Source organism: Streptomyces sp. WM6372 (assembly GCF_001279655.1).
Classification (GTDB): domain Bacteria; phylum Actinomycetota; class Actinomycetes; order Streptomycetales; family Streptomycetaceae; genus Streptomyces.
The window spans coordinates 1-54,372 of the sequence record NZ_LGDB01000201.1 but is presented as its reverse complement, the minus strand read 5'-3'; the positions used below and the strand labels follow the sequence as shown (position 1 = coordinate 54,372).

Below are 54,372 nucleotides of genomic sequence, written 5' to 3'. Positions count from 1 at the left end.
GAGCTGGTCGCGGGTGAGCGGAACGACCGGCAGGTAGCCGGAGGCTCGCCAGGCCTGCAGCTGGGCGTTGACGGCCTCGTAGCGGATCTCGGACCCGGTGAGGGTCTGGCGGATCTCGTCGACGGCGTGCCAGGTCCAGCGGAGGCGGTCGTCGGTGATGTCGGCGGGGTCGAAGTCGGCGGCGAGATCGTCGATGAGGGAGGGCTGCTGCATGACGTTGGCGACGACGATGTGCTCGGCGTCCAGGTCCCGGGGGCGGGCAGGTCCCTCGGCGCCCGTCTCCTCGGTGGGGGCGTCCCACAGGTCGGCACTCACGAGGTGCCCCCCATGCGGCGGTCGTCGCCCTCGAGGAGCAGTACCCCGCCGCGGAACATCTCGCGGAGTCGGGACTGGACGCGCTCGCCGACAAGGTGCTCGGTCTGGCTGGGCAGTACGTCGCATGTGATCAGGACCGGCCGGCGGTTGATGTACCGCTCGTCGAAGATTTCGTACAGGCGTTCCTGGGTCCAGCCGACGGGCGAGACGCGGGCGGCGGCCAGGTCGTCGATGTAGAGGAGGTCGGCGCGCTGGAGCTGGGCGGTGAGGACGCGGCCGTCGTAGTCGCGGCTGTCGGGGCGCAGGGCGTCAAAGAGTGCGGTGGAGCGCCACGTCTCAACGGACGGCTGGCGGCCGGTGCGGGCGATGTACCGGTCGATCCAGCGACGGGTGGCCTGCCAGGCGGTGTGGGTCTTACCGACTCCGATGGCGCCCGTAAGGAACAGGTTCCGCGGGGTGTCCGGCAGCTGATCGGCCCAGGCGGCTGCCATGGGGTCGATATCGATGTCGTGCTGGTAGATCACCGGCGTCTGGGCCAGGAAGCCAGCGACAGCGTCCTCGCGGCGTTCGCGGCGGACAGAGTCCCGCGGGTCCGGCAGCTGGTCGTCGTGGTCAGAACTGGAGTGCACGGCGCTTCTCCTCATCAGTCATGTCTCGGGGTGCGGTCTGGGCGGCGCCAGCGACAGTGCGCGGCAGCGGAGGCGGCTCGTCCTCGTAGCGGGCCTGGTTCAGCCAGGTCGAGGCGTGCGGGATGAACTGCTGCTCGGTCTGCGCCGCCCGGTAGTAGTCGGCGTGGGCCTTGATGGCGGCGAGGATCCGGTCGGGATCGGCTCCGGCCTTCATGGATTTGGTCCAGGCCTTGGCGGCTTCGCTCTTACCGGCCTTGCGGGGGTAGGCCGACCAGAAGGCGTCGAAAGCGGGGCCGGGATCGGATGCGCTCGCCGCCGGAGGTGGTGAGGGAGTCTTTTTCCCTGCTCCCTGCTCCCTGATCCCTGCTCCCTGCTCAGGGCGGAGGGCCTCCGGAGGACTCTGGTAATCCTCCGGAGGACTCTGGAGGTCTTCCGGAGCCGGGTATTTGGCCAGCTCAGCGGCCTCTTCGGGTCGCATGAAGCGGTTTTTCCGGGGGTGGCTGACCTTCTGGTGCTCGGACCAGCTGTTGACCGCGACGAGAGGCCGTCCGGAGACCTCATACAGGGCGATGAGACGGGCCGCGTGAAGCCTCTGGAGATCCTCGCGAGTCCTCTGGAGGATGTCCGGAGCCTCTTCGAGGGGCCAGATCGCGGCCCGGATGAGACGGGCATCCGCCGGCCCGACGCCGTTGTCATCGACGTAGGTCCACAAGCCGATGAACGTGAGGCGCGCGGACAGCGGCAGCTCTGCGATCGTCAGGGAGGTGAAGAACTCCGGCTTGATCGAACGGATACGGGCCATTGGGAGGGACTTCTCTCTGGCTGGTGCGGGTGGGGAAGCGGCTAGGCCGCGGTGGCCGGCTGGTCGTGCTCGAAGGCCAGGTGCTGATCGGCCGGGTCGAGGGTTCGGTAGCAGGCCCGGCAAAGCTGGGCGTCGTGGAAGCTGCCGATGAACTGGTGCCGGTCCGCGGTGCTGGATCCGGGAGAGGCGAACCGGCCGCATCGGGTCAGGTATGGCTCGAAGGAAGCGGCGACTCGGGCCTGTGGGTGCCAGTTGGGGAACCGGACGTACAGGTGGACTGAGCCGGTGTACGTCGTGAGGATGAAACCGAGCTCGGCCAGCTCCGGCAGGCGGCCCATCAGGCGGCCTTTCGCATGTCGCTCTGGAGCGTGGTGGTCCGCTCCCGGTATGCCTTGCGGGCGGCCTGGTTGCAGGGCCGGCAGTAGGGCTTGCCGTTGGGCCGGTAGCCGAGGCAGTCGGGGTAGGCGTGGCCGCCGCGGCTGCAGGTTGTCTTCGTCGGCTTTGGCGTGTGCGGGTTCCGGCTGAGGCGTTCCTGCCGGTAGTGGCGGTGACACAGGCCGAGCGCCTTGATCGGGCTGTCGCAGTCGGCGACCGTGCAGGGGTTGTTGGGCTTCATGCCGGCCTGCATTTTCCAGCGGGATACCTGGGTGCCGTGCGTGCCGACGAGCCGGGCGGTGTCTGTTTCGCTGTGGCCGGCGGTGACGAGGAGGAGTGCGGCGACGCGCTTTTCGTCCCGGGTCAGTGCGGGTCGGGGGTGGCCGTCTTCGATGGCGCGCTGGACGGCAATCCAGTCGATGTTGTCGCTGTAGGTCTCGACGGGTAGGGAGATGCGGTTGGGTTCGCTGATGGCGCGGCGGGCCTTGATCGTGGTCACTGGTTGTCCTCCGTCCGGCGGGTCTGGTGGGGGATGTCCGCCGGGAATTCGGCGGCGATGATGCGGGCGAATTCCCGGCGCGTTTTGGTGAGGCGGGCTACCTCGAGGTCGCGGGCCACGCGGAGTTCGCGCTGGCGGAGGCGTCGCAGCTTGCGGTCGAGGAGCCAGCAGAGGAATCGGTAGGCGGCCCAGACGGCGGCGCAGGTGACGACGACGGTGGCCCAGGCGGCCTCGGCGGGGCTCATGCCGCCTGCTCCCGTCGTGCGGTCCGCCCCTGCCGCCGCTGGGCGCGTTCGGTACGGCGCAGGTGCAGGAACTCCGCGGGCTGCATGGTTAGCCGGTAGAGGTTGACGGGCTTGCCGTGCGCCTTCGGGTTGATCGACTTTACGTACCCGACGTGGACCAGCGGCGAGTTCTTCCGGGTCGACAGGCTGTGGAAGTACAGGCCGGCCTGGTGGTGCTGGCCGTCGGGGAGGACGGCACGGACGTCGTTCATGGAGAACGGCAGTCCGTCGGCGGCTATCGCAGCGACTGCCTGGTCGTAGGTGGCTTCGGTCCAGTCGGAGACGCCGGCGTAGTGGGAGGCGAGGATGGCGTTGGCCTGCTCGCGGGCCTGGGCGGGAGTGAGAGTCATGGCGTGGTCCTCTCGTCTGCTGTACTGGAGGGGTGGGCCGGCCCGATTGCCGCGGGCCGGCCCGATTGCTACTGCTGCGCGGCGGCCTTGAGGGCGGTGCCGCGGGCCCGGATGTAGTCGCCGAGGTTCGTCGGCTGGCCGGTCTCCGGGTGCATGAACGGGGTGGCGAGCGCGCTGGCCGCTTCGACCTCGCGGTACAGGGCGAGCAGGCCGGCGGGGGTCGCATCCTTCGAGCTGGCTGCATCGATCCAGATGCTGGGGTCGAGCTCCTTGGCTCCGGCGCGCAACCAGTCGAGGTAGGGCTTGGCGATGTCGCGGCCGCCGTGGGGGCGCTTCATGCGGGCGCCCTGGAACGCGGGGCAGCGGGACTTGATGAACCAGAGGTTGTTGTCCCGGTCCATCTCTGCGGCGACGCCGAACTCGTACTCGATGCCCTTGCGCTGCTCGGCGCGGATGCCCATGTAGGTGGGCTTGCCCTTCTCAAGCACCCAGTGCTCGTAAGACCGCATCGTCGCCACGACGTGACCGGAGTACGCCATCAGCGCTTCGATCATGTCGTTCTGGATCTGGGTGCCGTCCTTCCAGCCAGCGAACTTGTTGCCTCCGTACTTCGCGTCGGCTGCCTGGGCGACCTGGTCGAGGGTGCCGTCAGTGCCCTTCCAGTAGTGACTGAGCGAGTCGACCATCACGACCGGGTAGCCGCGCTGGGTGGCTGCGGCGAGAGCCTTGATGAGGATGCGCGGGTCGTACCGCCGCATGGGCAGGGTGTCGAACTGGATGCCGAGGTCGCCGAGGTAGAGGGAGGCTGCGCCGCGCTCGGTGTCGATCACGCCGAACCTCTGCCCTTCGGCGAGGCCGGCCGCGACCTGCAGTCCGGTCCAGGTCTTGCCGGCTCCGGACGGCCCCTGGATGGACAGCCGGGCCATGCTGCCGTCCTTGGTGGCGGGCTGGAACTCGAACGGTGCGTCGTCATACTCGTCGGCCTGGGTCTGCTGGGGGCGGGCGGTGCGGACGGGCGGGGGAAGCTGGGACACGATGACTCCTAGGCGTACTGACGCTCGATGTACGGCGGCAGCGAGATGACGGTGGAGGTCTCGGAGTAGCCGGGCCAGTGGCCGGTCTCGCGGCCGTACAGGTAGCGGCCGGCAGCGAGGTGGGTGTCGCGCTGGCCGGCGTACCGGGCGACCGGGTCGAGTTCGGCGACCTGAACCAGGTAGGGCGGCTGCTTCTCCTGGAAGATGAACTTGAAGGCCGCGCCTTCGGGGAGCAGTCCGAGCTCGTAGGCTCCGCGCCGGTAGATGTGCTCCTGGATGTGGTAGCGGAGCTCGTAGACGGTCTTGCTGAGCTTTTCCGGGTGGACGGATGTCGTCGTCTTGTAGTCGGCGATCAGGTCGGAGCGGAGCCAGTCGAAGCGGCTGCGCCACCAGATCTGCCCGTCGGTCCAGAAGATCGACTGCTCGGCGGCCCCAGAGTCCGGCGTGAGGATCTCGGACGCTTCAGGATCCGCAGCGAGCGCTTCGGCCATGTCGCAGATCTGCTGGTAGGCGGCCTGCTTCAGCGGGATCCCGCCCTTGCTTCGTATCGCGGCAACCTTGGCCTTGACCTCCTTCGTGTTCCAGAGGTCGGCGTCCACGACGACCAGCTCCGGCCCGTCACCGAGGACCACGGTGTGGGCCGCGGTCCCGAACTCGAACGCCGGCTTGAACGGCTGCGGGTGGTCGAGCAGGTAGCCGTAGCGGGCCGGGCAGTCGGCGAGGATCTTGGCACCGGAGGCCGAGAGGCTGCCGCCGGGGACCGGGTCGGAGTGGTAGAGCTCGGCCGGGATGTCGTACAGGCCGGGCTCAATCTCGGCCGTGGCGGTCACTGTTCGCCTTCCTGGGCTTCCCAGCAGTCCTCGCAGAGCGGTCCGTCGGGGGTGCGGATGAAGGGTCCGCCCTCGTCTCGGCAGCTGTCGTTGATGCACTGGATGCGTGCCATATCGGTCCTTGAGGGTGTGCTCGGCCGCGGGCGGGCGGTGTGCCCGTCCGGGGCGGTGGTTGGTGTCCCGGGGCCGCGATCCGTTGGATGCGTGGCCCCGGGCGGTTCAGAGGAGGCCGGCTTCGGCTGCGGCGGACAGTCGCATCGGCGCGTACTCGGCCGGGTTGGTGCTGGCCGGCTGGGAGAGGATCGGGATGGGCTGTGTCTCCGTGACTGCCGGGTGCGTGGCCAGGTCTCCGACCTTGGTGGCGTTGGCCTTGAACGCCCGCAGCTCGCGGAGTTCGGCGGTCTGGGCTTGCAGCCTGCGCGTGGCCTCGGCTGCTCGGAGCTCTGCGTCTCCGAGCTGGCTGGCCTTCGCGTTCGCGGCGTCCCGGGCGGCGGTGGCCTCGACCAGCCGCCGCATCAGGTGACAGACGAGGACCAGCAGCGGGTACATCTGCTGCCGCAGCCGGGCCACCTCGTCGACCGCGCGGTGGCGGCCCGTGGGGTGGGCTATCGCGGCTATCGCAGTTGCGACGCTCATACCGTGACTCCCGGCTGGTCGTCGTCGAGGGTGGGCTCGGCGGCCCGCAGCTCGGCGATCTCCCCGTCCCGATCGGCGAGGAGGCGCCCGAGCTGCTCTACTGCCAGCTCGGCTCGTGCGGTGAGACCGGCCATGTACTCGCGCTGCCACGTCTTGTAGCTGTCGCAGGCGAAGGCGCCGTCGCACTCGTCGTTGGCCTTCTCGCAGGGGGCGCATTCGCTCCACCCGCCGAACACCTGGTGCATGTGGCCGCTCATCTCGTGCGCGGCGTTCAGGCCGGTCCGCAGTAGCTTGATCTGGGCCTGCGCTTCGGCGAGGCGGGTGTCAGCGTCCATCGGAGGCCACCGCCTTCGCCGCATCCTGGCGGGCGAACTCGCGGTTGATCCAGGCCTGCGGGTCGAAGCCGAGCGCCTCAGCGGCACCGAACGGGTCGGTGATCTCGGGCATCTCGCCCTCGTCGTCCAGCTCCTTGACGAAGGCCAGCACGCCGTCCGGGTCGACCTCGGCCAGGCGGGCCAGGAGCCGGTGCACGCACCAAGCGGCAGCGGTACCAGAGGCCCGCTCCCACATCATCGACGGCGTGACGTCCTTCGCGACGCGCATGCCGATCACGATGTTGGCTTCGAGGGCGAACCCATGCAGGTCGCGGATCGGGTCGGTGGTCGGGTTCTCAGCCACGGGTTCCTCCGGTCTGGATGTGGCGCCCGAGGGCGAGGAGCAGGAGCGAGGCGAGGCCCGCGAGGGCGTCCAGGGCGGCGATACGGCGGAGAGTCAACGCGACCTCCGGAGGCTCGCGAACCAGACGTCAGGGTTCGGCTCGATGAACCGGTCGCGAAGAGTGTCGGCGAAGTCCGGGTCAACGACGCGGGCCGGCTTCTCGACCTCGGCGGGCGGCTCGTTCAGCAGGGGCGACGTCACCGTCTCAGTGCGGGTCATCGCGACCCCCACGCCGTCAGCGCGTTCGTGTCAGCCCGCCACGTCTGCGGCACCGACCAGTCCGCCGTGAACGCCGCCCGCAGCCGCTCCGCCAGGTGACGAGACGTCCCGCGCGGCAAATCGATCCGATTGCCGGCCGCATCCCGCACCAGAGCCTGCGGCGTGCCATCCGGCTGGTGAGCCAGCAGGATCGACACCGCGCCCGGGGCGATCTGGTCGATACGGAACGGCAGCCGAGCCAGGTGGTGGCGGCGGGTGTGAGCCGACGAGCGCCGGCTGTACAAGGGGAGGTTCGGCTGGCAGGCGTCTCGGCGCGCGGCCCGCAGGAGATACCAGACCTCAGCAGGCCATGCACCCATGTCAGCGCCGTAGTGCCGGAGGTAGTCGGTCTCGAGGGCGATCAGCTCGTCCTCAAGCTGGTCCAGCAGACGCGGTTCCAGGACGGTCGTCATGCGGCACGCTCCAGGTCTGCGCTTTCCTGCCGGGCGGCCTCTTCGATCAGCGCGGCTGCCATGGCCCGCAGGGCTTCCGGTGACGAGCTGTCGGTGTGAAGGGTGACCGGGCCGAGCCGCAGCCAGGAGTGGATCCCGAACTGCTCGGCCTTGATCTCGTCGGGATTGGCGGTGAGGTGCACGCTCAGCGTGCCGACCGTCGTGCTCACGACTGGCCTCCGAGGCTCAGGTACGGGCTGTACGGGACCGCCGGGTCGTCGAGCTGGTGGTGCCACTCGATGTCGATGCCGTGCTGCTCGTAGGCGGCAGGGGATTCGTGGAGCCGGGCGGCGACCTGGGCCAGGTGCTCGGCCGCAGCGGCCTGACGGGCCAGCTCTTCCGGCGACGGCGTGTAGCGGGGGCGCGGCTGGGATGCGCGGATCGCGGCCAAGAGCTCCGGCAGCGGACGATCCAAGTCGGCGATCGTATGAGGCGTCGGAGTGGTCATCGGACGACCTCCGTGGCCTGCGGGTACGTCGCCAGCACCTTCGCCGCGGCGTGCATCGTCGAGATCGACCGCTCGCGGGCCTCGGCCGTGAACTCTGTCCGGCAGAGAAGGAACGCGGTGTGACCCTGCCGCATCTTGCGTGCGGCGGTCTGGATGTAGTGGGGGTAGCGGGACTCGATCAGGTCCACGACCGGATCGGGCATGATGGGGTTCACGGGTCCTCTTCTCCTTGCATGTAGGCGTGCAGGTGAGGGGTGGATCGGGAGTCGGCCTCGACTGCTGGTGGCGACCGGCGGTCGGGGCCGCATAGCCGCAGCTAGGCGGCAGAGGCGACCGACTTACGAGTCGTGCGGCGCGGACGTCGGTACGTGCCGGGGACTCGGCAGAAGTCCTCAAGAATGGTGACCAGGTCCGCCTCGGTGAACATCAGGCGCCGGCCCACGCGGTAGTGAGGGAAGCCCTTGTGGTTCACGCCGTCTCGAAGCCAGCGCTGTCCGGCTTCGCTCTGCTCCCTGTGCTCCTCACCCTTCAGGTGCAGCAGCAGCTTGGCGGCCTCTTCGACGTTGTAGAGCTGCTGGAACTTCTGCGTGTCGATCTTGCGGGTAGACATGTCACCTTCTCTCTTCGGGCGCCTCGTCCAGGAGGCTTTTGTCTTCCGGCCCAAGGCCGAGTGCTGTGCGGAGCCGGGCGTATGGCTCGGGTCGCATGTGGGCGCGGTATCCGTTTTCGAGGTGGTTCAGGTAGCGGCGGCTTATGCCGGCTTCCTGTGCCGCTCTCTCGGTGCTGAGCCCTGCTTCCATGCGGACCGTGCGGATTGCCGCCCCGTTCACCTGGTAGGTGGGTGGGGGTCTTTCCATGCCTCAAAGCTAGCGGGAGCTAGCGGCTATGTCTAGCGGTTGCTCGCGGAAGCTAGCGGAAACTTGTACCGGTGAGTAGCTGGTCAGACGCTGCTTGTGCCCGGAGTGCTTCCGCGATCCGGCGCGAACGAGGGGCGCGTTCTAGCCGCTTTGCCACCTAGTCCTGGCCGGTCCTAGCTGGTCCTGCCAAGATGGCCCTATGGACCGCGACCTTGACCGCCTTGCGACAGCCGTCCGCACCAGGCGCACAGAGCTCCGGCTGGGCGTCGAACCCGCCGCCAAGCTCGCAGGCATCAGCAAAGACACGTGGAAGCGGGTCGAGGCAGGCCTGAAGGTCCGCGACACGACCTACGCAGCCATTGACCGTGCTCTGCAGTGGGCCCCCGGCGGCTGTGTCGCCATCCTTGAGGGCGATGAGGCCGTGCCCACCGAAGAGGCTGCCGGCGACGACACCGTGAGGCTCTCGAAGATCCCCAAGCGAGAGCTCGAACGGATCATGGGTGACGCCGTACAGAGCGCCGCCCTCGCCACCAAGGGCGACCTCACGGGGACCCAGATCCTCGAGCTCAACCAGCGGGTGATGGAGCAGCTGCGCGAGCGCGGGATCCTCTGAAACTCATCCCATCGTCGTACAACCTTTTGGGCCGTTGAAGATGTGACAGTCAATCTGGTCCTCAGAGGTTCCAACCCGTCCCAGACGTGGGAGAGTCGAAGCATCACCTTGGGGGATTCCCAGTCCCGGAAGGGGGGGAGTCGGTGTGCGCAGTCACCTGCTACTCATTGACAACGGTCCGGAGTTCGCCGGATGGTCTGGATCAAGTAATGGGAGAATGGTCTGCGTGGCGCCTCCCGAGATCACCAAGGACGCCGCGGCGCGGCAGTCCATGCGTGAGATCGTGAAGCGCAGCGGAGGAGACTGTGAAGGATGCCGCGGTTGCCCGGTGGGGTGCAGCGGCGCCTGACCAGTCAGGTGCGGAACCCGGTGGTAGGGGTACCAGCCGGGGACCCGCAACACCACTCCGAAGGATCCTCATGCCGTGGACCGAGTGGCGGGGCAACAGCCTCCGCGTGAAGTGGGACACCGGCCGGGTCAACCCGGACACCGGCAAGAAGATGTACGGCTACAAGTCGGGCATGCCGAGCGATACGTGGGACGAGGAGAAGGCCCTCAACTACGGTCTGGACCGCGAATCGGACGCCCGCAATGGGCGCCTCGTTGTGAAGGCCGACGGATCCATCCTCTTCAAGCACTGGGCCGACCTCTGGCTGCAGTCGCGCGATCTCGACCCGACTTCCGTCTATCTCTACAAGAAGCGTCTGCGCGCGCAGATCCTGCCCAAGTGGGGCGAGGAGCCTGTCAACGCGATCACGACGCTCGGCTACCAGATCTGGATGAACGGCCTGAAGGCGAGTAAGTCGGCCAACTATGCGCGGGACCTGAAAGTCCTGTTCTGCATGATCATGGATGATGCGGCCTCTCATAAACCGCCGCTGATCCCCGAGTCGCCTGTCCCGAAGGAGAACAAGCGGCGAGGCCGATACGTCCGGCCGGTACGGGAGGAAAAGGAACACGTCCCCACCGAGGAACTCCACCAGCTTGCGGAGAACGCCAAACACGTCTGGGGCCTGGCCGGCTACACGTTCATGATGACGAAGGCCTACACAGGCATGCGACTGGGGGAGATGTTCGGTCTCCGCCGGGAATACGTAGGGCCGAACTGGCCCGAATCCGAGGAAGATCGCAGCCGCAGGGAGAAGGCGCTCCGCCGGTACTGCGGGGACAAGCCGATGCCGGTCATGCGGGTGCAGTGGCAGCACAAGTACCACAAGGATCCGGCGCGTCTGGAGGACAAGGGTGTCCCCGTCCTCGCTCTGCCCAAGTACGGCAGCGAGAGGACTTTGGTAATCCCACCCTTTCTCGCAGCACTGCATCAGGAGCTGCTCGACTCGCACGACTCCGAGTGGCTGTTCCCCTCGATGACGGGCGGCCCGCTGCTGACCACGGACTTTCACAAGTACTACTGGAAGCCAGTGCGGGACGGCGCGGACGCCAGGGAGGGCCGCTACGCCCGGCCCGAGCTGCCGGCCGTGGAGACGTTCAAGAAGCGCCGCATCCACCTGATCCGCCATGCCCACTCACCTATGCTCGAGGAGGACGGCGTCGCAGCCGTCGCGATCGAGGAGCGGCTGGGCCACATCCTGCAGGGTGTGCGGGGGACGTACTCGGATGTCAGTCCGGAGATGGAGCGGCACGTGGTGCGTGTCCTTCAGGCGCGATGGGAGAAGACCGAGGAGCGCCGGGCGAAGCTGGGTATCGGCTAACTCCCATCGCTCTCCCATCTGCGGCAGAATGACCAAGGTCCCGGCTGGCCAAGGCGTCAAGGATGGGTGCTCCCGCGGTATCCACTGCATCACCCAGCAGCAGCCGAAGGTCTGACCTGCGGCAGATCGACGAAGGAGTGGCCCATGGCGGCGGGTGGAGTGCGTGCGGTACGGAAGAACGCGCCGCCGCGCGAGGACGTACTCGTCGCCGCCATGGCCACGATCGCCGAGCGCGGCCTGGAGGGCCTGACCATGGCCGGGCTGGGCCGCCAGGTCGGCATGAGCAGCGGCCACCTCCTCTACTACTTCGGCAGCAAGGACGAGCTCCTGCTCCAGACGCTGGAGTGGAGCGAGGCGGCCCTGGGCACCAAGCGCCGGGCCCTGCTGGCCCGCCGCGGCTCGGCGCGCGAACGGCTCCAGGCGTACGTGGACCTGTACGTGCCCGAGGAGGCCCGGGATCCGCACTGGACGCTGTGGCTTGAGGTCTGGAACCGCTCGCAGAACGCCGGCCCGCAGGAACGCGAGCGCCAGGCCGCCATCGAGGGCGCCTGGCACCGCGACCTGGTGGCCCTGCTCGCCGAGGGCATCTCGCGCGGGGAGTTCCGGCCCGTGGACCCGGACCGCTTCGGCGCCCGGCTGCGGGCCCTGCTCGACGGGTTCAGCATCCAGGTCGCCGTCGGCCTGCCCGGAATAGGGCGGGCGGACATCCTGGCCCACGTCTCGGAATTCCTTGACGAGGCTCTCGTATCGTGAGACGCGCCGCTCTTGCGGTGAGACGGTGTGACACACTGCGGACGTGCCTGCTCAGCTCATGATTATGGACAGCAGCGCGCCGGTCCGCAGTGGCCGCTGAACCGTGGAAGAACTCCGCGGAAGCGGCCACAGTGCCCCAGACCCGCGCGCAGACCTCTCGCACCCGCGAGGGGTCTTTTCGTTTCCCGGCTCCATTCCTGCCGGGAGCGGGCCGCGCGCGATGATGGGGGCAGTGGAGGCGGCCTGCCCCGGGGCGGGCGTCCGGAACCACTCATCCGACAGGAGTCAGATCAGCATGACGACGACAGAGGCGACAGGGCCGGCGGCGCACGACACCGCCGACGACACGGACAGCTTCCACGTCTTCGACACCACCCTGCGCGACGGCGCCCAGCGTGAGGGCATCAACCTCACCGTCGCCGACAAGCTGGCGATCGCCCGGCACCTGGACGACTTCGGAGTGGGCTTCATCGAGGGCGGCTGGCCGGGCGCCAACCCCCGCGACACCGAGTTCTTCGCCCGCGCCCGTGCCGAGATCGACTTCAAGCACGCGAAGCTGGTCGCCTTCGGCGCGACCCGGCGGGCGGGCGGTTCGGCCGCCGAGGACCCGCAGGTCCGGGCCCTGCTGGAGTCGGGCGCCCCGGTGATCACCCTGGTCGCCAAGTCCCACGACCGGCACGTCGAGCTCGCCCTGCGCACCACGCTCGAGGAGAACCTGGAGATGGTCCGCGACACCGTCTCCCACCTGGTCGCCCAGGGCCGCCGCGTCTTCGTCGACTGCGAGCACTTCTTCGACGGCTACCGGGCCAACGCCGAGTACGCGAAGTCGGTCGTACGCGCCGCCCACGAGGCCGGCGCCGACGTGGTCATCCTCTGCGACACCAACGGCGGCATGCTGCCCGCCCAGGTGACCGCGGTCGTCGCGACCGTCCTCGCCGACACCGGCGCCCGCCTGGGCATCCACGCCCAGGACGACACCGGCTGCGCCGTCGCCAACACCCTGGCCGCCGTCGACGCGGGCGCCACGCACGTCCAGTGCACCGCGAACGGCTACGGCGAGCGCGTCGGCAACGCCAACCTCTTCCCCGTCGTCGCCGCGCTGGAGATCAAGTACGGGCGGCGCGTCCTCCCGGAGGGCGCGCTCGCCGAGATGACCCGCATCTCGCACGCCATCGCCGAGGTCGTCAACCTGACGCCCTCCACCCACCAGCCGTACGTCGGCGTCTCGGCCTTCGCGCACAAGGCGGGCCTGCACGCCTCGGCCATCAAGGTCGACCCGGACCTCTACCAGCACATCGACCCCGAGCGGGTCGGCAACACCATGCGCATGCTGGTCTCCGACATGGCCGGCCGCGCCTCCATCGAGCTCAAGGGCAAGGAGCTCGGGGTCGACCTCGGCGGGGACCGCGCCCTGGTCTCCCGGGTCGTCGAGCGGGTCAAGGAGCGGGAGCTCTCGGGCTACACGTACGAGGCCGCCGACGCCTCCTTCGAGCTGCTGCTGCGCGCCGAGGTCGAGGGCCGCGCCCGCAAGTACTTCCGTACGGAGTCCTGGCGGGCCATCGTCGAGGACCGCCCGGACGGCACCCACGCCAACGAGGCCACGGTCAAGCTGTGGGCCAAGGGCGAGCGGATCGTCGCCACGGCGGAGGGCAACGGCCCGGTCAACGCCCTGGACCGGGCGCTGCGGGTGGCCCTAGAGCGCTTCTACCCCCAGCTGGCCAAGTTCGAGCTGGTGGACTACAAGGTCCGCATCCTGGAGGGCAAGCACGGCACGGAGTCCACGACCCGCGTCCTGATCGCCACGACGGACGGCAGCCGCGAGTGGTCCACGGTGGGCGTCGCCCAGAACGTGATCGCCGCGTCCTGGCAGGCCCTGGAGGACGCCTTCACGTACGGGCTCCTGCACGCGGGCGTCGAACCCGCCGAATAGCACGCGGAACCCCGCCGCCCCGGCCGTCGAGGCCGGGGCGGCGGGGCTTATGTCCAGCTCACACAGGAAAGTGACGGTTCCGGTAGCGTCTGGGGTATGAGGACCAGGCTGATATCCGTGTATCCCGGTCGGCTGCTGGCCGCTCTGCTGCTGGCCCTGTCCGCGACCGCCCTCGTGGCCGCCCCGCAGGCGGCGGCGGCCACCGGACCCGCTGCCGTGGCGGAGGCCCTCAAGCAGGGCCCGGTCTACGTGGACCCGCGCGCCGAGGCGCAGCTGCCGAAGGCCCAGGCGGACGCGCTCGCGAAGAAGATCAAGGACGCGGGGAAGCCGGTGTTCGTCGCCGTACTGCCGGCCGGCTCCGAGTTCCCCGCCGACAGCGTGCTGCGTACGGTCCGGGCCGAAACCGGCATCACGGGGCTCTACGCGATCCGGCTCGGCGACGGCTTCAACGCGGGCGCCGACCGGGCGGTCATGCCTCCGGGCGCCGTCCGCAACCTCACGGATGCCGTGAAGGCCGGCGGGCCCGTGGACGCGGGCACCGAACTCAACAACTTCGTCGACCAGGCGCTGGCGCAGGCCAAGGGCAGGGCCCCGGCCTCCTGGGGCGACACCGGAGCCGACGGCGGGACTCCGGTCAGCGGCCTGGTCGCGCTCGGCGCGGTGGCCGTGATCGGCGGCGGCGGTGCGTACGCGCTGGTGCGCCGCAACCGCAAGAGGAAGGAAGAGGCCCAGCGCGAGGCCATCGAGAAGCTGCGCGTGGTCGTGGACGAGGACATCACGGCCTTCGGCGAGGAGCTCGACCGGCTGGACTTCCACCCCGGTGAGCCCGGCGCGGACGACGCCATGCGCGGGGACTACGAAAAGGGCCTCGACTCGTACGAGAAGGCCAAGGACATCATGGCCTCGGTCCAGCGCCCCGAAGAGGTCAAGGGGGTCACCCAGGCCCTGGAGGACGGCCGGTTCGCGCTGGCCAGCCTCGATGCCCGCCGTCAGGGGCGGCCGCTGCCCGAGCGCCGTTCGCCCTGCTTCTTCGACCCGCGGCACGGGCCGAGCACGCAGGACGCCCAGTGGTCGCCGGCCGGCGGGGCGGCGCGTACCGTCCCGGTGTGCGCGGCGGACGCCGTCCGGCTGGGCGAGGGCAAGGACCCGATGGTCCGTACGGTCGACACCGAGTACGGGCCGCGCCCGTACTACGACGCGGGCCCGGCGTACGGGCCCTGGGCGGGCGGATACTTCGGCGGCGGCATCCTGCCCGGTCTGCTCGTGGGCACCGTGCTCGGTTCGATGATGTCGAGCCCCGCCTACGCCTCCGACATGGGCGGCTACGACGGCGGGGACTTCTCCGGCGCCGACTTCAACTCCTCCGACTTCGGGGGAGGGGACTTCGGCGGCGGCGGTGGATTCGACGGCGGCGGCGGGTTCGACGGTGGGGGCGGCTTCTAGGGGGTGCGTCCCCCCGGTACCGCCCCCGGGACCCGGCGGCGTCAGGCGGTTCAGGCCTGCTTGATGGCCGAGATGTCGAAGGTCAGCTTCACCTTGTCGCTGACCATGACGCCGCCGGCCTCCAGCGCGGCGTTCCAGGTCAGGCCCCAGTCGGAGCGCAGGATCTCGGCGGAGCCCTCGAAGCCGACGCGCTCGTTGCCGTAGACGTCGGTGGCCGAGCCGTTGAACTCCAGGTCGATGGAGAGCGGGCGGGTGACGTCCTTGATCGTCAGCTCGCCGGTGATGCGGTACGCGTCGCCGCCGAGCTGGGCCGCCTCGGTGGAGCGGAAGGTCATCAGCGGGAAGGCCTCGGCGTCGAAGAAGTCACCGCTGCGCAGGTGGCCGTCGCGGTCGGCGATGCCGGTGTCCACGGAGGCGATCTTCACCTCGATGGAGGCGGCGGAGCGGGCCGGGTCGCTGCCGTCGAGGTGCAGGGTCCCGGAGTAGTCGCCGAAGCTGCCGCGGACGTTGGTCACCATCGCGTGGCGGACCGTGAAGCCGATGCTGCTGTGCGCGGCGTCGATGACGTAGTCACCGCTCAGGGCCGCGAGGGCCGGGTCCACGTCGAGCGTGGCGACGGCGGCGGTGCCCTCCTGGACGTTCGCGGTCTGGCTGCGGCGGTTGAAGAGACCCATGATGTGCTCCCTGGTGCTGTCGTGTCCGGTGTTGGTTGAACTTTCAACGAGAACGACGCTAGACCTATTCCGTTCAAATTTCAACATCTAGGTGCGGCGTGTCGCCGTTTTGTCGAACCTCCACAAAGGAGAGGGGTCCCGCCTGGTGGTGTCCGCGCATCATGTGGCGGTTCTGTCCGGGCCGGACAGCGGAACACTTCCGAGACTGTGTGGAATCAACGGAGGTTTTTCTTCGACCGCTTCGTAAGGTCGATACATGACCGTTGTGGACCAGACTCCGAGCGAGCCGACGGACGCCCGCGGGCGCGTGGCCGAGCTGCACTCCCTGCGCGAGCAGGCGCGGCGTGGACCCAGTGACCGGGCGACCGAGGCGCAGCACGCCAAGGGCAAGCTGACCGCGCGCGAGCGCATCGCGCTGCTGCTCGACGAGGGGTCCTTCAAGGAGGTCGAACAGCTGCGCCGCCACCGCGCGAGCGGCTTCGGCCTCGAAAGCAAGAAGCCGTACACCGACGGTGTCATCACCGGCTGGGGCACGGTCGAGGGCCGCACGGTCTTCGTCTACGCGCACGACTTCCGCATCTTCGGCGGCGCCCTGGGCGAGGCCCACGCCACGAAGATCCACAAGATCATGGACATGGCCATCGCCGCCGGTGCCCCGCTGGTCTCCCTGAACGACGGCGCCGGCGCCCGTATCCAGGAGGGCGTCTCCGCGCTCGCCGGCTACGGCGGCATCTTCCAGCGCAACACCAGGGCCTCGGGCGTCATCCCGCAGATCTCGGTCATGCTGGGCCCGTGCGCCGGCGGCGCCGCGTACTCCCCGGCCCTGACGGACTTCGTCTTCATGGTCCGCGAGACCTCGCAGATGTTCATCACCGGCCCCGACGTCGTGCGCGCCGTCACCGGCGAGGAGATCTCCCAGAACGGCCTCGGTGGCGCGGACGTGCACGCCGAGACCTCCGGCGTCGCGCACTTCGCGTACGACGACGAGGAGACCTGCATCTCCGAGGTGCGCTACCTCATCTCGATGCTGCCCTCCAACAACCGGGAGAACCCGCCGGTCCACGAGACCTCCGACCCCGCCGACCGGCGCTCGGACGTCCTGCTGGACCTGGTCCCCGCGGACGGCAACCGCCCGTACGACATGCACAAGGTGATCGAGGAGCTCGTCGACGAAGGCGACTTCCTGGAGATCCACGAGCGCTGGGCCCGCAACATCATCTGCGCCCTGGCCCGGCTCGACGGCCAAGTCGTCGGCATCGTCGCCAACCAGCCCGCCCACCTCGCCGGCGTCCTCGACATCGAGGCCTCCGAGAAGGCCGCGCGCTTCGTCCAGATGTGCGACGCCTTCAACATCCCGATCATCACCCTGCTGGACGTCCCCGGCTTCCTGCCGGGCGTCGACCAGGAGCACGGCGGCATCATCCGCCACGGCGCCAAGCTGCTGTACGCGTACTGCAACGCCACCGTCCCGCGGATCTCGCTGATCCTGCGCAAGGCCTACGGCGGCGCGTACATCGTCATGGACTCGCAGTCCATCGGCGCGGACATCACGTACGCCTGGCCGACGAACGAGATCGCGGTCATGGGCGCCGAGGGCGCCGCCAACGTCATCTTCCGCAAGCAGATCGCGGAGGCCGAGGACCCCGAGGCGATGCGCGCGCGCATGGTCAAGGAGTACAAGGCCGAGCTGATGCACCCGTACTACGCGGCCGAGCGCGGTCTCGTCGACGACGTCATCGACCCGGCGGAAACCCGCGAAACGCTGATCAGCGCCCTGGCGATGCTCCGCAGCAAGCACGCCGACCTGCCGTCCCGCAAGCACGGCAACCCGCCGCAGTAAAGCGAAGGAGACCTGCCACCCATGACCACCAAGTCCGCCGACACCCTGCTGCGCGTCGAAAAGGGCAACGCCGCCCCCGAGGAGCTGGCCGCGATCACCGCGATCCTGCTGGCCCGCGCCGCGTCCGCCCCCGAGGGCCCTACGGTGCACCGCATCGGCTCCCAGGCCCGCTGGCGCCGCCTGGAGCGCACCCCCGGCTTCCGCGCCCCGCACAGCTGGCAGGGCTGAACCCTTCCGGGTCACCTTCCGGGACAGACCGAAAAGGCCCCCCGCACTCCTCGGAGTGCGGGGGGCCTTTCGCGTGGGCCGTGGTGCCTACCGCAGGCGGGCCATGAGGGCGTGCTCGACCAGGGTGATGAGCGCGCTCTTGGCGTCCGCGCGGTGGCGGGCGTCGGTGGTGATGATCGGGGCGTCCGGGCCGATCTGCAGGGCCTCGCGGACTTCCTCCGGCGTGTACGGCTGGTGGCCGTCGAAGCCGTTGAGGGCGATCACGAACGGCAGGCCGCTGTTCTCGCTGGTCCAGGGTGATGCGGCCGAAGTCCATGGCGACCGTGGTGGTCGTCTTGTCCCCGGTGTGGGTCAGATCGTCGATGCCGGCGGACGCGGACGTCATCACGGCTTCGGTGCGCAGCGGATTGATCTCGGAGACCGCGCCGACGAACGTGGTCTTGCCCACGCCGAAGCCGCCCGCCACCACGATCTTCGCGGAGGTGGTGGAGCGAGCCGCTCCGCCGTTAGAGCTTGCGAAGTCCACTGAGCACCCTTTCGAGCAGTGTCACATCTGGCTGGCCGCCGGCAGACTCGTCGCCGCCGGGCTGGTGAATGGCGACAAGGCCCGCCTCCGCCAGGTCGGCGACGAGGATGCGGGCGACACCAAGAGGAATGGAGAGAAGTGCCGAGATCTCCGCGACGGATTTGATCTCCTGGCACAGGCGGCAGATGCGCTGGTGCTCGGGCAACTGCCCTTGCAGCCGCGCGGGGTCCGCCGTGGTACTGACCAGCGCCTCGATGGCGAGCTGGTAGCGCGGCCGGGTACGGCCGCCGGTCATCGCGTACGGGCGTACCAGCGGGTTGTGCGCCTTGGGGGCCTGCTGCTGCGAACCCCGGAGGGGCTGCTGCGAGGGCCGGTGGGGCGGCGGGACCTGCTGGGGCTGGCCGTACGACTGCTGCTGGTAGGGATTGTGCTCCGGAACCGGCCGGCTGGGAGCGGAGGGGAAGTTGAAGCGGTTCTGGTCGTGCTGCCCACCCTGCGGCTGCTGCGCGCCGCCATAAGGATGTCCTCCGGGTGTTGTCACGTCTCCTCCTCCGACTCCAAGAACGCAGTACTCCCTGTGGAACCGCGCCACCGCACCCTATGGTGCGATGACGCGAAACGCACTGCCTGTTTGCTAGTTGAGAAGACTTCCCTGCAGCTCCGAGCGCAGTTCCGGCGTGAGGACACTGCCTGCTCGGTCCACGAGGAGGGCCATCTCGTAGCCCACGAGGCCGATGTCGCACTCGGGGTGCGCGAGCACCGCGAGGGACGATCCATCGGACACGGACATGAGGAAAAGGAACCCGCGGTCCATCTCCACAACGGTCTGGTTGACGGCGCCACCCTCGAAGATGCGGGAGGCTCCTGCGGTCAGCGACGTCAGACCGGAGGCCACGGCCGCCAGCTGATCGGCGCGGTCGCGCGGGAAACCGTCGGACATCGCCAGAAGAAGGCCGGGCCGTCGGCGGAGACCACCACCGTGTGGGACACCCCGGGGGTGTTGTCCACGAAGTTGGTGATCAACCAGTTCAGGTTCTGTGCCGCCTGGCTCATCGGGCTCACACTAACGCTCCTGGTCATAGCTGTTACTTGACTGCTCAGAACCCGCGCTGCGTCCCTGCTGGACACCGCGCCGCAGGTTGCTCAACCTGCCGCGGACGTCCTCCGGTGCGCGGGAGACCTGGGGGCCGCCCTGCGGGGTCGTCTCCGCCGCGCCCTCGACCAGGTTGGCCTTGGGCACGCGCCGAGGGAGACCGGACGGGGTGATCCCGCCCGCCTTCGGCTCACGGAGTTTGGCGGCCTGCTGCCAGCGCTCGTCGTTGTTCGAGCGCCATGCCTCGCTGCCTTCCTCGTCCCGCTCCGGGGCGGCGGGCTGCTGCTGTCGCTGCGGCCGCTGCTCGAAGAGGGATCCGGTGGACTCCGCTTCCTTCTGTGCCGGCTGCCACTGCTGCTGGCTGCCGCGGCGCGGCAGGCCCGCTCCGGTCACTGCGTGGCCGGTGTCGGCAGCGGCGCCCGGACGGTCGAAGCCTACGCGTTCCGGGGCGGGTTCGGGAGCGGACGGGGGTTCCGATTCGGTCCCGTAGCCCTGCTGGTAGCCGCCTGAGTAGGTGTTCTGCTCGGGCCACTCTGCCTGCGGGGACGGGGATGCGTAGCCGCCGTCGTACGCCGGGGCGTCCTGCCGGGAATCCTGGTATCCGGCTTCCGGATAGCCGTAGTCCTGCTGCGGGTACGCCTCGTAGCCCTGCTGGGCCGCGTGGGCCTGCCGGGAGTCGTACGAGGTGTCGTAGCCCTGCTCGGGCTGCTGCTCGTACTCCTGATACGGCTGGTACCCGTGCTCCGGCTGGGGTTCCGCATACTCCTGCTCGGCGAACTCGCCCTGCTGCTCCTGCCCGTAGCCCACCTGGGCTTCGAGCGCGGCCCGGCGTTCCTGCTGGGCCAGGGAGCGGCCGACCGGGTCCAGCCCGGTGCCGTCGCCCTGCTCGTCGGCGCCCCTGCCGTCGTAGCGGGAGTCGTCGAAGCCCAGCTCGGCGGCCGTACGCATCGGGACGGCCTGCTGAGCCTGCTGCTGCGGGATCATCGAGGACACGGTGAAGTCGTCGTCCGGGATCCCCTCGCCACCACCACCATGGGTGATCGCGTCGGGGAGCATGACCAGCGACGTGGTGCCGGCGGCCTCGCCCGAGGGGCGCAGCTGGACCCGGATGCTGTGGCGGTCCGCCAGCCGGCCGACCACGAACAGACCCATGCGCTGGGAGATCGCGGCGTCGACGGTCGGCGGGTTGGCCAGCTTGTGGTTGATGTCCGCGAAGTCCTGGGCGGTGAGGCCGATGCCCTTGTCGTGGATCTCGACCATCACGCGGCCGTCGGGCAGGCGCGTGGCGTTGACGCGGACCTTGGTCTGCGGGGAGGAGAACGTGGTGGCGTTCTCCAGGAGCTCGGCGAGCAGGTGCACGAGGTCGGTCACGGCCTGGCCGTGGATCTCGGCCTCGGAGACGCCCGAGAGCTCGATGCGCTCGTACTGCTCCACCTCGGAGGAGGCGGCGCGCAGGACGTCGACGAGGGGGACCGGCTGGTCCCAGCGGCGGCCCGGTTCCTCACCCGCGAGGATGAGGAGGTTCTCGCCGTTGCGGCGCATGCGGGTGGCCAGGTGGTCCAGGCGGAAGAGGTTCTCCAGCTGGTCCGGGTCGGCCTCGTTGTTCTCCAGGTCGGTGATGAGGGTCAGCTGGCCCTCGATCAGCGACTGGTTGCGTATGGAGAGGTTCGTGAAGATCGCGTTGACGTTCCCTCGCAGGAGCGCCTGCTCGGCGGCGAGCCGGACCGCTTCCCGGTGGACCTGGTCGAAGGCGCGGGCGACCTCGCCGATCTCGTCCTGGGAGTTGATCGGGATCGGCGCGACACGGGTGTCGACCTTGCCCGGGTCGGTGCGCGAGAGCTGGTCGACGAGCATCGGCAGGCGCTGCTCGGCGACGTCGAAGGCGGCGGAGCGCAGCCGGCGCATCGCGTTGCTCATCTGGCGGGCCATCATGGCGGCCAGGATGAACGCGGCGAGCAGGGCCACGACCACGATGGCGCCGGTCCAGATGGCGTCGTTGCGGGCCGAGTCGGAGACGGCGACGGAGTCCGTCACGGCCTTGTCGAGCAGGTTCTTCTCGACCTCGGCGTAGCCCTCGAACTTGGCGGTGGACGCCGCCTGCCAGGCCTGGGGGGTGGTGCCACCCGCGATGATCTTGGTCTTGCTCTCGCCGCCGGCGATCGCCTCGGTCATGCCGGTGAGCGCGGAGTTGTTCACGATCGGCGGCGCCTTGAAGGGGGTGCCGGCCTGCTCGGCCGCCCGCTTGGCGGCCGCGAGCTTCTCGGCGCCCTCCTGGGAGCGCCTGCCCATGACCTCCTTGAGGTGGTCCACGTCCGCCTCGGTACCGGCCGCGACGTACTCGCCGATCGCGATGTCCTCGAGGTAGGCGTACGAGGAGAAGGCGACGAGCTGGGCCTTGCGGATGTCCTCGTTCTCGTTCGGGCGCACCAGGAGGTGGGTGCCGACCGCGCGCTGGAGCGAGTTGGCCGCCTTGGCGAGTTCGATCGCGTAGACCATGCGGCCGTAGCTGGTGACGTTGCCGGTGCCCAGGCCGAGTTCGTTGGAGAACGTCATGAGGTAGTGCTGGACCAGCACGTACCCCTCTTCGGTCGGGATCGGGCCGTTCGCGCTCGGCGGGTTCTTCTTCGCCGTCTCCTGCGAGGCGTACGCCGTCTGCCGGACCGCCGCGAGCTTGGGCTCCTCCTGGTGGAAGAGCTCCAGGCGGCGCTCCAGCCCGTGGTTCGAGGGGAGGTCCTTCGAGGCGCGGGCGAACTTCTCCTTCGCCGCGTCGGTGGCCGCGTAGGCCTTCGCGACGGACTCGCTGTTCCGGTCGCCCTTGAGGAGCGGCTCGGCCGTGAGGTCGCGCTCGTTCAGCAGGGCCTGGCCGTATTCGGCCGCCGCCTGGACGATGCGGGCCGTCTTCTCGGCGTCCTTGGCCTCGTTCCAGGTGTCGACGGAGCCCTTCACCTGGAACCCGCCCATCACCAGTCCGACGAGGACGGGGACGAGCAGGATCGCGTTCAGACGGGTGGGCACACGCCAGTTGCGGGGGGAGAACCTGCTGGTGCTGCCGCTCTTCACCGGTGGGTCGACGGGTACGTCGACGGGCGACGCGGCCGCGCGCTGCGGCGGGGTGAAGTTGCCGCGCGCGGGTTCATCCGCGGGGCTCGAGTTGCTTCGCCTCACTCGACCAACAACCTCTCGGCGGTGCTACCAGCTAGTTAGTTGAATTCCAGCACGGTAAACGGTCCTGTTCCAAACACTTGAAATCAGCCATTCACAGAGCCTTATGTCCCGCATAAATCGGACATAAAGAGCGAGCTGCGGCAAATAAGGTGCCGGTTGTGAGCGCAGCGGCACCAGACGACCGCACCCTGTGTCCGGTTGGCTGCAATTCTCTGTCGAAACGTTATGAACCAAGAGGGCGGGCCGTGTCCTATGACACAGCCCGCCCTCTCACGTTGTGAAGAACCCGTGGTACTTGAGTGGTGCCCCTTGAGCGCCGTCGCCCGCGTCGTGTTACTTGAGTCGGGCCATGAGGGCGTGCTCGACGAGCGTGATGAGCGCGCTCTTCGCGTCCGCCCGGTGGCGGGCGTCGGTGGTGATGATCGGGGCGTCCGGACCGATCTGCAGGGCCTCGCGGACTTCCTCGGGGGTATAGGGCTGGTGTCCCTCGAAGCCGTTGAGGGCCACGACGAACGGCAGCCCGCTGTTCTCGAAGTAGTCGACCGCGGGGAAGCAGTCGGCGAGCCGGCGGGTGTCGACGAGCACGATGGCACCGATGGCGCCGCGGACGAGGTCGTCCCACATGAACCAGAAGCGGTCTGGTCCAGGGTGATGCGGCCGAAGTCCATGGCGACCGTGGTGGTCGTCTTGTCCCCGGTGTGGGTCAGATCGTCGATGCCGGCGGACGCGGACGTCATGACGGCTTCGGTGCGCAGCGGATTGATCTCCGAGACGGCCCCGACGAACGTGGTCTTGCCCACGCCGAACCCGCCCGCCACCACGATCTTCGCGGAGGTGGTGGAGCGGGCAGTTCCGCCATTAGAGCTTGCGAAGTCCACTGAGCACCCTTTCGAGCAGCGTTACATCCGGCGTGCCGCCGGCCTCTCCATTGCCCGGCTGGTGGATGGCCACCATTCCGGCCTCGGCCAGGTCGGCGACGAGGATCCGGGCGACACCGAGCGGCATCGACAGCAGTGCGGAGACCTCCGCGACCGACTTGACCTCGCGGCACAGCGTGCAGATGCGCTGGTGCTCGGGAAGCAGGCCGGACAGGTGCATCGGATCGGCCGTGGTGCTGACCAGCGCCTCTATGGCGAGCTGGTAGCGGGGCCGGGTCCGGCCGCCGGTCATCGCGTACGGGCGAACGAGCGGCTGATCGCCTTCCGAGTACGACGAATCGCCGTACGAGTCGGAGTAGGCGGGGGGCGGGGTCATTGATCCTCCGGGCTGGACAGCAGTGGTCAGCGTGCCGTCTGACGGGGCGGCCGGTGGGGGGACGGTATGACGGCCTGGCGGTGGTACTGGGTTCCGGGGCGGGCCCCCGGTCCCCCGGCCGGAAGTACCGTCCGGCCGGGAGATGTGGCGTCAGATGAGCAGGCTTCCCTGCAGCTCCGCGCGCAGGTCCGGGGTGAGGACGCTGCCGGCGCGGTCCACGAGGAGGGCCATCTCGTAGCCGACGAGGCCGATGTCGCACTCGGGGTGCGCCAGTACGGCCAGGGAGGAACCGTCCGAGACGGACATGAGGAAGAGGAATCCCCGGTCCATCTCGACCACGGTCTGGTTGACGGCGCCGCCCTCGAAGATGCGGGAGGCTCCTGCGGTCAGCGACGTCAGACCGGAGGCCACGGCCGCCAGCTGATCGGCGCGGTCGCGGGGAAAGCCTTCGGACATCGCCAGAAGGAGGCCGTCGGCGGAGACCACCACCGGCCGTCGGCGGAGACCACCACCGTGTGGGACACCCCGGGGGTGTTGTCCACGAAGTTGGTGATCAACCAGTTCAGGTTCTGTGCCGCCTGGCTCATCGAACTCAACTAACGCTCCTGCTGGTAAGTGGGGTCGATGTGGTAACTGCCGGTCGCCGGGCCGTTGTTGCCGGCCTGACGGCCCTGCTGGATACCCCGTCGGAGGTTGGTCAGACGGCCGCGGACGTCGTCCGGCGCTCGGGAGACCTGGGGGCCCGCCTGTGCGTCGGACTGCTGCTGCGCGGTGCCGGCCACGAGGTTCGCCCGCGGTACTCGGCGGGGCAGCCCCGAGGTGGTGATGCCGCCGGCGGCGGGCTGGCGCACGCGCTCGGCCTGCCGCATCAGCTCGTCGTTCGGCGAGGACCGCCAGCTGACGGTCGGCGAGCTGCCGGTCGTCGCCTGGGCGGACTCGGCCGCGGGCTCCTGGCCGCGCTGCGGCAGCGGCTGCTGCAGGCGCTGCTGGGGAGCCGGAGCCGGGGCGGACTGCTGCGGCTGCTGGGGAACCGGTCCCTGACCGGAGGACTGCTGGTCCTCCTGGTGGAACCAGTTCGACTCCAGCGTGTCGAAGATCGGGCTGCGCTCGTTGCCGGTGCTCGGGGCCGGCGGCAGCGCCTCCGGCTGGTGGGCCTGCGGCAGCTGCGGAGCCTGCGGCTGCTGAGCGGCGAAGCCGCCGACACCCGGACCGCCGGGCCGCGGGGCCTGGAAGTCCGGACGGGCGAACTGGCCCGTGGTGGACGGGTCCGCCGCACCGCGCGGCTGCGGGCGCTCGAACTGACCGGTGGTGCTGTTGCCGGCCGGCGGGCGCGGGGCGTTGAAGTCCGGACGGGGGAACTCGGCCGTCGAACCGGGGCCCGAGAGCTCGTCGTGGCCGCGCGGGACCTCGTGACCGCCGTGGCGCGCCTGGTCGGCGCCCCAGCTGGTGGTCTGCGGGATCCCGGCGGGGCCGCCGCCCGCGCCCGGAAGCTCCGGACGCGCCGCGCCACCGCGCGGCGGCAGCTGCGGCCGGGAGCCGCGCGGAGCCGGGGCGGCGGGCGCCTGGGCCGAGGGGACCGGGCCCGTCGGGGCGGGCTGCTGCTGCGGGGGCTGCGGACGCTCGAAGCCGTTGCCCTGCGGGAAGCCGCCCTGGCCGGAGGCCGTGGGCGCGGGCATCGGACGGGAGCCGGGACCGCCGGCCGGACCGCGGCCCGGCAGCGGGGAACCGCCGCCGAAGGCGCCGTCGCCGAAGGCACCCTGGCCCTGGGAGGTCGGGGCACCCGGCCGGCCGGTCATGCCCGGGCCGCCCTGCGGACGCGCGTTCGGGCCGCCCTGCTGCGGACGCGCACCGGGACCGCCCTGCGGACCCTGCTGACCGGGGGCGCCGTCGCGTCCCGGCAGCGCGGCACGCTGGCCGCCGCCGGAGACCTGGCCGCGCTGCTGGCCGGCGCCGACGGGCTGGCGTGCGCCGCCGCCCGGGACCGCACCCTGCGCGGAAGCGCCCGGCATGCCCTGCGGAGCACCGGAGCCCGGACCGCCGGGGCCACCCGGACCGCCTTGGCCCGGCATCGGACCCGGCTTCTTGCCGCCCTGGGCGACGTCCACCGGCAGCATGACGAGGGCCGTCGTACCGCCCGAGTCGGACGGGCGCAGCTGGATGCGGATGCCGTGTCGCAGGGACAGGCGGCCGACCACGAACAGGCCCATGCGGCGGGAGACGGAGACGTCCACGGTCGGCGGCGACGCGAGCCGCTCGTTGATCGCGGCGAGGTCCTCGGGGGAGAGGCCGATGCCGGTGTCGTGGATCTCGACGAGCACGCGCCCGTCGGGCAGCGCGTGACCGGTGACCTTGACCTTGGTCTGCGGGGAGGAGAACGAGGTGGCGTTCTCCAGCAGCTCGGCGAGGAGGTGCACGAGGTCGTTGACGACGCGGCCGGCGACGTCGGTGCCGGGCACCGACGCGAGTTCGATGCGCTCGTACTGCTCCACCTCGGACGCGGCGGCACGGAGCACGTCGACGAGCGGGACGGGGCGGGTCCACCGGCGGCCCGGCTCCTCGCCCGCGAGGACGAGGAGGTTTTCGCCGTTACGGCGCATGCGGGTCGCGAGGTGGTCGAGCTTGAAGAGCGAGGACAGCTGGTCCGGGTCGGCCTCGCGCGACTCCAGCTCGGAGATGAGCGAGAGCTGGCGCTGGATGAGGCCCTGCGAACGGCGCGAGAGGTTGGTGAACATCGCGTTGACGTTGCCCCGGAGGAGGGCCTGCTCGGCGGCGAGGCGGACGGCCTCGCGGTGCACGTCGTCGAAGGCCGCGGCCACCTGGCCGATCTCGTCGCGGGTGTGCAGGCCGACCGACTCCACGGACGTGTCCACGTCCTGCGGGTCGGACTCGGACAGCTGCTTGACGAGCTCGGGCAGTCGGTCCTGGGCGACCCGGGTCGCGGTGTCCTGGAGGCGGCGCAGCGAGCGGATCATCGACCGCGCCATGACGAAGGCACCGACGAGGGAGACGCCGAGGACGAGCAGGATCAGGGCACCGTTGATGATGGCGTCCTGCTGCGAGGAGTTCTTGAGCTCGCGGGCCTTCTGCTCCATGTCCTCGAGCAGGGTCAGCTCGATGACCTTCATGGCCTGGAGCTTGGTGTCGTCCGCGTCGTACCAGTCCATCCAGGACCGGTTCTTCTCCTTGCCGAACTGCCCCTGGGTGCTCAGGACGCGGCGCGCGTAGTGGTCGGCGGTGCCGATCTCCGTGTTGCCGTCGCCGAGCGCCGCGAGGAGTTCCTCGGGCTTGCCCTGGTAGACGAGTTCGAAGGTCTTCTTCGCCTGGCTCTCGCCGCGGAGCGCGGAGAGGGCGTACAGGCGGTCGTTCTCGGTGAGCGTGCCCGCGCGCTCGCTGCTCTCGGGGAGCGAGGCGGCGATGACGGCGCGCTGGATCGAGGCGTACTCCTTGGCGGAGGAGAAGGCCGCCAGGGCACGCGTACGCTTGATCATCTCCGGGCTGGAGGTGGCCTGCGCCATGTCCTGGGAGAGCGAGAGCAGCGAGACGATCAGCGCGTTGTACTCGGTGACGGTCTGCTGGGCGCCGTTCTGGTACGCCTTCTTGCGGATTTCCTCGATGCCGGTGAGCTGGCGGCCGATCTGCAGGATGTTGTTGCGGATCGACTTGAGGGTCTCGTCCTTGTCCTGCGCGCTGTCGACCTTGTCGGTCGCGGCCTGGAAGGCCTTCGCGGCGGCGTCGGTCTGGTCGCGTACGCCCGTGACGAGGCTGTTGGGCTTGCCCGACCTGTCGACCGACAGCGGACCCGCCGACTTGTCCCGCTCCTCCTGGAGCATGGCGGCCAGGTTGGTGGCCTGCCGGGTCATCGTCGTCAGCAGCTGCATGTGCTCCAGCTGGCTGATGTCGTTGAGCGAGTCGTTGATGCGGAAACCACCGAGCGTGGTGGCGGCGACGACCGGCAGGGTCAGCAGCGACACGAGTCGCGTGCTGATGCGCCAGTTCTGCATGGCGAATCGCGAACCGGGCCCGCTCGGGGCCTTCGGTATCGCCACGTCCTTGTCGGCCGGCTCTTCGCTCTTCGTCTTGCCCCGGGGCTTGAGGCGCGCCTTCGCCTTCACCGCGTTCACCGTGGTGGAGGAGTCGGGGCCTGTGCCGTCGGCAGCCGGCCCGCGGTTCTGGGCGTGCTGGGGCGAGGAGCCACGGTCGGTCCCGCCGCGCGGCTCCTGCTCCGCCGCAGCGCTGCCATCCCTCTTGAATCGTCCCTGCACTAGCGTCGCAACCTCTGGACCAGGCGTCCCGCCGGGCGACCGGTGGGACGGTGTCGAGTCGTGGGGCATTTCGGCCCCATGGTGGTCGTCGGTGACCGGCGCGTCTCCCTCTCCTTGCCGCCGCGCGCGGCGCTGTCTCGCGCCACCTGCGCGCCGGCTGTTCCCGCGGCGGTCCCGCGAATTCCAGCACAGTGGCGGATCTCCAACAAGGTGCGCGTGTCGGCCCGGAGCGTCGATCACGGAACGCGATGGACGGATTACGCGATGTGGTCCGCCTTTCGGGACGAACCGGACTTACGTCGACCAAACGCGGTGGCTGGCAAGGTGTCCCAGTCGAGATGATCAGGAGCGGAATGGCTGATTCAGTGGCGTAATGTCCGTTTCGGCACCCAAAATTGACTGCCGGTTATGCCCGTATTGCCGGGTCGCGGGTGAGCAAACTCACATAGCCGTGGCCATTACTTCCCGGTTGGGCCGGGGAATCGGATGTTTAGCCTTGCCCTTTACAGGGTCGAAGGATCCGACAACCCCCACCCACAACCGAGCCGAGGGCCCGAAACACCGTGAAGACGACGATGATGTTCCGCAACGTAGCCAACCCCCGCCGCACCACCCTCGCGCACCTCAAGGACGCCGAAGAGCTGCAGGCGGTCGAGGCTCCGGAGCACGCCGTCGAGCTGCCCGCCCAGACCGCGAACCCGCGCCGCACGATCCTGATGGACGCGCCGGTCGCCGCCGCGCAGTAAGCCACTCGGGAAAAGGAGCGCGAAGCGCCGCTGCCCGCCGCGTTAGCCTGGACACGCAGACTCCAGCCAGCGGAAATACAGAGGGGCAGACGCAACACGTGCGCATCGCCAGGTTCTCCATCGACGGCAATGTCGCGTTCGGCGCGGTCGAGGGCAGCACTGCCCCCGGCGCCGAGGGTGAGCTCGTCCTCGACATCATCAAGGGCATCCCGTTCGCGGACTTCGAGCTCTCGGGCACGAAGGTCCCGCTGAACAAGGTCCGGCTGCTGCCGCCCGTGCTCCCGAACAAGGTCGTGGCCATCGGCCGCAACTACGCGGAGCACGCGGCGGAGCTCGGCAACGAGGTCCCGGACGCGCCGATCACCTTCTTCAAGCCCTCCACCTCGGTGGTCGGCCCGGGCGACCCGATCACGTACCCCTCCTTCTCCCAGGACCTCCACCACGAGGCGGAGCTCGCCGTGGTCATCGGCCGCATGTGCCGAGAGGTCCCGAAGGAGCGCGTCAAGGACGTGATCCTCGGCTACACCTGCGCCAACGACGTCACCGCGCGCGATGTCCAGCAGCGCGAGAAGCAGTGGGCCCGGGCCAAGGGCTTCGACAGTTCCTGCCCCCTCGGCCCCTGGATCGAGACCGATCTGGACCCGAGCGACCTGACCATCCAGTGCACCGTCAACGGCGAACAGCGCCAGCTCGGCCGCACCAGCGACATGGTCCGCTCCATCGAGGACCTGATCGTCCACATCACCGAGGCCATGACGCTGCTCCCCGGCGACGTCATCCTCACGGGGACCCCGGCCGGAGTCGGCCCCCTCAACGTCGGCGACGAGGTCGCCGTCACCATCGAAGGCATCGGCACTCTCACCAACAAGGTGATCAAGCGTGGCTAACGCGAACTACCGCGTCCGTTTCTGTCCCTCCCCGACCGGCAACCCCCACGTGGGCCTGGTCCGGACCGCCCTCTTCAACTGGGCGTTCGCCCGGCACCACGGCGGTACGTTCGTCTTCCGCATCGAGGACACCGACGCGGCGCGCGACTCCGAGGAGTCGTACGAGCAGCTGCTCGACTCGCTGCGCTGGCTCGGCTTCACCTGGGACGAGGGCCCCGAGGTCGGCGGCCCGCACGCCCCGTACCGCCAGTCCGAGCGCATGGACATCTACGCGGACGTCGCCCAGCGCCTGCGCGACGGCGGGTACGCGTACGACTGCTACTGCACGACCGAGGAGCTGGACGCGCGCCGCGCCGCCGCCCGCGCCGCCGGCAAGCCCTCCGGCTACGACGGCCACTGCCGCGAGCTGACCCAGGTGCAGCTGGAGGCGTACCAGGGCGAGCACCGCCCCTCGATCGTCCGCTTCCGTATGCCCGACGAGCCGATCACCTTCACCGACCTGGTCCGCGGCGAGCTGACCTTCACCCCGGAGAACGTGCCGGACTTCGGCATCCTGCGGGCCAACGGCGCGCCGCTGTACACGCTGGTCAACCCGGTCGACGACGCGCTGATGCAGATCACGCACGTGCTCCGCGGCGAGGACCTGCTGTCCTCCACCCCGCGCCAGATCGCGCTCTACAAGGCGCTGATGGAGATCGGCGTCGCCACGGACGTCCCGCAGTTCGGCCACCTGCCGTACGTGATGGGCGAGGGCAACAAGAAGCTCTCCAAGCGCGACCCCGAGTCCTCGCTGAACCTGTACCGCGAGCGCGGCTTCCTCCCCGAGGGCCTGCTGAACTACCTCTCGCTCCTCGGCTGGTCCTTCTCCAAGGACCAGGACGTCTTCTCGATCGAGGAGATGGTGGCGAAGTTCGACATCGACGGCGTGAACGCCAACCCGGCTCGCTTCGACCTCAAGAAGGCCGAGTCGATCAACGGCGACCACATCCGCCTCCTCGACCCGAAGGCCTTCGCGGACGCCTGCACCCCCTGGCTCCAGGCCCCGCACGCCAACTGGGCGCCCGAGGACTTCGACGCCGAGGCCTGGGCGGCCATCGCGCCGTACGCCCAGACCCGCGTCACGGTCCTCTCCGACATCACGGCCAACGTCGACTTCCTGTTCCTGAAGGAGCCGGTCGAGGACCAGGCGTCGTGGGACAAGGCGATGAAGGGCGAGCCCGCGGCCCTGCTGACCACGGCGCGCGCCAACCTGGAGTCGGCCGACTGGTCGGACCCGGAGGCCCTCAAGCAGGCCGTCCTGACCGCCGGCGAGGCCCACGGCCTCAAGCTCGGCAAGGCCCAGGCACCGGTCCGCGTGGCCGTCACCGGCCGCACGGTCGGCCTGCCGCTCTTCGAGTCCCTCCAGATCCTGGGCAAGGAGCGCTCGCTGTCCCGCATCGACGCGGCCCTGGCGAAGCTCGCCGCCTAGGCAGCGCCCGTACCCGTACGTCCCTCAGGGGGCGGCAGCCGGAACCCCGGCCGCCGCCCCCTGACGCGTGATGCGGGCCGCGGACATCGGCAAACCCTGGAGACGGCGCGGGGAGATGTCGTAGCGTCGGAGGCATGCCGATCCGCGCCGTGCTGTGGGACATCGACGACACCCTGTTCGACTACACAGGGGCGGACAGCGCCGGCCTCGCGCGCCGGCTCGCCGAGGAGGGCATCGCGCAGCGGTACGGGTCCCCCCTGGAGGCGCTCGCGCTGTGGCGGGAGACCACCACCCGGCACTGGGACCGCTTCGCCGCCGGGGAGGTCTCCTTCCAGGAGCAGCGCCGCGACCGCGTACGGGACTTCCTCGGGGAGCCCGGGATGGACGCCGCCGAGGCCGACGACTGGTTCGACCGGTACGTCGTGCACTACAAGGCCGCCTGGACCCTGTTCCCCGACGTCGTGCCGGTGCTGGACGCCCTCGCGGGCGGTTACCGGCACGGGGTGCTCTCCAACTCCTCCACGGCCAACCAGGACCCGAAGCTGCGCCATCTCGGCCTGCGCGAGCGCTTCGAGGTGCTGGTCTGCGCGGCGGAACTGGGTGTCAGCAAGCCGGAGGCGCAGGCCTTCCTCGCCGCCTGCGAGGCGCTCGGACTGCCGCCGGGCGAGGTCGCGTACGTGGGCGACCAGCCGGAGATCGATGCGCGCGGCGCGCGCGACGCCGGGCTGACCGCGATCTGGCTCGACCGGGACGGCGGGCGCGGGCCCGGCCCCGAGGGCGTGCACCGGATCGCAGGTCTCGCCCGGCTCCCGGAGCTGCTGGCCTCGGATACCCGTTTTGGAGCACGGTCAGGCATCCGGTAATGTTCTTTCTGCGCCGCCGGAGCGGGCCGAAAGGCCGGACGGAGGCGCCACTCGAAAGAAAAGCCCCCCAAGGGGTTGACTTTCGGTGGGGTATAGTGTAATTGGCAACACGAGGGTTTCTGGTTCCCTTATTCTAGGTTCGAGTCCTGGTACCCCAGCGCAGTGCAGTAGTAACGCAGTGCTTTGCCCCCGTTGTGTAGCGGCCTAGCACGCCGCCCTCTCAAGGCGGTAGCGCCGGTTCGAATCCGGTCGGGGGTACAGATCCTTCCCGCAAGATCTCATTGGGTAGCTCCCGGACGTCTTGATGCAGGATCGCTAGGGCCCCCGTTGTGTAGCGGCCTAGCACGCCGCCCTCTCAAGGCGGTAGCGCCGGTTCGAATCCGGTCGGGGGTACTGGTCTGGTATAGACCACATTGGGCTATGGTGTAATTGGCAACACGAAGGTTTCTGGTTCCTTTGTTCTAGGTTCGAGTCCTGGTAGCCCAGCGCAGTACAGAGCAAGCCCCCGTTGTGTAGCGGCCTAGCACGCCGCCCTCTCAAGGCGGTAGCGCCGGTTCGAATCCGGTCGGGGGTACGCACGGAAGAGGCCCTCCGCGTTCATCGCGGAGGGCCTCTTCGCTGTTCCCGTACGCATCCCGGCGCCGGCCCCGGGCCCCGCACAAGTGCGGGCCCGGAGGCGCGTGTTCGGACGTGTGCGGCGTCGTACGCGCCCCCGGGCCCGGGGAGTGGGGAAACGGGAGATCAGCCGGAGCGGCGCAGGGCCTCCGACAGACGGGCGGCCGCGTCGATGACGGCCTGGGCGTGCATCCGGCCCGGGTGGCGGGTCAGCCGCTCGATCGGCCCGGAGACCGACACGGCGGCCACGACGCGGTTCGAGGGCCCGCGCACCGGCGCCGAGACGGACGCCACGCCCGGCTCCCGCTCGCCGATCGACTGCGCCCAGCCGCGGCGCCGTACGCCCGACAGGGCCGTCGCCGTGAAGCGCGCGCCCTGCAGCCCGCGGTGGAGCCGCTCGGGCTCCTCCCAGGCCATCAGGATCTGCGCGGCCGAGCCCGCCTTCATGGGGAGCGTCGAGCCCACCGGGACGGTGTCCCGCAGACCCGACAGCCGCTCGGCGGCGGCCACGCAGATGCGCATGTCGCCCTGACGGCGGTAGAGCTGCGCGCTCTCGCCCGTCACGTCGCGGAGATGGGTGAGTACCGGTCCCGCCGTGGCCAGCAGGCGGTCCTCGCCGGCCGCGGCGGCGAGCTCCGCCAGCCGCGGTCCGAGGATGAACCGGCCCTGCATGTCCCTCGCCACCATCCGGTGGTGTTCCAGTGCCACGGCCAGGCGATGTGCCGTGGGTCGTGCGAGCCCTGTCGCCGCGACCAGCCCGGCGAGGGTGGCCGGACCGGACTCCAGTGCGCTCAGTACCAGAGCTGCCTTGTCGAGAACGCCGACGCCGCTAGAGTTGTCCATGAAACGATATTCGCGTCTCACACTGTGAAACGCAAGTTCAATTTTTCCAAGAACCAGCGAGTCTGTATGTACGGGTCCACGAACCACTGGGTCCGGGACGGTGAGCCGGAGGGAAAGCGATGGGTAGGACACTCGCGGAGAAGGTCTGGGACGACCATGTCGTCCGGCGCGCCGAGGGCGAGCCCGACCTCCTCTTCATTGATCTGCACCTGCTGCACGAGGTGACCAGCCCCCAGGCCTTCGAGGGCCTGCGGCAGGCCGGCCGCAGGGTCCGGCGGCTGGACCTCACCATCGCCACCGAGGACCACAACACCCCGACCCTGGACATCGACAAGCCGATCGCGGACCCGGTCTCCCGGGCCCAGCTGGAGACGCTGCGCAAGAACTGCGCCGAGTTCGGCGTACGCCTGCACTCGCTGGGCGATGTCGAGCAGGGCGTCGTCCACGTGGTGGGACCGCAGCTGGGCCTGACCCAGCCGGGCACCACCGTGGTCTGCGGTGACTCGCACACCTCCACGCACGGCGCCTTCGGCGCGCTGGCCTTCGGCATCGGCACCAGCCAGGTCGAGCACGTGCTGGCCACCCAGACGCTGCCGCTGGCCCGCCCCAAGACCATGGCCATCACCGTCACCGGCGAGCTGGCCGAGGGCGTCACCGCCAAGGACCTGATCCTGGCGATCATCGCGAAGATCGGTACCGGCGGCGGCCAGGGCTACATCCTGGAATACCGCGGCGAGGCCGTCGAGAAGCTCTCGATGGAAGCGCGCATGACCATCTGCAACATGTCGATCGAGGCCGGCGCCCGCGCGGGCATGATCGCCCCCGACCGGACCACCTTCGACTACCTGAAGGGCCGCGACCACGCCCCCGAGGGCGAGGACTGGGACGCGGCGGTCGCGTACTGGCAGACGCTGCGCACCGACGAGGACGCGGTCTTCGACGCCGAGGTCGTCATCGACGGCGCCGCACTGTCGCCGTTCGTCACCTGGGGCACCAACCCGGGCCAGGGCGCGCCGCTGTCGGCCAACGTCCCCGACCCTGCTTCGTACGAGGACGCTTCGGAGCGCCACGCCGCCGAAAAGGCCCTGGAGTACATGGGGTTGACGGCCGGGCAGCCGCTGCGCGACATCAAGGTCGACACCGTCTTCGTAGGTTCCTGCACCAACGGCCGCATCGAGGACCTGCGCGCCGTCGCCGGCATCATCGAGGGCCGCAAAGTCGCCGACGGCGTACGGATGCTGGTCGTCCCGGGCTCGGTCCGGGTCGCCCTGCAGGCCGTGGAGGAGGGCCTGGACAAGGTCTTCAAGGAGGCCGGCGCCGAATGGCGGCACGCGGGCTGCTCGATGTGCCTGGGCATGAACCCCGACCAACTGGCCCCCGGTGAGCGCTCCGCGTCCACCTCCAACCGCAACTTCGAGGGCCGGCAGGGCAAGGGCGGGCGGACCCACCTGGTCTCCCCGCAGGTGGCCGCCGCCACCGCGGTGCTGGGCCATCTGGCCTCGCCCGCCGATCTGTCCGACGCCACCGCGACCGCCGGAGTCTGAGACCATGGAAGCCTTCACCACCCACACCGGCCGGGCCGTGCCGCTGCGCCGCAGCAACGTCGACACCGACCAGATCATCCCGGCCCACTGGCTGAAGAAGATCACCCGCGACGGGTTCGAGGACGGGCTCTTCGAGGCCTGGCGCAAGGACCCCGAGTTCGTGACGAACCTCCCCGAGCGCCAGGGCGCGACCGTGCTGGTCGCCGGTCCCGACTTCGGCACGGGCTCCTCGCGCGAGCACGCCGTCTGGGCCCTGCAGAACTTCGGGTTCAAGACCGTCATCTCCTCCCGCTTCGCCGACATCTTCCGCGGCAACTCGCTGAAGAACGGTCTGCTGACCGTGGTCCTGCCGCAGGAGACCGTCGACCGGCTGTGGGAGCTGACCGAGGCCGACCCGACCGCCGAGGTGACGGTCGACCTGGTCGCCCGCCAGGTCCGCGCGGCCGGAATCGAGGCGGAGTTCGAACTCGACGACAACGCCCGCTGGCGTCTGCTGGAGGGTCTGGACGACATCTCGCTCACCCTTCAGAACGAAGCGGACATCGACACGTACGAAAGCGCCCGACCGAGCTTCAAGCCGCGCACGATTAGGGTCTGATTCCAGCCTGATCAGCGCTTATTCACCTTTGGGTGATCACATCGACAACACTGTGCCCCCCGCCTTCGGGCGGGGGGCACAGCCGTGTGTTGAGGCCCCGTGAGGCGACAACTCGCCCCAGATGGCACAATCTGTGCATGGAACGCGACAGTCAACTTGAGCTCTACGAACTCGTCGCGGACCGGCTGAAAGAAGCACACGCAAGGGTGCGCACACTGCAAGTCCCGGAGGGCGTAAGGATGGCGCTGTCCCGGAAGCTGTTGGTCGTCACGGCCGCGGCGAAGCACGATCTCGCCGATGCGGCAAGGCGCCTGGACAGGTTGATGAAGGACCTCGACGAGGGTCGATTCCCTGAAGGCGACTGATGCGAAGGAACTCCGTAACGACCTACACCGTTGCGGCACTAGGGTGATTAGCCCGTTTCGTGTTTGATTTGCGGTATATATCCGCCTAACGTGCGAAATAAGCTTGAACACATTCGTTCTGGCGAAGTCTCCGAAGGGGAAGACGTGAACAAGGCGCAGCTCGTAGAAGCGATTGCCGACAAGCTGGGCGGTCGCCAGCAGGCCGCGGACGCTGTCGACGCGGTACTGGACGCGATGGTCCGCGCTGTGGTCGCGGGCGACCGGGTCTCGGTCACGGGCTTCGGCTCGTTCGAGAAGGTCGACCGTCCGGCCCGCTACGCCCGCAACCCGCAGACGGGTGAGCGCGTCCGGGTCAAGAAGACCTCTGTTCCCCGCTTCCGCGCGGGCCAGGGCTTCAAGGACCTGGTCGCGGGCACCAAGAAGCTGCCCAAGGGCGGCGAGGTGTCGGTGAAGAAGGCGCCCAAGGGCAGCCTCTCCGGCGGTGCTTCCGCGACGGTCAAGAAGGCCGTGGCCAAGAAGGCCACCACCGCCAAAAAGGCGGCGGCGAAGACCGCGGTCGCCAAGAAGACCACCGCGAAGAAGGTCGTCGCCAAGAAGGTGGTCGCCAAGACCGCCGCGGCGAAGAAGACCACGGCGACGGCGAAGAAGACCACCGCCACGGCCAAGAAGGCCGCGACGACGGCGAAGAAGACCACCGCCACCGCCAAGAAGACGGCTCCGGCGGCCAAGAAGGCCACCGCGAAGACCACGGCGCCCGCCAAGAAGACGACGGCGCGCAAGACCACCGCGAAGAAGACCACGGCCCGCAAGAAGTAAGGCCACGAGTCACACACGCCGGGCCGGCTTCCCCCTCCTGGGGAAGCCGGCCCGCGGTGCTGTCCGCCGCCTTCCCTACTGTCCGTGCAGGTCAGAAGGGTCGTAGCGCGGTGGGGTCAGAAGGTCTGCAGGGTGACCAGCGTGATCCTCAGGGCCGGCCCCTCGCCGTCCGTCTCGATCCGGACCCGCTGCCCGGGCCGCAGCAGCCGCAGGCCGCCCGCCTCGAAGGCCGGGGCCTCGAAGGGCACCGGGGTGCCGTCGTCCAGCAGCACGCTGCCGCTGCGGGTCTGGGAGTCGTACGTGTACGCGGTCGCCTGCATACGGGCACTGTATAGGGCCGTGTGAAGGCCCACGCCGAGGGCGAGGGCCCTGCGCAGATCCGCTCCCGTGTCCACGTCCCGGCGTACGCTCTCGACATCCGCCAGGCCTATTTCCGCAGCTCCCGAAGCCGAATGCCGGGCCCGTGACGGACCTCCGAACGAGGGTGCCAATTCCACGTCCGGCGCAGCGGAAAGCAGGGTCGTACCGATTCCCGCCGCATCCGCCAGAAATGCACGGGGAAATGCGGATGCGGCTTCGAGCACGCGTAGCAATTCCGGCGGCCGCAGCGCGGGCAGATCCGCGTTCATCGCGGCCACCGCCGCCCCGGGCCGGGCCCTGCGCACCTCCAGCGCTCCGTGGGCCAGCGCCGCGTTGAGTCCGGCGGCCGGGGCGTCCGGCACGATCCGGGCTCCCAGCCGCGCCAGTTCCTTTCCGGCCCCGGCGTCGTCCGTGACGACCACCACATCCGCGACCGCCGCGCAGGCCAGCGCCCCCGCCACGGTGTCCTGCGCGAACGCCAGCGCGAGCCCGGCGCGGGATCCGCCCACGGCCGCCGCGAGGCGGCTCTTGGCCACCGCCAGGGGCTTCAACGGGACCACCAGACTCCAGACCGCGTTCGTGGCGGACCCCTTCCCTCCGGTGCGCGTCCGTCGATGCGTGGACCATGGCCGGGTCATGGCCTGGTCATGCGTCGGCCCATTGTCGCCTCTGCCCGGTCGGCCCGGAGGTCCGGTGCTCCGGGCGGGGCGTACGGTGTTCTCGACAGAGACCGGACCTGAGGCCACACTTGTCCGGCCGACGAGGTGCCCAGCCGCGCACCGGTCCTAGAGGAAGGTGTCCGAGTGTCCCGCCGCAGAATCGGCTTCTGGTACCGCCTGGCGGCGGTCATCGCAAAACCGCCGCTGGTGGTGCTCTTCAAGCGGGACTGGCGGGGAATGGATCACATTCCGGCCGACGGCGGGTTTATCACGGCCGTCAATCACAACTCGTATCTGGACCCGCTCTCCTACGCGCACTTCCAGTACAACACCGGCCGGGTGCCCCGATTGCTCGCGAAGGCGGCCCTCTTCAAGGTCCCCGTCGTCGGCGCGATCCTGCGCGGCTCCGGCCAGATCCCGGTCTACCGCGAGACCACCAACGCCCTGGACGCATTCCGGGCCGCCGTGGACGCGATCGAGCGCGGCGAATGCGTGGCGTTTTATCCGGAAGGCACCCTGACCCGCGATCCGGACATGTGGCCGATGGCCGGCAAGACCGGCGCGGCGCGGGTGGCGCTGATGACCAAGGCGCCCGTCATTCCGGTGGCCCAGTGGGGCGCGAACCTCGCGATGCCGCCCTACGCCAAGGAGGACAAGGTGCGCCTGTTCCCGCGCAAGACCCTCCAGGTACTGGCCGGACCCCCCGTGGACCTCTCCGAGTTCTACGACCGGGAGCCCACCCCGGACGTGCTCAAGGAGGTCACCGAGACCATCATGGCGGCCATCACGGAGTTGCTGGAGGAGCTGCGCGGCGAGAAGGCGCCGGAGCAGCCGTACGACCATCGCAAGGCCAGGCTGGAACAGCGGCGCAAGGCCGCGGGGGAGGACCTGAAGTGACACGTCCCGTGAAGGCAGCCGTCTTCGGAACCGGCTCCTGGGGCACGGCCTTCGGCATGGTGCTCGCCGACGCAGGCTGCGAGGTGACCCTGTGGGGCCGCCGCCGCGAGGTCGTCGACGCCATCAACACCGGCCGGACCAACCCGGACTACTTCCCGGACGTCGAACTCCCCGCGAACATGCGCGCCACCACCGACCCGGCCGAGGCCGCGGCCGGCGCCGACTTCGCGGTCCTCGCCATCCCCTCCCAGACCCTGCGCGGCAACCTCGCCGAATGGGCCCCGCTGCTGCCCGCCGACGCCGTGCTCGTCTCCCTGATGAAGGGCATCGAACTCGGCAGCGCCAAGCGCATGAGCGAGGTCATCGAGGAGGTGGCCAAGGTCCCCGCCGAGCGCGTCGCCGTCGTCACCGGCCCCAACCTGGCCCGTGAGATCGCCGCCCGGCAGCCGGCCGCCGCCGTCGTCGCCTGCTCCGACGAGGCCGTCGCACAGCGCCTCCAGGCCGCCTGCCACACCCCGTACTTCCGCCCGTACACGAGCACCGACGTCATCGGCTGCGAGCTGGGCGGCGCCGTCAAGAACGTCATCGGCCTCGCCGTCGGCATCGCGGACGGCATGGGACTGGGCGACAACACCAAGGGCTCCCTCATCACCCGGGGCCTCGCCGAAGCGACCCGGCTGGGCCTGGCGATGGGCGCCGACCCGCTCACCTTCTCCGGTCTCGCGGGCCTCGGCGACCTCGTCGCCACCTGCTCCTCGCCGCTCTCCCGCAACCACACCTTCGGCACCAACCTCGGCCGCGGAATGACGCTGGAGGAGACCATCGCGGTCACCAAGCAGACCGCCGAGGGCGTCAAGTCCTGCGAGTCGGTGGCCGATCTGGCCCGCCGCCACGGGGTCGACATGCCGATCACCGACACCGTCGTCGACATCGTCCACCACGGCAAGCCGCCGCTGGTCGCGCTGAAGGAACTGATGGGGCGCAGCGCCAAACCGGAGCGCCGCTGACTCCTTTCCGAACGCCCGACCGGGTATCGTCGTGGCGATATGAGCAGCGAGAACCTCCCCCAGACCCCTGAGCAGCAGGGCCGCAAGCCCCGCGTGGCCGTCGTGTTCGGCGGCCGCAGCTCGGAACACGCCATCTCGGTCGTCACCGCGGGCGCCGTGCTGCGCTCCATCGACCGGACCAAGTACGAAGTGCTGCCCATCGGCATCACCACGGACGGCCGGTGGGCGCTGACCGCCGACGAGCCCGCGCGGATGGCCATCGCCGACCGCAAGCTGCCGAGCGTCGAGGAGCTCGCGGACTCCGAGGACGGCGCCGTCGTGCTCTCCGTCGACCCGGCCAACCGCGAGGTCGTCTACACCGAACCGGGAGCCGTCCCCAAGGCCCTGGGCGAGGTCGACGTCGTCTTCCCGATGCTGCACGGCCCGTACGGCGAGGACGGCACCTTGCAGGGACTGCTGGAGCTCTCCGGCATCCCGTACGTCGGCTCGGGCGTCCTCGCCTCGGCCGTCGGCCAGGACAAGGAGTACATGAAGCGCGTCTTCACCTCCTTCGGCCTCCCCGTCGGCCCGTACGTGACCGTCCGGCCCCGCGAGTGGGACGCCGACCGCGACGCCGCCACGGCCCGGATCCTGGACTTCGCGGGCGAGCACGGCTGGCCGCTGTTCATCAAGCCCGCCCGGGCCGGCTCCTCCATCGGCATCACCAAGGTCGACGACGCCTCCGGCCTGGACGCGGCGGTCCGCGAGGCGCAGCGCCACGACCCGAAGATCATCGTGGAGGCGCTGCTGCGCGGCCGCGAGATCGAGTGCGGGGTGCTGGAGTTCGAGGACGGGCCGCGCGCGAGCGTGCCCGCCGAGATCCCGCCGGTCTCCAGCCACGACTTCTATGACTTCGAGGCGAAGTACATCGACTCCGCCTCCGGGCTCGTGCCCGCTCCGCTCACCCCGGAGCAGACCGCCGAGGTGCAGCGGCTCGCGATCGAGGCGTTCGACGCCGCGTCCTGCGAGGGCCTCGTGCGCGCCGACTTCTTCCTCACCGAGGACGGCACGTTCGTCATCAACGAGATCAACACGATGCCGGGCTTCACCCCGATCTCCATGTACCCGCGGATGTGGCAGGAGTCGGGCATCGAGTACCCGGAGCTGGTGGACCGCCTGATCCAGGCGGCCCTGAACCGCTCCACCGGTCTGCGCTAGCCGCAGCCGCAGCGCCGTACATGCCGACCGCCCGCCGGGATTCCCGGCGGGCGGTCGGTGTGCGAAGGGGCGCGGGGCCCGGCGTCAGTACGAGGAGATGCCCTCGGGGACGGTCTTGGCCACGACGGCGGACAGCCCGACGAGCATCCCCGCATCCGTGGCATGCTCCTTGTCGACCCGGACCTCGGTGTACGCGAGCCGCATCCCGGTGATGAACCGGAACCCCCCGCCGGCGCTGTCGGGGACCTTCTCCAGCAGCCAGCGGACGCCGTTGACCTCGACGCCCTCCTGCCGGGGATCAGCCATCTCGGGGGGCTTGGGGATACCGCACCGCAGTACGATCGCCGAGCCGCCCCACGCGGCGGTCAGGTCCGACTCCGGCGCCGTCTTGGCCCGCGCCAGGCCGGCCACCGTCTCCGGGAGTTCCCCGTGCAGTGCTGCACAGAACCCCGCGACGTCGGCGGGCGGCGTGGGCGGCGGGTCCACCCGGGCTTCGGAATCACCCGGGGTACAGCCCGCGAGGGCCAGTACCGAGACCAGTACGGGCAGGGCGGGCAGACGCAGGGGCCGGCGGTGGAGGGTCATCACCGGCCAAGAGTAGACGGGGGCTACAGATGGACCACCGGGCAGGTCAGGGTGCGGGTGATGCCCTCCACCTGCTGCACCTTGGCGACGACCATGCGGCCGAGCTCGTCCACGGTGTCGGCCTGGGCGCGCACGATGACGTCGTACGGGCCCGTCACGTCCTCGGCCTGGATCACCCCCGGGATCTGGCTGATGGACTCGGCGACGAACGACGCCTTGCCCACCTCGGTCTGGATAAGGATGTACGCCTGTACCACGGAACCTCCAGGGCGGCCACGAGGATCGATTCCCCTAACCTTCGGTTGGGCCCAGGGATTCGGGTGGGCCCGGGGAAGAAGGGACGCCACGGTACCGCGTTGCCGAGCACCACGGGGAGACCCGGGGGCACGGCGCCACGCACGGCGGGGCGTACGGAGAGCAGAAGTTGACGTATCTGTTGACGGTACCCAGAGCTGTGACGGCTCGCGACCGCAAGCGGACTGGGCAAGAAGGGGCACAGCGATGAAGGGCACTGTGGGCGAGCTGGGGGAGTTCGGGCTCATTCGGGAGCTCACCTCACGGCTCACCACCACCCCGGCGGTCCGGCTCGGACCGGGCGACGACGCCGCGGTCGTGTCGGCCCCCGACCGGCGGGTCGTGGCGAGCACCGACATCCTGCTGGAAGGCAGGCACTTCCGGCGCGACTGGTCCACGGCCTACGACGTCGGCCGCAAGGCCGCCGCGCAGAACCTCGCCGACATCGCGGCCATGGGCGCGGTGCCGACCGCGCTGCTGCTCGGCCTCGTCGTCCCGGCCGAGCTGCCGGTCACCTGGCCCACCGAGCTGATGGACGGCATCCGCGACGAGTGCCAGGTCGCCGGCGCGGCCGTGGTCGGCGGCGACGTCGTCCGCGGGGACACCATCACCGTGGCCATCACCGCCCTCGGCGACTTGCGCAACCACGAGCCCGTGCTGCGCTCCGGCGCCCAGCCCGGCGACGTCGTGGCCGTCACGGGCTGGCTGGGCTGGTCCGCGGCCGGATTCGCCGTGCTCTCGCGCGGGTTCCGCTCCCCGCGGGCCTTCGTCGAGGCGCACCGGCGCCCCGAACCCCCGTACCACGCCGGCCCCGCGGCCGCCGGGCTCGGCGCCACCGCGATGACCGACGTCAGCGACGGCCTGATCGCCGACCTCGGGCACATCGCGGAGGCCAGCAAGGTACGGATCGACCTGCGCTCCGCGGCCGTCGACATCCCGACGCAGATGCACGACATCGGGCAGGCCGTCGGGGTCGACCCCTTGCAGTGGGTGCTCACCGGAGGAGAAGATCACGCCATCGTGGCGACCTTCCCGCCCGACGTGAAACTGCCGGCCCGGTGGAAGGTCATCGGGGAGGTGCTGAACCGGTCCGCGCTGCCCCAGGTGACCGTGGACGGCGCCCCCTGGACGAGCACCGGCGGCTGGGACCACTTCGGCTCCGACCCGTCCACCGAGGAGACCTCCAGATGACCGACGCGCCACCGCTGTGCCTGACCGTCGCCGGATCCGATTCCGGCGGTGGCGCCGGGATCCAGGCCGACCTCAAGACGATGCTGGCGCTCGGCGTGCACGGGATGAGCGTGGTGACGGCCGTGACCGCCCAGAACTCCCTCGGGGTGCAGGGGGCCTGGGAACTGCCCGCGGAGGCCGTGAAGGCCCAGTACCGGGCCGTCGTGGACGACATGGGCGTCCACGCGGTCAAGACCGGGATGCTGGCCTCCACCGCGCTGGTGGAGACCGTGGCCGAACTGCTGGCCGCCACCTCCGCCCCCGCGGTCGTCGACCCGGTCGGGGTCTCCAAGCACGGGGACGCGCTGCTCGCCGCCTCGGCGCTGGACGCCGTACGCAAGGAACTGCTGCCGCGGGCCACCGTGGCCACCCCGAACCTGGACGAGGTGGCGCAGCTCACGGGCGTGCTGGTGGAGAACGAGGACGACATGCGGCGCGCCGCGGACGCCGTGCTCGCGTACGGGCCGGAGTGGGCGCTGATCAAGGGCGGGCACCTGGCCGCCCACGGCGGCGAGGCCGCCGACCTGCTCACCGACGGGGACACGCAGCTGTGGCTGCGGGCGCCCCGCCACGACAACCGGCACACCCACGGCACCGGCTGCACCCTGGCCAGTGCGATAGCCGCCGGGCTCGCCAAGGGGCAGGACGTGCCGCAGGCCGTCATGGAGGCCAAGGAGTACGTGAGCGGCGCCATCGCGGCCGGCTTCGCGCTCGGCGGCGGCATCGGCCCGGTGGACCACGCCTGGCAGTGGCACCGCTGACGGCGGCAGGACGACAGAGGACCACCGCGTCACGTCACGCGGTGGCCCTCTTCACGCCCGTGCCTGTGCCCGTGCCCTTGTCCGCCGGTCCGGACAAGGCAAAAGGCCGGTCCACTAGGTGGACCGGCCTTCTTGGCAACCGGAAAGGGCTGCGCTACGACGGTTGGCGTCAGCGCGAGACCTTGCCGGCCTTGATGCACGAGGTGCAGACGTTGAGGCGCTTCGGCGTCCCACTGACCATGGCACGAACGCGCTGGATGTTCGGGTTCCAGCGACGCGAGGTGCGGCGGTGCGAGTGGGAGATGTTGTTGCCGAAGCTCGGCCCCTTGGCGCAAACGTCGCAGTTGGCAGCCACAGGTCACTCCAAAGACTTCAGATGCACTTACAGTGAAATCCGGCGCACCGGATCAGAAGTCTGAGAAGTCTGAGTGGTTTGCCGGGGGAATTGGCCCGACTTTCATCGGGCAACCGGAGCAGCATACAACGACTGCGTCCGTCCAAGAAAACTACCATGGCCGCCGCCGATCCCGCCCGGGGCCCCGGGCGCCCGGCAGTCCTTGGTTACCCTGCGGTGAACCCTGGACCGCACGAGGAGGAACGCCCGGTGCAGCACGAGCCGCAGCCGCAGCCCGCCGACGAGCTCGACGCCCAAGCGGTGCGCACCTGGAGCTCGCTGGCCGTGGCCGCGCTGGGCCGGGCCCGCGAGGACATCGACGCGATCAACGTCTACCCGGTCGCGGACGCGGACACCGGAACCAACCTCTACCTGACCGCCGAGTCGGCGGACCGCGCCCTGGCCGAGGCCCTCGGAACGTCACCCGCAAGCGTGAGCGAGACCACAGCGGACGGCGACGGGAACGGCCCGGTTCCCGGGACCGGGACCCCGTCCCTCCCCGAGGCCGTACGGGCCTACGCGCACGGCGCCCTCATAGGCGCCCGCGGGAACTCGGGGACGATCCTGGCGCAGCTGCTGCGCGGCGTGGCCGACGTACTCGGCGACGAGCCGGGGGACCGCGGACCCGGCCGGATGCTGGCCGAGGCGCTGACCCGGGCCGCCGAGGAGGCGTACCGGGCCGTCGCGCACCCGGTGGAGGGCACGATGCTCACCGTCGCCGCCGCGGCGGCACGGGCCGGCGAGGCGGCCGGAGCGGCCGCCGGGACCGCCGCCGACGTGGCCCTGGCCGCCTACGACGGGGCCCGCGCGGCCCTCGCCGCCACCCCGGGGCAGCTGGCCGAGCTGGGCCGGGCGGGAGTGGTCGACGCCGGGGGCTGCGGGCTGGTCGCCGTACTCGGGGCCCTGTGGCAGGCGCTGTCCGGCCGGCAGCCCGCCGCCGAGGCCGTCCGCGGCCGGGCCGTGCCCGTACCGCGGCCGCCGCGGCCCTGCGACGCCGAGGAGCAGGGCGGGCCCGCCTACGAGGTGATCTACCTGCTGGAGGCCGCCGAGCCGGCCGTGACGGAGCTGCGCGAGCGCCTCGACGGACTCGGGGACTCCCTCGTGGTGGTCGGCGGCGACGGACTGTGGAACGTGCACGTCCACGTCGACGACCCCGGCGCCGCCGTGGAGGCCGGCGTGGTCGCCGGCCGGCCGTACCGGATCCGCATCACCCACTTCGCCGACGAGCGGCGCCGGGCCCGCGGCGAGCGCGTCCAGCGGGCCGTCGTCGCCGTCGTCCCGGGCGAGGGGCTCGCCGGGCTGTGCGGGGAGGCGGGCGCGACCACCGTGCTCGCCCGCCCCGGTGAGGTCCCGGACGCCGCCGCGCTCGTCGAAGCCATCCGGCGCGCGCACGCCCGCGAGGTGGTGCTGCTGCCCGGCGGCGCCGACCAGCGCGCCGTCGCGGCCGCCGCCGCCGAACAGGCACGGGCCGACGGCGTACGGGTGGCCGTGATCCCCACCCGGTCCGCGGTGCAGGGCCTGGCCGCCCTCGCCGTCCACGACCCGGAGGGCAGCTTCGACGAGGACGTGGTCACCATGACCGCGGCCGCCGGCGCCACCCGCTACGCGGAACTCGCCGTCGCCGAACGGCAGTCGTTCACCTCCGCCGGCATCTGCCAGGCCGGGGACGTGCTCGGGCTCATCGACGGGGACGTCGCCGTCATCGGCGCCGGCCTCGACGAGACCGCCCAGGCGGTCCTGGAACGGATGCTGGGCTCGGGCGGCGAACTGGTCACCCTGGTCCTGGGGCCGGAGGTGCCGGACGCCCTCGCCGAGCGCCTGGAGGCGTACGTCCAGCACGGGCACCTGGCGGTGGACACCGTCACCTACCGCGGCGGGCGGTATTCCGCGCCCCTGCTCATCGGGGTCGAATAGCCGACTTGTCAGCGCCATGGTGTGCAATGAAGGCGTGCCCGCGCTCGACGAAGACCTCAAGAAGACGCTCGGCCCCGCCACCGCCAAGGTGCTGGCCGAGCAGCTCGGCCTGCACACGGCCCTGGACCTGCTGCACCACTACCCGCGGCGCTACGCCGAGCGCGGCGAGCTGACCTCGCTGGCCGAGCTCGCCGACCAGATCGACGAGCACGTGACGGTCGTCGCCCAGGTCGCCGACGCCCGGATCCTGACCTTCAACGGGGGCCGCGGCAAACGCCTGGAGGTGACCATCACCGACGGCAGCGGCCGCCTCCAGCTGGTCTTCTTCGGGGCGGGCGTCCACAAGCCGCACAAGGACCTGCTGCCGGGCACCCGCGCCATGTTCGCGGGCAAGGTCGGCATGTTCAACCGCAAGCTCCAGCTCTCCCACCCCGCGTACGAGCCGCTCGGCGCGGACGCCTCCGACCGGGACGCCGCGACCGCCTTCGCGAACCAGCTCATCCCGATCTACCCGGCCTGCGCCAAGCTGGAGTCCTGGAAGATCGCCAAGTGCGTGGACGCCGTGCTGCCGAGCGCCCGGGAGGCCCTGGACCCGCTGCCGGACGCCCTGCGCGAGGACCGCGGACTGGTCCCGCTCACCGAGGCCCTCCTGAAGATCCACCGGCCGGCCACCAAGGCCGACATCGAGGACGCCCGCCAGCGCCTGAAGTGGGACGAGGCCTTCGTCCTCCAAGTTGCCCTTGCCCGCCGCCGGCACGCCGACTCCCAGCTCCCGGCCGTCCCCCGCCGCCCCGCCCCGGGCGGCCTGCTCGACGCCTTCGACGCCAAACTCCCCTTCACCCTCACCGACGGCCAGCAGACCGTCTCCCGCGAGATCTTCGAAGACCTGGCCACGAGCCACCCCATGCACCGCCTCCTCCAGGGCGAGGTCGGATCGGGCAAGACGATGGTGGCGCTGCGGGCCATGCTGGCCGTCGTGGACTGCGGGGGACAGGCCGCCATGCTCGCGCCCACCGAGGTGCTCGCCCAGCAGCACCACCGGTCCATCACCGAGATGATGGGCGAGCTCGCCGAAGGCGGCATGCTCGGCGGTTCCGACCAGGGCACCAAGGTCGTGCTGCTCACCGGGTCCATGGGGATGCCCGCACGCCGGCAGGCCCTGCTCGACCTGGTCACCGGCGAGGCCGGCATCGTCATCGGCACGCACGCGCTCATCGAGGACAAGGTGCAGTTCCACGACCTCGGCCTGGTCGTGGTCGACGAACAGCACCGCTTCGGCGTCGAGCAGCGCGACGCGCTGCGGTCCAAGGGGAAGCAGCCCCCGCACCTGCTGGTCATGACCGCGACCCCGATCCCGCGCACCGTCGCGATGACCGTCTTCGGGGACCTGGAGACCTCCGTCCTCGACCAGCTGCCCGCCGGCCGCTCCCCGATCGCCACCCACGTCGTACCGGCCAAGGACAAGCCGCACTTCCTGACCCGGGCCTGGGAGCGGGTGCGCGAGGAGGTCGAGAACGGGCACCAGGCGTACGTGGTGTGCCCGCGCATCGGCGACGGCGAGGACGACCCGAAGAAGAAGGCCTCCGCCGAGGACGACGCCGAGAAGCGGCCGCCGCTGGCCGTCCTGGAGATCGCCGAGCAGCTGAGGCGGGGGCCGCTCGCCGGGCTGCCCGTGGAGGTGCTGCACGGCCGGATGGACCCGGCCGACAAGGACGACGTCATGCGCCGCTTCGCCGCCGGCGAGGTCAAGGTGCTGGTCGCCACCACCGTCATCGAGGTCGGCGTGAACGTCCCGAACTCCACGGTCATGGTGATCATGGACGCGGACCGGTTCGGCGTCTCCCAGCTCCACCAGCTGCGCGGCCGCGTCGGCCGCGGCTCCGCGCCGGGCCTGTGCCTGCTGGTCAGCGAGATGCACGAGGCGAGCCCCGCCCGGGCCCGGCTCGCCGCGGTCGCCGCCACCCTCGACGGCTTCGAGCTCTCCCGCATCGACCTCGAACAGCGCCGGGAGGGCGACGTCCTCGGCCAGGCCCAGTCGGGCGTGCGCTCCTCGCTGCGCATGCTCGCGGTCATCGAGGACGAGGAGGTCATCGCCCAGGCCCGGGAGGAGGCCGCCCGCGTGGTCGCCGAAGACCCCGAGCTGGAGCGGCTGCCGGGCCTGCGCGGCGCGCTGGACGCCCTGCTGGACACCGAGCGCGAGCAGTACCTGGAGAAGGGATGAGCCCGCGCCGCCCGGCCCGGGCGGTACCGCTCGGGTCCCTCTCGAGCGGAACGACCTATCGTTGAACTCCGCAGTAGCCCTCACCGTCGTACCGAAGGACCCCAGATGACCCGCGTGATCGCCGGCAGCGCCGGCGGGCGACGGCTGACCGTGCCCCCGGGCACCGGCACCCGCCCGACCTCGGACCGGATGCGCGAAGGCCTCTTCTCGACCTGGGAGTCGCTGCACGGCGTCGAGGGGGCCCGGGTGCTCGACCTGTACGCCGGCTCCGGCGCGGTCGGCCTGGAGGCCCTCTCCCGCGGCGCGGCCCACGCACTGCTGGTGGAGCCCGAGGCCAAGGCCGCCAAGGCGATCCGGGACAACATCAAGGCGCTGGGCCTGCCCGGCGCCGAGTTCCGGGCGGGCAAGGCGGAGCAGATCGTGGCGGTCCCGGCCGGCGCGGCCCCGTACGACATCGTCTTCCTGGACCCGCCGTACGCCGTCGGCCACGACGATCTTGGCGAGATCCTGCTCACACTCCGCGCCAATGGCTGGCTCACGGACGATGCGCTCGTCACCGTGGAGCGCAGCACGAGGAGCGGGGCCTTCCCCTGGCCCGAGGGCTTCGAGCCGCTGCGCTCCCGCAAGTACGGCGAAGGCACCCTTTGGTACGGTCGCGCCGCCTTCACCAGCGAAGACTCATGATGCCCGCATCGGAGAGCGAGGGACCCAAGTTGCGCCGAGCCGTCTGTCCCGGGTCATTCGACCCCATCACCAACGGACACCTCGACATCATCGGCCGGGCCTCCCGGCTCTACGACGTCGTGCACGTCGCCGTGATGATCAACCAGTCCAAGCAGGGACTGTTCACCGTCGAGGAGCGGATCGAGCTGATCCGCGAGGCGACCGCCGACTACGGCAACGTCGAGGTGGAGTCCTTCCACGGGCTGCTCGTCGACTTCTGCAAGCAGCGCGACATCCCGGCCATCGTCAAGGGCCTGCGCGCGGTCAGCGACTTCGACTACGAGCTCCAGATGGCCCAGATGAACATGGGGCTCTCGGGCGTCGAGACGCTGTTCGTCCCGACCAACCCCACCTACAGCTTCCTGTCGTCCTCCCTGGTCAAGGAGGTCGCGGCCTGGGGCGGCGACGTCGCCCACCTGCTGCCTCCGCACGTGCACGCGGCGCTGACCGAGCGGCTCGCCGACCGCTGACGGACTGACGGGCCGTCAGCCGGTGTCGGGCGTTCGCCCGGTGGCCTTACAGTCGTCCCGTCCGTCTCAGGAACCGCCCGAGGCCGAGAGAGTGCGAGCCCCCATGGACGTGCAGAAGAAGCTCGACGAGATCGTCGCGGCCGTCGGCGGCGCCCGGTCCATGCCCATGTCGGCTTCCTGCGTGATCAACCGCGCCGAGCTGCTCGCCCAGCTCGAAGAGGTGCGCCAGGCGCTGCCCGGCTCGCTCGCGCAGGCGCAGGAGCTCATCGGCGGCCGGGAGCAGATGGTCGAGGACGCCCGCCGCGAGGCGGAGCAGATCATCGAGTCGGCGCACGCCCAGCGCGGTTCGCTGATCTCCGACACCGAGGTCGCGCGCCGCTCGCAGGCCGAGGCGGACCGGATCCTGGCGGACGCCCGCAGGGAGGCCGAGGAGATCCGGGCCGAGGCCGACGACTACGTCGACAGCAAGCTCGCGAACTTCGAGGTCGTGCTCACCAAGACCATCGGCTCGGTCGACCGCGGCCGCGAGAAGCTGCTGGGCCGCGGACCCGGGCTGGACGAGCAGGGCTACCCGGACGCCGAGGCGCCCGAGCGCAGCCACGACCCGGAGACGCAGCGCCGGCAGGCGGACGCGTACGTGGACACCAAGCTGGCGACGTTCGAGGCGGTGCTCTCCAAGACCCTGGAGGCGGTCGGCCGCGGCCGCCAGAAGCTGCTGGGCCGGGTGCCCACGGACGACCTCGGCGCGCACATGGCAGCCCAGGACGCGGCGGGGTCGCAGCAGTCCCGCTCGGCCAGCGACGCGGACTTCCTGGCGGGCCTGGCGGAGCCGGCGGCCCCGATGGCGCCCGTGATCCCGGCGCAGGCCCAGCAGGAGCCCGCGTACGACGCGTACGGCTACCCGCAGCCCCAGCAGCAGGACGCCTACCCCGGTGCAAGCACCGGCTCCACCGGAGCGGCTTACGCCGCACCCTCTTACGGGGACCCCTACGCCTATCAGCAGCAGGTCCAGCAGCCGGACCCGTACGCGGCGCTGGGCTACGAGCAGCAGTCGGACCCGTATTCCGGTGCAAGCACCGGCCCCACCGGAGCGGCTTACGCCGCGCAGTACGCTGCGCAGCAGCCGCAGGCCGCGCAGTACCAGCAGCCCCCGCACGAGCAGCAGCCCGCGCTCGACGAGACCAGCTTCTTCGACACGAGCATGATCAATCTGGACCAGCTGCGCCAGTACGAACAGGGTCGCTGAGGCCGGATTGGGCTCAGAGCGAAGCGCCGGGTATCCTGGCTCTTCGGTCGCGCGTATGCACCGCGATCCATGCTGCCCACAAGTGGCGGAATCTTTGATCTTCAGCGATCTGTGAAAGCAGGAACGGCCCTGAATACCCGCCTCGACCACCGCAACCCCCTCGTGTTCGACACGCACGAGCTGGGTCGGCGTCCTGGTGCCATGCAGCGGCTGTCCCGTGAGATCGCGGCACCGGCGGACTTCGGTCTCGCCGGCGTGATCGGAGTGCCGGAAGGCGCCCCGGTGAAGCTCAGCCTCCGCCTCGAGTCGGTCATGGAAGGGGTGCTTGTCACAGGCACCGCCCGTGCATCGGCCGTAGGGGAGTGCGTAAGGTGTCTGGAGTCCGTCGAGCGCGAGCTCAAGGCGGACTTCCAGGAGATGTTCTCGTACCCTGACGCCGACGACCGGAGCCGCGCGAAGGCGGAGCCGGCCGACGACGCCGAGGACGACGAGGACACGCTCTTCCTCGAGGACGGCTTGTTCGACCTCGAACCCGTGCTGCGTGATGTGGTGGTGCTCGCACTGCCCATGCAGCCGGTGTGCCGGGAGGACTGTCTCGGACTGTGCCCCGATTGCGGGCTCAGCCTGAACGACGACCCGGACCACCACCATGACGCCGTCGACATCCGTTGGGCGGCATTGCAAGGACTCGTCGTGACCGATCAGGACGGCGAGAAGGACAATATGAGCGGCACTGCCTCTGACGGAGTTCAGGGCGCCGCCGAGAAGCAGGAGAAGTAGCCGTGGCTGTTCCGAAGCGGAAGATGTCGCGCAGCAACACGCGCCACCGCCGGTCGCAGTGGAAGGCTGCGGTCCCCACCCTGGTTTCGTGTGAGCGTTGCCAGGAGCCGAAGCTCCAGCACATCGCGTGCCCGAGCTGCGGCACCTACAACAAGCGCCAGGTCCTCGAGGTCTGAGCGGCTGGTGAGAGGCGCAATGTCTGAGCTGTCCAACGCTGAGAAGCAGGCAGACAGTAACAACGCGGCCTCGTCCCACACGCTTCTGGAAGGGCGGCTCGGGTATCGACTCGAGTCCGCCCTTCTGGTGCGTGCACTGACCCACCGCTCGTACGCGTACGAGAACGGCGGTCTGCCCACCAACGAGCGCCTGGAGTTCCTCGGGGACTCCGTGCTCGGTCTGGTGGTCACGGACACGCTGTACACGACCCACCCCGACCTGCCCGAAGGCCAGCTGGCCAAGCTTCGGGCCGCGGTGGTCAACTCGCGCGCACTGGCGGAGGTCGGGCGCGGCCTCGACCTCGGCTCCTTCATCCGGCTCGGCCGGGGCGAAGAGGGCACGGGTGGCCGGGACAAGGCCTCCATCCTCGCCGACACCCTTGAAGCGGTGATCGGCGCGGTCTACCTCGACCAGGGCCTCGACGCGGCCTCGGAGCTGGTTCACCGGCTCTTCGACCCGCTCATCGAGAAGTCCTCCAACCTCGGGGCCGGCCTGGACTGGAAGACCAGTCTCCAGGAGCTCACGGCGGCCGAAGGCCTCGGCGTACCGGAATACCTGGTCACCGAGACCGGTCCGGACCACGAGAAGACCTTCACCGCTGCCGCCCGCGTCGGTGGTGTCTCGTACGGCACCGGCACCGGCCGCAGCAAGAAGGAAGCGGAACAGCAGGCCGCGGAGTCCGCATGGCGCGGCATCCGGGCCAAGGCGGACGAGCGGATCGCGGCGGAAGCCGCGGCATCCGCCGCCGCCCAGGTCACGGTGACGGCTCCGGCCGACACCGAGGCCGATGCCGTGGTCGCGGCGTCGGCAGAGGACGGCGGGTCGCCGACACCCGCCGACCCGACGCCGAACGGCTGAGCCCTTCCTTCGGGATCTCCCGCCCGCCCCTGCCACCGTGCAGGGGCGGGCGGACCCGTTTCCGGGCCCGCCGGGGGAGGCCGGTACGCTCGCCGGGAGCGACCAGAACGCACCAGAACCGCATCGCCCCCGGAGGACCGCCGTGCCCGAGCTGCCCGAAGTCGAAGTCGTACGGCGGGGCTTGGAGCGCTGGGTGGCCGGCCGGACCGTCGCGGCCGTCGAGGTGCTCCACCCGCGCGCGGTACGCCGCCACCCGGCCGGCGCCGCCGATTTCGCGGCGCGCCTGACGGGCGGGACGATCGGCGTCCCGCAGCGGCGCGGCAAGTACCTGTGGCTGCCCCTGGAGGGGCGGGACCTCTCGGTGCTGGGGCACCTCGGGATGAGCGGACAGCTCCTGGTGCAGCCGGAAGCGGCCGCCGACGAGAAGCACCTGCGCATCCGCGTGCGCTTCGAGGACGCCGCCGGGACCGAGCTCCGCTTCGTCGACCAGCGCACCTTCGGCGGGCTCTCGCTCCACGAGAACACGCCCGACGGGCTGCCCGACGTCATCGCGCACATCGCCCGGGACCCGCTGGACCCCCTCTTCGACGAGGCCGCCTACCACGCGGCGCTGCGCGCCAAGCGGACCACCGTCAAGCGGGCCCTGCTGGACCAGTCGCTGATCAGCGGGGTCGGCAACATCTACGCCGACGAGGCGCTGTGGCGGGCGCGACTGCACTACGAGCGCGCCACCGGCACGCTGACGCGCCCCCGGAGCGCGGAACTCCTCGGTCACGTCCGGGACGTGATGAACGCGGCCCTCGAGGTCGGCGGCACCAGCTTCGACAGCCTCTACGTCAACGTGAACGGCGAGTCCGGCTACTTCGACCGTTCGCTCGACGCCTACGGGCGCGAGGACGAACCCTGCCGGCGCTGCGGCACCCCCATGCGGCGCCGCCCGTGGATGAACCGGTCCAGCTACTTCTGCCCGCGCTGTCAGCGGCCGCCGCGCGTGGCGTCGTAGGACTCCCGCGCGTCGATGACCCGGGGCATGCTGCCTTCGAGGAAGTGGATGAGCGCGAGCAGCCGGTCGGCGATCTCGACGCCGAGCGGGGTCAGCTCGTAGTCGACGCGCGGCGGGTTCGTCGGCTGTGCCTCGCGGTTGACGATGCCGTCGCGCTCCAGCGCCTGCAGGGTCTGGGAGAGCATCTTCTCGCTCACGCCGTCGACCTTGCGGCGCAGCTCGTTGAAACGGCACGAGCCGTCGCGCAGGGCTCCCACCGTGAGGCTGCCCCAGCGGCCCGTGACGTGCTCCAGGGTCTCCCGTGAGGGGCACGCGCGCGCGAAGGCGTCGAACGGCAGCTCTGTCTCCATACCGACCAGCTTAACTCCGTACAGCGCTGACCAGAAGAGTGCGCTTTCGGTTGGTAAGTGCCTAGAAGCCGAAGTCCTGGGTCCACCAGGGGCCGCCGGCGGCGACGTACACGCCGACGCCGAGGGTGCGGAACTCGCAGTTGAGGATGTTCGCCTTGTGGCCGGGGCTGTTCATCCACGCGTTCATGACGGCCTGGGCGTCGCCCTGGCCGCGGGCGATGTTCTCGCCGCCGAGTCCGGCGAGGCCCGCCTTGGTGGCGCGGTCCCACGGGGTGTTCCCGTCGGGGTCGGTGTGGTCGAAGAAGCCGCGGGTGGCCATGTCCTTGCTGAAGGCCGCGGCCAGTGTCGCGAGCGGCGGGTTCGCCCGCACCGGACCGCAGCCGGCCTGCGCGCGCTCCTGGTTGACCAGGGTGAGTACGGCGGCCTCGTCCGCGGAGTGGCCCTCGCCGGGCGTCGGGGCGGGCGGGGTCGTGGGGGTCGTGGGGG

Annotated in this window: 59 protein-coding genes, 5 tRNA genes and 5 pseudogenes (1 of these 69 only partly in view); 34 read left to right on the top strand and 35 right to left on the bottom strand. The window is 70.3% G+C overall.

What is annotated here, in order from left to right:
- The 19 genes from ADK52_RS25345 to ADK52_RS40480 form a co-directional block, all read right to left on the bottom strand.
- Positions 1–315, bottom strand: the 5' end (the start) of a protein-coding gene (locus ADK52_RS25345) for a replicative DNA helicase (protein ID WP_053692134.1). Its footprint begins 1,056 nt before the window's first position; the window shows 315 of its 1,371 coding nt (coding positions 1–315); its start codon is at positions 313–315; its stop codon lies off the left edge, out of view.
- A complete protein-coding gene (locus ADK52_RS43940; protein ID WP_053692133.1) occupies positions 312–944 on the bottom strand; it encodes a DnaA ATPase domain-containing protein in 633 nt (210 codons plus the stop codon). The genes ADK52_RS25345 and ADK52_RS43940 overlap by 4 nt, the downstream gene beginning before the upstream one ends.
- Entirely contained in the window at positions 928–1,746 is an 819-nt protein-coding gene (locus ADK52_RS25335) for a hypothetical protein (protein WP_053692132.1), read from the bottom strand. The genes ADK52_RS43940 and ADK52_RS25335 overlap by 17 nt, the downstream gene beginning before the upstream one ends.
- A gap of 41 nt (positions 1,747–1,787) precedes the next feature.
- Positions 1,788–2,084 carry a hypothetical protein gene (locus tag ADK52_RS25330; protein WP_053692131.1) on the bottom strand — a complete coding sequence of 99 codons (297 nt, stop codon included), beginning with the start codon at positions 2,082–2,084 and terminating at the stop codon, positions 1,788–1,790.
- Positions 2,084–2,620 carry a hypothetical protein gene (locus tag ADK52_RS25325; protein ID WP_053692130.1) on the bottom strand — a complete coding sequence of 179 codons (537 nt, stop codon included), beginning with the start codon at positions 2,618–2,620 and terminating at the stop codon, positions 2,084–2,086. Before ADK52_RS25325 ends, ADK52_RS25330 begins: the two co-directional genes overlap by 1 nt.
- Positions 2,617–2,865, bottom strand: a complete 249-nt coding sequence (locus ADK52_RS25320; RefSeq protein WP_053692129.1) for a hypothetical protein — start codon at positions 2,863–2,865, stop codon at positions 2,617–2,619. Before ADK52_RS25320 ends, ADK52_RS25325 begins: the two co-directional genes overlap by 4 nt.
- Entirely contained in the window at positions 2,862–3,254 is a 393-nt protein-coding gene (locus tag ADK52_RS25315) for a hypothetical protein (protein ID WP_053692128.1), read from the bottom strand. The genes ADK52_RS25320 and ADK52_RS25315 overlap by 4 nt, the downstream gene beginning before the upstream one ends.
- A 68-nt stretch (positions 3,255–3,322) precedes the next feature.
- On the bottom strand, positions 3,323–4,288 hold the full coding sequence (locus ADK52_RS25310) for an AAA family ATPase (RefSeq protein WP_053692127.1): 966 nt from the start codon (positions 4,286–4,288) through the stop codon (positions 3,323–3,325).
- A gap of 8 nt (positions 4,289–4,296) precedes the next feature.
- A complete protein-coding gene (locus ADK52_RS25305; protein WP_078988584.1) occupies positions 4,297–5,118 on the bottom strand; it encodes a PD-(D/E)XK nuclease-like domain-containing protein in 822 nt (273 codons plus the stop codon).
- A 219-nt stretch (positions 5,119–5,337) separates the two neighbouring features.
- Positions 5,338–5,754, bottom strand: a complete 417-nt coding sequence (locus ADK52_RS25300; protein WP_159046024.1) for a hypothetical protein — start codon at positions 5,752–5,754, stop codon at positions 5,338–5,340.
- Positions 5,751–6,089: a hypothetical protein gene (locus tag ADK52_RS25295; RefSeq protein ID WP_053692125.1), complete on the bottom strand. Its 339-nt coding sequence runs from the start codon at positions 6,087–6,089 to the stop codon at positions 5,751–5,753. Before ADK52_RS25295 ends, ADK52_RS25300 begins: the two co-directional genes overlap by 4 nt.
- Positions 6,079–6,432, bottom strand: coding sequence for a hypothetical protein (locus ADK52_RS25290; protein WP_053692124.1), 354 nt, complete (start codon positions 6,430–6,432; stop codon positions 6,079–6,081). Before ADK52_RS25290 ends, ADK52_RS25295 begins: the two co-directional genes overlap by 11 nt.
- Positions 6,433–6,525: 93 nt before the next feature.
- On the bottom strand, positions 6,526–6,690 hold the full coding sequence (locus ADK52_RS42545) for a hypothetical protein (protein WP_159046023.1): 165 nt from the start codon (positions 6,688–6,690) through the stop codon (positions 6,526–6,528).
- Complete coding sequence (locus ADK52_RS25285; protein ID WP_053692123.1) at positions 6,687–7,142, bottom strand: hypothetical protein; 456 nt, start codon at positions 7,140–7,142, stop codon at positions 6,687–6,689. The genes ADK52_RS42545 and ADK52_RS25285 overlap by 4 nt, the downstream gene beginning before the upstream one ends.
- Positions 7,139–7,351, bottom strand: a complete 213-nt coding sequence (locus ADK52_RS25280) for a hypothetical protein (RefSeq protein WP_053692122.1) — start codon at positions 7,349–7,351, stop codon at positions 7,139–7,141. Before ADK52_RS25280 ends, ADK52_RS25285 begins: the two co-directional genes overlap by 4 nt.
- Positions 7,348–7,596, bottom strand: a complete 249-nt coding sequence (locus ADK52_RS25275) for a hypothetical protein (protein WP_159046022.1) — start codon at positions 7,594–7,596, stop codon at positions 7,348–7,350. Before ADK52_RS25275 ends, ADK52_RS25280 begins: the two co-directional genes overlap by 4 nt.
- Positions 7,597–7,625: 29 nt before the next feature.
- Positions 7,626–7,844: a hypothetical protein gene (locus ADK52_RS25270; RefSeq protein WP_053692120.1), complete on the bottom strand. Its 219-nt coding sequence runs from the start codon at positions 7,842–7,844 to the stop codon at positions 7,626–7,628.
- Positions 7,845–7,945: 101 nt separating this feature from the next.
- A complete protein-coding gene (locus ADK52_RS25265; protein ID WP_053692119.1) occupies positions 7,946–8,239 on the bottom strand; it encodes a helix-turn-helix domain-containing protein in 294 nt (97 codons plus the stop codon).
- A gap of 1 nt (position 8,240) precedes the next feature.
- The gene (locus tag ADK52_RS40480) at positions 8,241–8,486 is read right to left on the bottom strand and encodes a helix-turn-helix domain-containing protein (RefSeq protein WP_078988583.1); all 246 of its coding nucleotides are present in this window, start codon (positions 8,484–8,486) and stop codon (positions 8,241–8,243) included.
- A gap of 199 nt (positions 8,487–8,685) precedes the next feature.
- Between ADK52_RS40480 and ADK52_RS25260 the strand changes: the two genes are divergently transcribed.
- The 5 genes from ADK52_RS25260 to ADK52_RS25240 all read left to right on the top strand — a co-directional run bounded on the left by ADK52_RS25260 (position 8,686) and on the right by ADK52_RS25240 (position 14,934).
- Positions 8,686–9,099 carry a helix-turn-helix domain-containing protein gene (locus ADK52_RS25260; RefSeq protein WP_053692118.1) on the top strand — a complete coding sequence of 138 codons (414 nt, stop codon included), beginning with the start codon at positions 8,686–8,688 and terminating at the stop codon, positions 9,097–9,099.
- A gap of 419 nt (positions 9,100–9,518) precedes the next feature.
- Complete coding sequence (locus ADK52_RS25255) at positions 9,519–10,808, top strand: hypothetical protein (RefSeq protein WP_053692117.1); 1,290 nt, start codon at positions 9,519–9,521, stop codon at positions 10,806–10,808.
- Positions 10,809–10,952: 144 nt separating this feature from the next.
- Positions 10,953–11,561, top strand: a complete 609-nt coding sequence (locus tag ADK52_RS25250) for a TetR/AcrR family transcriptional regulator (RefSeq protein ID WP_053692116.1) — start codon at positions 10,953–10,955, stop codon at positions 11,559–11,561.
- Positions 11,562–11,856: 295 nt separating this feature from the next.
- Complete coding sequence (gene cimA, locus ADK52_RS25245) at positions 11,857–13,491, top strand: citramalate synthase (RefSeq protein WP_053692115.1); 1,635 nt, start codon at positions 11,857–11,859, stop codon at positions 13,489–13,491.
- Between the two features lie 96 nt (positions 13,492–13,587).
- A complete protein-coding gene (locus ADK52_RS25240) occupies positions 13,588–14,934 on the top strand; it encodes a hypothetical protein (RefSeq protein ID WP_053692114.1) in 1,347 nt (448 codons plus the stop codon).
- A 50-nt stretch (positions 14,935–14,984) separates the two neighbouring features.
- Here the strand turns inward: ADK52_RS25240 and ADK52_RS25235 are convergent, their stop codons facing one another.
- A complete protein-coding gene (locus ADK52_RS25235; protein WP_053692113.1) occupies positions 14,985–15,608 on the bottom strand; it encodes a YceI family protein in 624 nt (207 codons plus the stop codon).
- Positions 15,609–15,864: 256 nt separating this feature from the next.
- Here ADK52_RS25235 and ADK52_RS25230 point away from each other — a divergent pair, with 256 nt between their 5' ends.
- On the top strand, positions 15,865–17,448 hold the full coding sequence (locus tag ADK52_RS25230; protein ID WP_053692112.1) for an acyl-CoA carboxylase subunit beta: 1,584 nt from the start codon (positions 15,865–15,867) through the stop codon (positions 17,446–17,448).
- 21 nt (positions 17,449–17,469) lie between these two features.
- Positions 17,470–17,676, top strand: coding sequence for an acyl-CoA carboxylase subunit epsilon (locus ADK52_RS25225; RefSeq protein WP_053692111.1), 207 nt, complete (start codon positions 17,470–17,472; stop codon positions 17,674–17,676).
- Between the two features lie 87 nt (positions 17,677–17,763).
- Here the strand turns inward: ADK52_RS25225 and ADK52_RS25220 are convergent.
- From ADK52_RS25220 to ADK52_RS25185, 8 genes and pseudogenes are all read right to left on the bottom strand, one after another.
- Positions 17,764–18,202 (bottom strand): annotated as a pseudogene (locus ADK52_RS25220) (GTP-binding protein).
- Positions 18,183–18,743 carry a DUF742 domain-containing protein gene (locus tag ADK52_RS25215; protein ID WP_053692110.1) on the bottom strand — a complete coding sequence of 187 codons (561 nt, stop codon included), beginning with the start codon at positions 18,741–18,743 and terminating at the stop codon, positions 18,183–18,185. Before ADK52_RS25215 ends, ADK52_RS25220 begins: the two are co-directional and overlap by 20 nt.
- Positions 18,744–18,836: 93 nt before the next feature.
- Positions 18,837–19,255: pseudogene (locus ADK52_RS25210) on the bottom strand (roadblock/LC7 domain-containing protein).
- Positions 19,256–19,265: 10 nt separating this feature from the next.
- Positions 19,266–22,460: a nitrate- and nitrite sensing domain-containing protein gene (locus ADK52_RS25205; RefSeq protein ID WP_053692109.1), complete on the bottom strand. Its 3,195-nt coding sequence runs from the start codon at positions 22,458–22,460 to the stop codon at positions 19,266–19,268.
- Between the two features lie 333 nt (positions 22,461–22,793).
- Positions 22,794–23,338: pseudogene (locus tag ADK52_RS25200) on the bottom strand (GTP-binding protein).
- Positions 23,319–23,714: a DUF742 domain-containing protein gene (locus tag ADK52_RS25195; protein WP_048475965.1), complete on the bottom strand. Its 396-nt coding sequence runs from the start codon at positions 23,712–23,714 to the stop codon at positions 23,319–23,321. Before ADK52_RS25195 ends, ADK52_RS25200 begins: the two are co-directional and overlap by 20 nt.
- A gap of 150 nt (positions 23,715–23,864) precedes the next feature.
- Positions 23,865–24,301 (bottom strand): annotated as a pseudogene (locus ADK52_RS25190) (roadblock/LC7 domain-containing protein).
- Positions 24,302–24,310: 9 nt separating this feature from the next.
- On the bottom strand, positions 24,311–27,976 hold the full coding sequence (locus ADK52_RS25185; protein ID WP_053692108.1) for a nitrate- and nitrite sensing domain-containing protein: 3,666 nt from the start codon (positions 27,974–27,976) through the stop codon (positions 24,311–24,313).
- A 563-nt stretch (positions 27,977–28,539) separates the two neighbouring features.
- Here ADK52_RS25185 and ADK52_RS25180 point away from each other — a divergent pair.
- From ADK52_RS25180 to ADK52_RS25140, 9 genes are all read left to right on the top strand, one after another.
- Complete coding sequence (locus ADK52_RS25180) at positions 28,540–28,722, top strand: hypothetical protein (protein WP_053692107.1); 183 nt, start codon at positions 28,540–28,542, stop codon at positions 28,720–28,722.
- 98 nt (positions 28,723–28,820) lie between these two features.
- Positions 28,821–29,609 (top strand): fumarylacetoacetate hydrolase family protein, encoded by a 789-nt coding sequence (locus ADK52_RS25175; RefSeq protein ID WP_030162855.1) that lies wholly within the window; start codon positions 28,821–28,823, stop codon positions 29,607–29,609.
- Positions 29,602–31,077 (top strand): glutamate--tRNA ligase, encoded by a 1,476-nt coding sequence (gltX, locus tag ADK52_RS25170; protein WP_053692106.1) that lies wholly within the window; start codon positions 29,602–29,604, stop codon positions 31,075–31,077. Before ADK52_RS25175 ends, gltX begins: the two co-directional genes overlap by 8 nt.
- A gap of 134 nt (positions 31,078–31,211) precedes the next feature.
- Positions 31,212–31,940 (top strand): HAD family hydrolase, encoded by a 729-nt coding sequence (locus ADK52_RS25165; protein WP_053692105.1) that lies wholly within the window; start codon positions 31,212–31,214, stop codon positions 31,938–31,940.
- Between the two features lie 86 nt (positions 31,941–32,026).
- A tRNA-Gln gene (locus tag ADK52_RS25160) sits at positions 32,027–32,098 on the top strand.
- Positions 32,099–32,125: 27 nt separating this feature from the next.
- A tRNA-Glu gene (locus ADK52_RS25155) sits at positions 32,126–32,198 on the top strand.
- 62 nt (positions 32,199–32,260) lie between these two features.
- Positions 32,261–32,333, top strand: a tRNA-Glu gene (locus tag ADK52_RS25150).
- 21 nt (positions 32,334–32,354) lie between these two features.
- Positions 32,355–32,426 (top strand) — tRNA-Gln (locus ADK52_RS25145).
- Between the two features lie 15 nt (positions 32,427–32,441).
- A tRNA-Glu gene (locus ADK52_RS25140) sits at positions 32,442–32,514 on the top strand.
- A gap of 167 nt (positions 32,515–32,681) precedes the next feature.
- On the opposite strand, the gene ndgR is transcribed toward ADK52_RS25140, so the two are convergent.
- On the bottom strand, positions 32,682–33,398 hold the full coding sequence (ndgR, locus tag ADK52_RS25135) for an IclR family transcriptional regulator NdgR (protein ID WP_037837458.1): 717 nt from the start codon (positions 33,396–33,398) through the stop codon (positions 32,682–32,684).
- A gap of 119 nt (positions 33,399–33,517) precedes the next feature.
- Here ndgR and leuC point away from each other — a divergent pair, with 119 nt between their 5' ends.
- The 4 genes from leuC (at position 33,518) to ADK52_RS25115 (ending at position 36,721) form a co-directional block, all read left to right on the top strand.
- Positions 33,518–34,942, top strand: coding sequence for a 3-isopropylmalate dehydratase large subunit (gene leuC / locus ADK52_RS25130; RefSeq protein WP_053692104.1), 1,425 nt, complete (start codon positions 33,518–33,520; stop codon positions 34,940–34,942).
- A 4-nt stretch (positions 34,943–34,946) separates the two neighbouring features.
- The gene (gene leuD / locus ADK52_RS25125; protein WP_053692103.1) at positions 34,947–35,540 is read left to right on the top strand and encodes a 3-isopropylmalate dehydratase small subunit; all 594 of its coding nucleotides are present in this window, start codon (positions 34,947–34,949) and stop codon (positions 35,538–35,540) included.
- A 137-nt stretch (positions 35,541–35,677) separates the two neighbouring features.
- Complete coding sequence (locus tag ADK52_RS25120; protein ID WP_045945905.1) at positions 35,678–35,905, top strand: hypothetical protein; 228 nt, start codon at positions 35,678–35,680, stop codon at positions 35,903–35,905.
- Between the two features lie 144 nt (positions 35,906–36,049).
- Positions 36,050–36,721 carry an HU family DNA-binding protein gene (locus ADK52_RS25115; RefSeq protein ID WP_053692102.1) on the top strand — a complete coding sequence of 224 codons (672 nt, stop codon included), beginning with the start codon at positions 36,050–36,052 and terminating at the stop codon, positions 36,719–36,721.
- 335 nt (positions 36,722–37,056) lie between these two features.
- Here the strand turns inward: ADK52_RS25115 and cofC are convergent.
- Positions 37,057–37,644: pseudogene (cofC, locus tag ADK52_RS25110) on the bottom strand (2-phospho-L-lactate guanylyltransferase); the annotation flags it as partial.
- Between the two features lie 240 nt (positions 37,645–37,884).
- Here cofC and ADK52_RS25105 point away from each other — a divergent pair.
- The 3 genes from ADK52_RS25105 to ADK52_RS25095 are packed head-to-tail and all read left to right on the top strand — an operon-like array spanning position 37,885 to position 40,841.
- Complete coding sequence (locus tag ADK52_RS25105; RefSeq protein WP_053692101.1) at positions 37,885–38,637, top strand: lysophospholipid acyltransferase family protein; 753 nt, start codon at positions 37,885–37,887, stop codon at positions 38,635–38,637.
- Positions 38,634–39,644, top strand: a complete 1,011-nt coding sequence (locus ADK52_RS25100; RefSeq protein ID WP_053692100.1) for an NAD(P)H-dependent glycerol-3-phosphate dehydrogenase — start codon at positions 38,634–38,636, stop codon at positions 39,642–39,644. The genes ADK52_RS25105 and ADK52_RS25100 overlap by 4 nt, the downstream gene beginning before the upstream one ends.
- Positions 39,645–39,683: 39 nt before the next feature.
- Positions 39,684–40,841: a D-alanine--D-alanine ligase family protein gene (locus tag ADK52_RS25095; RefSeq protein WP_053692099.1), complete on the top strand. Its 1,158-nt coding sequence runs from the start codon at positions 39,684–39,686 to the stop codon at positions 40,839–40,841.
- Between the two features lie 84 nt (positions 40,842–40,925).
- On the opposite strand, the gene ADK52_RS25090 is transcribed toward ADK52_RS25095, so the two are convergent.
- Both ADK52_RS25090 and ADK52_RS25085 read right to left on the bottom strand, forming a co-directional pair.
- The gene (locus ADK52_RS25090; RefSeq protein WP_053692200.1) at positions 40,926–41,426 is read right to left on the bottom strand and encodes a DUF3515 domain-containing protein; all 501 of its coding nucleotides are present in this window, start codon (positions 41,424–41,426) and stop codon (positions 40,926–40,928) included.
- A gap of 23 nt (positions 41,427–41,449) precedes the next feature.
- On the bottom strand, positions 41,450–41,683 hold the full coding sequence (locus ADK52_RS25085) for an Lrp/AsnC family transcriptional regulator (RefSeq protein ID WP_030162831.1): 234 nt from the start codon (positions 41,681–41,683) through the stop codon (positions 41,450–41,452).
- A 244-nt stretch (positions 41,684–41,927) separates the two neighbouring features.
- On the opposite strand from ADK52_RS25085, the gene ADK52_RS25080 reads away from it, so the two are divergent.
- Positions 41,928–42,911: a thiamine-phosphate kinase gene (locus tag ADK52_RS25080; protein WP_030162829.1), complete on the top strand. Its 984-nt coding sequence runs from the start codon at positions 41,928–41,930 to the stop codon at positions 42,909–42,911.
- Complete coding sequence (gene thiD / locus ADK52_RS25075; RefSeq protein ID WP_053692098.1) at positions 42,908–43,711, top strand: bifunctional hydroxymethylpyrimidine kinase/phosphomethylpyrimidine kinase; 804 nt, start codon at positions 42,908–42,910, stop codon at positions 43,709–43,711. The genes ADK52_RS25080 and thiD overlap by 4 nt, the downstream gene beginning before the upstream one ends.
- A 169-nt stretch (positions 43,712–43,880) precedes the next feature.
- On the opposite strand, the gene rpmB is transcribed toward thiD, so the two are convergent.
- Positions 43,881–44,066: a 50S ribosomal protein L28 gene (gene rpmB, locus ADK52_RS40475; RefSeq protein WP_030298506.1), complete on the bottom strand. Its 186-nt coding sequence runs from the start codon at positions 44,064–44,066 to the stop codon at positions 43,881–43,883.
- 249 nt (positions 44,067–44,315) lie between these two features.
- Here rpmB and ADK52_RS25065 point away from each other — a divergent pair, with 249 nt between their 5' ends.
- The 9 genes from ADK52_RS25065 to mutM all read left to right on the top strand — a co-directional run bounded on the left by ADK52_RS25065 (position 44,316) and on the right by mutM (position 53,536).
- Positions 44,316–46,019 (top strand): DAK2 domain-containing protein, encoded by a 1,704-nt coding sequence (locus ADK52_RS25065; RefSeq protein WP_053692097.1) that lies wholly within the window; start codon positions 44,316–44,318, stop codon positions 46,017–46,019.
- A 16-nt stretch (positions 46,020–46,035) separates the two neighbouring features.
- Complete coding sequence (gene recG / locus ADK52_RS25060) at positions 46,036–48,240, top strand: ATP-dependent DNA helicase RecG (protein WP_199828546.1); 2,205 nt, start codon at positions 46,036–46,038, stop codon at positions 48,238–48,240.
- A 105-nt stretch (positions 48,241–48,345) separates the two neighbouring features.
- Positions 48,346–48,924: a 16S rRNA (guanine(966)-N(2))-methyltransferase RsmD gene (gene rsmD, locus ADK52_RS25055; protein ID WP_053692095.1), complete on the top strand. Its 579-nt coding sequence runs from the start codon at positions 48,346–48,348 to the stop codon at positions 48,922–48,924.
- Between the two features lie 29 nt (positions 48,925–48,953).
- Entirely contained in the window at positions 48,954–49,433 is a 480-nt protein-coding gene (gene coaD / locus ADK52_RS25050) for a pantetheine-phosphate adenylyltransferase (RefSeq protein WP_182508538.1), read from the top strand.
- Positions 49,434–49,536: 103 nt separating this feature from the next.
- Positions 49,537–50,679: a DivIVA domain-containing protein gene (locus tag ADK52_RS25045; protein WP_053692093.1), complete on the top strand. Its 1,143-nt coding sequence runs from the start codon at positions 49,537–49,539 to the stop codon at positions 50,677–50,679.
- Positions 50,680–50,748: 69 nt separating this feature from the next.
- Entirely contained in the window at positions 50,749–51,459 is a 711-nt protein-coding gene (locus ADK52_RS25040) for a YceD family protein (protein WP_053692092.1), read from the top strand.
- 2 nt (positions 51,460–51,461) lie between these two features.
- Entirely contained in the window at positions 51,462–51,635 is a 174-nt protein-coding gene (gene rpmF / locus ADK52_RS25035) for a 50S ribosomal protein L32 (RefSeq protein ID WP_003965982.1), read from the top strand.
- A 19-nt stretch (positions 51,636–51,654) separates the two neighbouring features.
- Positions 51,655–52,533, top strand: coding sequence for a ribonuclease III (rnc, locus tag ADK52_RS25030; protein WP_053692091.1), 879 nt, complete (start codon positions 51,655–51,657; stop codon positions 52,531–52,533).
- Between the two features lie 142 nt (positions 52,534–52,675).
- Positions 52,676–53,536, top strand: a complete 861-nt coding sequence (gene mutM / locus ADK52_RS25025; protein ID WP_053692090.1) for a bifunctional DNA-formamidopyrimidine glycosylase/DNA-(apurinic or apyrimidinic site) lyase — start codon at positions 52,676–52,678, stop codon at positions 53,534–53,536.
- Here mutM and ADK52_RS25020 read toward each other — a convergent pair.
- On the bottom strand, positions 53,509–53,886 hold the full coding sequence (locus tag ADK52_RS25020) for a winged helix-turn-helix transcriptional regulator (protein WP_030859894.1): 378 nt from the start codon (positions 53,884–53,886) through the stop codon (positions 53,509–53,511). The genes mutM and ADK52_RS25020 overlap by 28 nt on opposite strands.
- Positions 53,887–53,947: 61 nt before the next feature.
- On the bottom strand, positions 53,948–54,372 hold a 425-nt coding region (locus tag ADK52_RS25015; protein WP_234344225.1), incomplete at its 5' end, for a CAP domain-containing protein.

What these genes read in the sequence shown, in the direction of transcription:
- ADK52_RS25335 (WP_053692132.1), bottom strand. Translation starts at nt 1,746, where the DNA reads ATGGCCCGTATCCGTTCGATCAAGCCGGAGTTCTTCACCTCCCTGACG.
- ADK52_RS25330 (WP_053692131.1), bottom strand. Translation starts at nt 2,084, where the DNA reads ATGGGCCGCCTGCCGGAGCTGGCCGAGCTCGGTTTCATCCTCACGACG.
- ADK52_RS25320 (WP_053692129.1), bottom strand. Translation starts at nt 2,865, where the DNA reads ATGAGCCCCGCCGAGGCCGCCTGGGCCACCGTCGTCGTCACCTGCGCC.
- ADK52_RS25315 (WP_053692128.1), bottom strand. Translation starts at nt 3,254, where the DNA reads ATGACTCTCACTCCCGCCCAGGCCCGCGAGCAGGCCAACGCCATCCTC.
- ADK52_RS25300 (WP_159046024.1), bottom strand. Translation starts at nt 5,754, where the DNA reads ATGAGCGTCGCAACTGCGATAGCCGCGATAGCCCACCCCACGGGCCGC.
- ADK52_RS25295 (WP_053692125.1), bottom strand. Translation starts at nt 6,089, where the DNA reads ATGGACGCTGACACCCGCCTCGCCGAAGCGCAGGCCCAGATCAAGCTA.
- ADK52_RS42545 (WP_159046023.1), bottom strand. Translation starts at nt 6,690, where the DNA reads ATGACCCGCACTGAGACGGTGACGTCGCCCCTGCTGAACGAGCCGCCC.
- ADK52_RS25285 (WP_053692123.1), bottom strand. Translation starts at nt 7,142, where the DNA reads ATGACGACCGTCCTGGAACCGCGTCTGCTGGACCAGCTTGAGGACGAG.
- ADK52_RS25265 (WP_053692119.1), bottom strand. Translation starts at nt 8,239, where the DNA reads ATGTCTACCCGCAAGATCGACACGCAGAAGTTCCAGCAGCTCTACAAC.
- ADK52_RS40480 (WP_078988583.1), bottom strand. Translation starts at nt 8,486, where the DNA reads ATGGAAAGACCCCCACCCACCTACCAGGTGAACGGGGCGGCAATCCGC.
- ADK52_RS25260 (WP_053692118.1), top strand. Translation starts at nt 8,686, where the DNA reads ATGGACCGCGACCTTGACCGCCTTGCGACAGCCGTCCGCACCAGGCGC.
- ADK52_RS25255 (WP_053692117.1), top strand. Translation starts at nt 9,519, where the DNA reads ATGCCGTGGACCGAGTGGCGGGGCAACAGCCTCCGCGTGAAGTGGGAC.
- ADK52_RS25250 (WP_053692116.1), top strand. Translation starts at nt 10,953, where the DNA reads ATGGCGGCGGGTGGAGTGCGTGCGGTACGGAAGAACGCGCCGCCGCGC.
- cimA (WP_053692115.1), top strand. Translation starts at nt 11,857, where the DNA reads ATGACGACGACAGAGGCGACAGGGCCGGCGGCGCACGACACCGCCGAC.
- ADK52_RS25240 (WP_053692114.1), top strand. Translation starts at nt 13,588, where the DNA reads ATGAGGACCAGGCTGATATCCGTGTATCCCGGTCGGCTGCTGGCCGCT.
- ADK52_RS25235 (WP_053692113.1), bottom strand. Translation starts at nt 15,608, where the DNA reads ATGGGTCTCTTCAACCGCCGCAGCCAGACCGCGAACGTCCAGGAGGGC.
- ADK52_RS25230 (WP_053692112.1), top strand. Translation starts at nt 15,865, where the DNA reads ATGACCGTTGTGGACCAGACTCCGAGCGAGCCGACGGACGCCCGCGGG.
- ADK52_RS25225 (WP_053692111.1), top strand. Translation starts at nt 17,470, where the DNA reads ATGACCACCAAGTCCGCCGACACCCTGCTGCGCGTCGAAAAGGGCAAC.
- ADK52_RS25195 (WP_048475965.1), bottom strand. Translation starts at nt 23,714, where the DNA reads ATGACCCCGCCCCCCGCCTACTCCGACTCGTACGGCGATTCGTCGTAC.
- ADK52_RS25165 (WP_053692105.1), top strand. Translation starts at nt 31,212, where the DNA reads ATGCCGATCCGCGCCGTGCTGTGGGACATCGACGACACCCTGTTCGAC.
- ndgR (WP_037837458.1), bottom strand. Translation starts at nt 33,398, where the DNA reads ATGGACAACTCTAGCGGCGTCGGCGTTCTCGACAAGGCAGCTCTGGTA.
- leuC (WP_053692104.1), top strand. Translation starts at nt 33,518, where the DNA reads ATGGGTAGGACACTCGCGGAGAAGGTCTGGGACGACCATGTCGTCCGG.
- leuD (WP_053692103.1), top strand. Translation starts at nt 34,947, where the DNA reads ATGGAAGCCTTCACCACCCACACCGGCCGGGCCGTGCCGCTGCGCCGC.
- ADK52_RS25120 (WP_045945905.1), top strand. Translation starts at nt 35,678, where the DNA reads ATGGAACGCGACAGTCAACTTGAGCTCTACGAACTCGTCGCGGACCGG.
- ADK52_RS25095 (WP_053692099.1), top strand. Translation starts at nt 39,684, where the DNA reads ATGAGCAGCGAGAACCTCCCCCAGACCCCTGAGCAGCAGGGCCGCAAG.
- ADK52_RS25090 (WP_053692200.1), bottom strand. Translation starts at nt 41,426, where the DNA reads ATGACCCTCCACCGCCGGCCCCTGCGTCTGCCCGCCCTGCCCGTACTG.
- ADK52_RS25080 (WP_030162829.1), top strand. Translation starts at nt 41,928, where the DNA reads ATGAAGGGCACTGTGGGCGAGCTGGGGGAGTTCGGGCTCATTCGGGAG.
- thiD (WP_053692098.1), top strand. Translation starts at nt 42,908, where the DNA reads ATGACCGACGCGCCACCGCTGTGCCTGACCGTCGCCGGATCCGATTCC.
- recG (WP_199828546.1), top strand. Translation starts at nt 46,036, where the DNA reads ATGGTGTGCAATGAAGGCGTGCCCGCGCTCGACGAAGACCTCAAGAAG.
- rsmD (WP_053692095.1), top strand. Translation starts at nt 48,346, where the DNA reads ATGACCCGCGTGATCGCCGGCAGCGCCGGCGGGCGACGGCTGACCGTG.
- ADK52_RS25045 (WP_053692093.1), top strand. Translation starts at nt 49,537, where the DNA reads ATGGACGTGCAGAAGAAGCTCGACGAGATCGTCGCGGCCGTCGGCGGC.
- ADK52_RS25040 (WP_053692092.1), top strand. Translation starts at nt 50,749, where the DNA reads ATGCTGCCCACAAGTGGCGGAATCTTTGATCTTCAGCGATCTGTGAAA.
- rnc (WP_053692091.1), top strand. Translation starts at nt 51,655, where the DNA reads ATGTCTGAGCTGTCCAACGCTGAGAAGCAGGCAGACAGTAACAACGCG.
- ADK52_RS25020 (WP_030859894.1), bottom strand. Translation starts at nt 53,886, where the DNA reads ATGGAGACAGAGCTGCCGTTCGACGCCTTCGCGCGCGCGTGCCCCTCA.